41 protein-coding genes (2 of these 41 running past the window's edge) are annotated in these 57,671 nt (G+C 68.8%); all 41 read right to left on the bottom strand.

Translation table 11 applies throughout. The features are described from left to right. A protein-coding gene (gene rplF, locus R8Z57_RS14015; RefSeq protein ID WP_318354394.1) for a 50S ribosomal protein L6 crosses the window boundary here: on the bottom strand, window positions 1-123 show its start. The gene continues 414 nt to the left of window position 1, outside the view; 123 of the gene's 537 nt are visible here — the first part of the coding sequence; the start codon lies at window positions 121-123; its stop codon lies off the left edge, out of view. A gap of 6 nt (window positions 124-129) precedes the next feature. Continuing rightward, complete coding sequence (gene rpsH, locus R8Z57_RS14010) at window positions 130-528, bottom strand: 30S ribosomal protein S8 (RefSeq protein WP_318354393.1); 399 nt, start codon at window positions 526-528, stop codon at window positions 130-132. 130 nt (window positions 529-658) lie between these two features. After that, on the bottom strand, window positions 659-1,246 hold the full coding sequence (rplE, locus tag R8Z57_RS14005) for a 50S ribosomal protein L5 (RefSeq protein WP_318354392.1): 588 nt from the start codon (window positions 1,244-1,246) through the stop codon (window positions 659-661). Between the two features lie 2 nt (window positions 1,247-1,248). Continuing rightward, window positions 1,249-1,608 carry a 50S ribosomal protein L24 gene (rplX, locus tag R8Z57_RS14000; RefSeq protein WP_045301497.1) on the bottom strand — a complete coding sequence of 120 codons (360 nt, stop codon included), beginning with the start codon at window positions 1,606-1,608 and terminating at the stop codon, window positions 1,249-1,251. 4 nt (window positions 1,609-1,612) lie between these two features. After that, on the bottom strand, window positions 1,613-1,981 hold the full coding sequence (gene rplN, locus R8Z57_RS13995) for a 50S ribosomal protein L14 (protein WP_127818513.1): 369 nt from the start codon (window positions 1,979-1,981) through the stop codon (window positions 1,613-1,615). Continuing rightward, on the bottom strand, window positions 1,978-2,292 hold the full coding sequence (rpsQ, locus tag R8Z57_RS13990) for a 30S ribosomal protein S17 (RefSeq protein ID WP_318354391.1): 315 nt from the start codon (window positions 2,290-2,292) through the stop codon (window positions 1,978-1,980). Before rpsQ ends, rplN begins: the two co-directional genes overlap by 4 nt. Beyond that, complete coding sequence (gene rpmC / locus R8Z57_RS13985; protein WP_318354390.1) at window positions 2,292-2,606, bottom strand: 50S ribosomal protein L29; 315 nt, start codon at window positions 2,604-2,606, stop codon at window positions 2,292-2,294. The genes rpsQ and rpmC overlap by 1 nt, the downstream gene beginning before the upstream one ends. Further along, entirely contained in the window at window positions 2,606-3,025 is a 420-nt protein-coding gene (rplP, locus tag R8Z57_RS13980; protein WP_067354305.1) for a 50S ribosomal protein L16, read from the bottom strand. Before rplP ends, rpmC begins: the two co-directional genes overlap by 1 nt. Further along, entirely contained in the window at window positions 3,025-3,807 is a 783-nt protein-coding gene (rpsC, locus tag R8Z57_RS13975; protein ID WP_318354389.1) for a 30S ribosomal protein S3, read from the bottom strand. Before rpsC ends, rplP begins: the two co-directional genes overlap by 1 nt. After that, complete coding sequence (gene rplV, locus R8Z57_RS13970; protein ID WP_045301488.1) at window positions 3,807-4,205, bottom strand: 50S ribosomal protein L22; 399 nt, start codon at window positions 4,203-4,205, stop codon at window positions 3,807-3,809. Before rplV ends, rpsC begins: the two co-directional genes overlap by 1 nt. A gap of 22 nt (window positions 4,206-4,227) precedes the next feature. Next, window positions 4,228-4,509: a 30S ribosomal protein S19 gene (gene rpsS / locus R8Z57_RS13965; protein WP_018171448.1), complete on the bottom strand. Its 282-nt coding sequence runs from the start codon at window positions 4,507-4,509 to the stop codon at window positions 4,228-4,230. Between the two features lie 12 nt (window positions 4,510-4,521). Beyond that, window positions 4,522-5,361 carry a 50S ribosomal protein L2 gene (gene rplB, locus R8Z57_RS13960; protein WP_045301487.1) on the bottom strand — a complete coding sequence of 280 codons (840 nt, stop codon included), beginning with the start codon at window positions 5,359-5,361 and terminating at the stop codon, window positions 4,522-4,524. A gap of 26 nt (window positions 5,362-5,387) precedes the next feature. Then, entirely contained in the window at window positions 5,388-5,687 is a 300-nt protein-coding gene (gene rplW, locus R8Z57_RS13955; protein WP_192635689.1) for a 50S ribosomal protein L23, read from the bottom strand. Next, window positions 5,684-6,346, bottom strand: a complete 663-nt coding sequence (gene rplD / locus R8Z57_RS13950; protein WP_318354388.1) for a 50S ribosomal protein L4 — start codon at window positions 6,344-6,346, stop codon at window positions 5,684-5,686. The genes rplW and rplD overlap by 4 nt, the downstream gene beginning before the upstream one ends. A 4-nt stretch (window positions 6,347-6,350) precedes the next feature. Beyond that, the gene (gene rplC / locus R8Z57_RS13945; protein WP_318354387.1) at window positions 6,351-7,010 is read right to left on the bottom strand and encodes a 50S ribosomal protein L3; all 660 of its coding nucleotides are present in this window, start codon (window positions 7,008-7,010) and stop codon (window positions 6,351-6,353) included. 8 nt (window positions 7,011-7,018) lie between these two features. After that, window positions 7,019-7,327, bottom strand: coding sequence for a 30S ribosomal protein S10 (gene rpsJ / locus R8Z57_RS13940; protein ID WP_106816553.1), 309 nt, complete (start codon window positions 7,325-7,327; stop codon window positions 7,019-7,021). Window positions 7,328-7,959: 632 nt separating this feature from the next. Then, a complete protein-coding gene (locus tag R8Z57_RS13935; RefSeq protein WP_318354386.1) occupies window positions 7,960-9,603 on the bottom strand; it encodes a hypothetical protein in 1,644 nt (547 codons plus the stop codon). Window positions 9,604-10,254: 651 nt separating this feature from the next. Continuing rightward, window positions 10,255-16,242: a SpaA isopeptide-forming pilin-related protein gene (locus R8Z57_RS13930; protein WP_318354385.1), complete on the bottom strand. Its 5,988-nt coding sequence runs from the start codon at window positions 16,240-16,242 to the stop codon at window positions 10,255-10,257. Between the two features lie 258 nt (window positions 16,243-16,500). Continuing rightward, on the bottom strand, window positions 16,501-26,457 hold the full coding sequence (locus R8Z57_RS13925; RefSeq protein WP_318354384.1) for a VWA domain-containing protein: 9,957 nt from the start codon (window positions 26,455-26,457) through the stop codon (window positions 16,501-16,503). 370 nt (window positions 26,458-26,827) lie between these two features. Beyond that, a complete protein-coding gene (locus tag R8Z57_RS13920; RefSeq protein ID WP_318354383.1) occupies window positions 26,828-27,043 on the bottom strand; it encodes an Rv0909 family putative TA system antitoxin in 216 nt (71 codons plus the stop codon). Between the two features lie 152 nt (window positions 27,044-27,195). Beyond that, window positions 27,196-27,696: a VanZ family protein gene (locus R8Z57_RS13915; protein WP_318354382.1), complete on the bottom strand. Its 501-nt coding sequence runs from the start codon at window positions 27,694-27,696 to the stop codon at window positions 27,196-27,198. Further along, window positions 27,693-29,543, bottom strand: coding sequence for a DUF4012 domain-containing protein (locus R8Z57_RS13910; RefSeq protein WP_318354381.1), 1,851 nt, complete (start codon window positions 29,541-29,543; stop codon window positions 27,693-27,695). The genes R8Z57_RS13915 and R8Z57_RS13910 overlap by 4 nt, the downstream gene beginning before the upstream one ends. Before the next feature lie 47 nt (window positions 29,544-29,590). Then, entirely contained in the window at window positions 29,591-31,030 is a 1,440-nt protein-coding gene (locus R8Z57_RS13905) for a sugar transferase (protein WP_318354380.1), read from the bottom strand. A gap of 52 nt (window positions 31,031-31,082) precedes the next feature. Beyond that, window positions 31,083-32,189 carry an acyltransferase family protein gene (locus R8Z57_RS13900; protein ID WP_318354379.1) on the bottom strand — a complete coding sequence of 369 codons (1,107 nt, stop codon included), beginning with the start codon at window positions 32,187-32,189 and terminating at the stop codon, window positions 31,083-31,085. Window positions 32,190-32,200: 11 nt separating this feature from the next. Beyond that, the gene (locus R8Z57_RS13895) at window positions 32,201-32,797 is read right to left on the bottom strand and encodes a glycosyltransferase (RefSeq protein WP_318354378.1); all 597 of its coding nucleotides are present in this window, start codon (window positions 32,795-32,797) and stop codon (window positions 32,201-32,203) included. Between the two features lie 508 nt (window positions 32,798-33,305). Then, window positions 33,306-34,571 carry a hypothetical protein gene (locus tag R8Z57_RS13890; protein ID WP_318354377.1) on the bottom strand — a complete coding sequence of 422 codons (1,266 nt, stop codon included), beginning with the start codon at window positions 34,569-34,571 and terminating at the stop codon, window positions 33,306-33,308. Between the two features lie 73 nt (window positions 34,572-34,644). Beyond that, the gene (locus R8Z57_RS13885; RefSeq protein ID WP_318354376.1) at window positions 34,645-35,331 is read right to left on the bottom strand and encodes an acyltransferase; all 687 of its coding nucleotides are present in this window, start codon (window positions 35,329-35,331) and stop codon (window positions 34,645-34,647) included. A gap of 7 nt (window positions 35,332-35,338) precedes the next feature. Further along, window positions 35,339-36,520: an oligosaccharide flippase family protein gene (locus R8Z57_RS13880; protein WP_318354375.1), complete on the bottom strand. Its 1,182-nt coding sequence runs from the start codon at window positions 36,518-36,520 to the stop codon at window positions 35,339-35,341. Next, window positions 36,517-37,392 carry a glycosyltransferase gene (locus tag R8Z57_RS13875; protein ID WP_318354374.1) on the bottom strand — a complete coding sequence of 292 codons (876 nt, stop codon included), beginning with the start codon at window positions 37,390-37,392 and terminating at the stop codon, window positions 36,517-36,519. The genes R8Z57_RS13880 and R8Z57_RS13875 overlap by 4 nt, the downstream gene beginning before the upstream one ends. A 277-nt stretch (window positions 37,393-37,669) precedes the next feature. After that, window positions 37,670-38,863: an elongation factor Tu gene (gene tuf / locus R8Z57_RS13870; RefSeq protein WP_109210491.1), complete on the bottom strand. Its 1,194-nt coding sequence runs from the start codon at window positions 38,861-38,863 to the stop codon at window positions 37,670-37,672. A 137-nt stretch (window positions 38,864-39,000) separates the two neighbouring features. Next, the gene (fusA, locus tag R8Z57_RS13865; RefSeq protein ID WP_318354373.1) at window positions 39,001-41,115 is read right to left on the bottom strand and encodes an elongation factor G; all 2,115 of its coding nucleotides are present in this window, start codon (window positions 41,113-41,115) and stop codon (window positions 39,001-39,003) included. Window positions 41,116-41,231: 116 nt separating this feature from the next. Further along, the gene (gene rpsG / locus R8Z57_RS13860) at window positions 41,232-41,702 is read right to left on the bottom strand and encodes a 30S ribosomal protein S7 (RefSeq protein ID WP_106816549.1); all 471 of its coding nucleotides are present in this window, start codon (window positions 41,700-41,702) and stop codon (window positions 41,232-41,234) included. Window positions 41,703-41,707: 5 nt separating this feature from the next. Continuing rightward, window positions 41,708-42,076 (bottom strand): 30S ribosomal protein S12, encoded by a 369-nt coding sequence (gene rpsL, locus R8Z57_RS13855; protein ID WP_018171438.1) that lies wholly within the window; start codon window positions 42,074-42,076, stop codon window positions 41,708-41,710. Window positions 42,077-42,336: 260 nt separating this feature from the next. Further along, entirely contained in the window at window positions 42,337-43,365 is a 1,029-nt protein-coding gene (locus tag R8Z57_RS13850; RefSeq protein ID WP_318354372.1) for a hypothetical protein, read from the bottom strand. Continuing rightward, the gene (locus R8Z57_RS13845) at window positions 43,362-45,062 is read right to left on the bottom strand and encodes a DUF5684 domain-containing protein (protein WP_318354371.1); all 1,701 of its coding nucleotides are present in this window, start codon (window positions 45,060-45,062) and stop codon (window positions 43,362-43,364) included. Before R8Z57_RS13845 ends, R8Z57_RS13850 begins: the two co-directional genes overlap by 4 nt. Next, on the bottom strand, window positions 45,059-47,644 hold the full coding sequence (locus tag R8Z57_RS13840) for a transglutaminase-like domain-containing protein (protein WP_318354370.1): 2,586 nt from the start codon (window positions 47,642-47,644) through the stop codon (window positions 45,059-45,061). The genes R8Z57_RS13845 and R8Z57_RS13840 overlap by 4 nt, the downstream gene beginning before the upstream one ends. Beyond that, entirely contained in the window at window positions 47,641-49,020 is a 1,380-nt protein-coding gene (locus tag R8Z57_RS13835; RefSeq protein ID WP_318354369.1) for a DUF58 domain-containing protein, read from the bottom strand. The genes R8Z57_RS13840 and R8Z57_RS13835 overlap by 4 nt, the downstream gene beginning before the upstream one ends. Beyond that, entirely contained in the window at window positions 49,017-49,982 is a 966-nt protein-coding gene (locus R8Z57_RS13830) for a MoxR family ATPase (protein WP_318354368.1), read from the bottom strand. The genes R8Z57_RS13835 and R8Z57_RS13830 overlap by 4 nt, the downstream gene beginning before the upstream one ends. A gap of 86 nt (window positions 49,983-50,068) precedes the next feature. Continuing rightward, complete coding sequence (locus R8Z57_RS13825; RefSeq protein ID WP_318354367.1) at window positions 50,069-56,215, bottom strand: Ig-like domain-containing protein; 6,147 nt, start codon at window positions 56,213-56,215, stop codon at window positions 50,069-50,071. Further along, window positions 56,215-57,354, bottom strand: a complete 1,140-nt coding sequence (locus R8Z57_RS13820) for a serine/threonine-protein kinase (RefSeq protein WP_318354366.1) — start codon at window positions 57,352-57,354, stop codon at window positions 56,215-56,217. The genes R8Z57_RS13825 and R8Z57_RS13820 overlap by 1 nt, the downstream gene beginning before the upstream one ends. A 141-nt stretch (window positions 57,355-57,495) precedes the next feature. Beyond that, window positions 57,496-57,671, bottom strand: the 3' end of a protein-coding gene (locus R8Z57_RS13815; RefSeq protein WP_318354365.1) for a spermidine/putrescine ABC transporter substrate-binding protein. It continues 493 nt past the right edge of the window; only the last 176 of its 669 coding nucleotides appear in the window; its start codon lies beyond the right edge, outside the window; its stop codon occupies window positions 57,496-57,498.

Below are 57,671 nucleotides of genomic sequence, written 5' to 3'. Positions count from 1 at the left end.
GATGGGACGGGCCACGGTGAGCAGGAGCTCGCCCTTGGGGCCCTTGACGGTGACGTCCTGACCGGCGACCGAAACGGTCACGCCGGCGGGGACGTCGATCGGGAGACGACCGATACGCGACATGTCAGATCACCACACGTAGGCGAGGACTTCCCCACCCACGCCCTTCTGCTCGGCCTGGCGGTCGGTGAGAAGACCGGAGGAGGTGGACAGGATCGCGACGCCGAGGCCGCCGAGGACACGAGGGATCTCGGTCGACTTCGCGTACACGCGGAGACCGGGCTTCGACACGCGCTTGATGCCGGCGATCGACCGCTCGCGGTTCGGGCCGTACTTGAGCGTCAGCGTGAGGGTCTGGCCGACACGGGCGTCGCTGACCTCCCAGGAGGAGATGTAGCCCTCCTGCTTGAGGATCTCGGCGATGTGGGTCTTGAGCTTGGAGCTCGGCAGCGACACGGAGTCGTGGTGCGCCGAGTTCGCGTTGCGCAGACGGGTCAGCATGTCTGCGACCGGGTCTGTCATTGTCATTTCTTGATTCCTTTGTTCACGAGGTATCGGCTGCCGTTACACGCCAGACGACCTTCCATGATGTCCGTGTTCAGTTGTGGGATGGATGCCGCAGCCGCCGCGCGTGCGCCGGCCGCGGCATCCGTCAGGATTACGCCTGCGCGTCGTCGGCCTTGAACGGGAAGCCGAGCGCGCGCAGCAGGGCGCGGCCCTCGGCATCCGTCTTCGCCGACGTCACGACAGTGATGTCGAAGCCGCGGACGCGGTCGATCTTGTCCTGGTTGATCTCGTGGAACACCGACTGCTCCTGGAGACCGAACGTGTAGTTGCCGTGACCGTCGAACTGCTTGGCCGACAGTCCGCGGAAGTCGCGGATGCGGGGCAGGGCGAGGTTGACCAGGCGGTCCACGAACTCCCAGGCGCGGTCGCCGCGGAGGGTGACGTGCGCACCGATGGCCTGGCCCTCGCGCAGCTTGAACTGCGCGATGGACTTGCGGGCCTTGGTGACGACGGGCTTCTGGCCGGTGATCTTGGTGAGATCGTCGACCGCGCCGTCGATCACCTTGCTGTCGCGAGCTGCCTCGCCGACACCGGTGTTCACGACGACCTTCACGAGACCGGGGATCTGCATGACGTTGGCGTAGCCGAACTCGTCCTGCAGAGCCTTCTTGATCTCGGCGTGGTACTTGGCCTTCAGACGAGGCTGGATTTTGCCAGTCTCGAGGGCGGTGGTGCTCATATTCAGAGGTCCTTGCCTGACTTCTTCGCGTAGCGCACGCGGACGGTGCGCTTCACGCCGTCCTTGGTCTGCTCCTCGACACGGTGGCCGACACGGGTCGGCTTCTTGGTCGAGGGGTCGACGACCTGGACGTTGGAGATGTGGATGGGGGCTTCCATCGTCTCGATGCCACCGGTCTTGGTGCCGCGCTGCGACTGGCCGACCCGGTTGTGCTTCGTGACGTAGTTCACGCCCTCGACGATGACGCGGTTCTGCTCGGACAGGACCTCGAGGACCTTGCCCTGCTTGCCGCGGTCGCCGCCCTTGTCCTGCTTCTTGCCCGTGATGACCTGAACCAGGTCACCCTTCTTGATCTTGGCCATGAGGTCAGATCACCTCCGGTGCGAGCGAGACGATCTTCATGAACTTCTTGTCGCGAAGCTCACGGCCGACCGGTCCGAAGATACGGGTGCCGCGGGGCTCCCCGTCGTTCTTCAGGATCACGGCGGCGTTCTCGTCGAACTTGATGTACGAGCCGTCGGGACGACGGGTCGACTTGACGGTACGGACGACGACGGCCTTGACCACGTCGCCCTTCTTGACGTTTCCGCCCGGGATCGCGTCCTTGACGGTGGCCACGATGATGTCGCCCAGACCGGCGTAACGGCGGTTGGAACCACCCAGAACGCGGATCGTGAGCAGCTCCTTGGCTCCCGTGTTGTCGGCGACCTTGAGGCGCGACTCGTTCTGAATCACTTGGCCTTCTCCAGGATCTCGACCAGACGCCAGCGCTTGGTGGCGCTCAGCGGGCGGGTCTCGTTGATGAGGACGAGGTCGCCGATGCCGGCCGTGTTGCCCTCGTCGTGCGCCTTGACCTTGGAGGTCCGGCGGATGACCTTGCCGTACAGCGGGTGCTTCACGCGGTCCTCGACCTCGACGACGATGGTCTTGTCCATCTTGTCGCTGACGACGTAGCCGCGGCGGGCCTTGCGGTAACCACGGGCGTCGGCGTCGCGGACGTCGTGCTCGGCGTGCTCGACCTCGGCGGCCTGCTTCTTGTCAGCCATCACTCGGCCTCTTCCTTCGCGGCCGAGTCAGCGGCATCCGCCTTCTTGGCCTTCGTCTTCTTCGCCTTCGTCGCGGTCTCGAGCGGCGCGGGCGTGGCACGGATGCCGAGCTCGCGCTCACGGATCACGGTGTAGAGCCGCGCGATGTCGCGCTTGACCGCACGGATGCGGCCGTGGCTCTCGAGCTGGCCGGTCGCCGACTGGAAGCGCAGGTTGAACAGCTCTTCCTTGGCCTTGCGCAGCTCCTCGACGAGGCGCTGGTCTTCGAACGTGTCGAGCTCGCTCGGGGCGAGCGTCTTGGTGCCGATCGCCATTACGCGTCGCCCTCCTCGCGCTTGATGATGCGTGCCTTGAGCGGCAGCTTGTGGATGGCACGGGTCAGGGCCTCACGAGCGAGCTGCTCGTTGACACCGGCGACCTCGAAGAGGACGCGACCCGGCTTGACGTTTGCGACCCACCACTCCGGCGAACCCTTACCGGAACCCATGCGGGTCTCGGCCGGCTTCTTGGTGAGCGGACGGTCGGGGTAGATGTTGATCCACACCTTGCCGCCACGCTTGATGTGACGGGTCATCGCGATACGAGCGGACTCGATCTGACGGTTCGTCACGTAAGCGGGCGTGAGGGCCTGGATGCCGAACTCGCCGAAGGAGACCTTCGTGCCGCCGGTGGCCTGGCCATCGCGCTTGGGGTGGTGCTGCTTGCGGTACTTGACCTTGCGGGGGATGAGCATTACGCCGACGCTCCTTCTGCCACGGGGGCCTCGTTGCGGCGGTCGCCGCCACGCTCGCCGCGGTCGCCACGCGGGCCGCCACGACGGTCGTCACGACGACGGTCCGACTTGGGCGCGTTGGCCTGCTCGCGAGCGAGCTCCTTGTTGGTGAGGTCGCCCTTGTAGATCCAGACCTTCACGCCGATGCGGCCGAAGGTGGTCTTCGCCTCGTAGAAGCCGTAGTCGATGTTCGCGCGCAGCGTGTGCAGCGGCACACGACCCTCGCGGTAGAACTCCGAGCGGCTCATCTCGGCGCCGCCGAGGCGGCCGGAGACCTGGATGCGGACGCCCTTGGCGCCGGCGCGCTGCGCGCCCTGCAGGCCCTTGCGCATCGCGCGGCGGAACGCCACACGAGCGGTGAGCTGCTCGGCGATGCCCTGCGCGACGAGCTGGGCGTCGGCCTCGGGGTTCTTGACCTCGAGGATGTTCAGCTGGATCTGCTTTCCGGTGAGCTTCTCGAGGTCGGCGCGGATGCGCTCGGCCTCGGCGCCGCGGCGACCGATCACGATGCCCGGGCGGGCGGTGTGGATGTCGACGCGAACGCGGTCACGGGTGCGCTCGATCTCGATGTTGCTGACGCCGGCGCGGTCCAGCGACGTCGTCAGCAGGCGACGGATCTTGATGTCCTCGGCCACGTAGTCGGCGTAGCGCTGTCCGGGCTTCGTCGAGTCCGAGAACCAACGCGACACGTGGTCCGTGGTGATGCCGAGGCGGAAGCCGTACGGGTTGACCTTCTGTCCCATTACTTGCTCGCCTTCTTGCTCTTGGCAGCCGGCGCCGTCTCCGCGACCTCGGGGGTCGAGAGCACGACGGTGATGTGGCTGGTGCGCTTCTTGATCTGGAACGCACGACCCTGCGCGCGGGGCTGGAAACGCTTGAGCGTCGTGCCCTCGTCGACGTACGCGTTCTTCACGTACAGGTCCTGCTCGTCCAGGTACTCGCCGTCCTTGTCTGCCTTGACGCGAGCGTTCGCGATCGCGGCGGCGACGAGCTTGTAGATCGGCTCGCTCGCACCCTGCGGCGCGAACTTGAGGATGGCCAGGGCCTCCTCAGCCTGCTTGCCCTTGATGAGCGCAACGACACGACGAGCCTTCTGAGGGGTCACGCGGATGTGTCGCACGCGTGCGATGGACTCCACCATTTCTCTCTCCTCTGCCCCCGCGTCAGCGGCGGCGGCCCTTCTTGTCGTCCTTCACGTGGCCGCGGAAGGTGCGGGTGGGCGCGAACTCGCCCAGCTTGTGGCCGACCATGGTCTCGGTCACGAACACGGGGATGTGCTTGCGACCGTCGTGCACGGCGATGGTGTGACCCAGCATGGCCGGGATGATCATCGAACGGCGCGACCAGGTCTTGATGACGTTCTTGGTACCGGCTTCGTTCTGGACGACGACCTTGCGAAGCAGGTGCTCGTCGACGAAGGGGCCCTTCTTAAGGCTACGAGGCATCTTCCTCTACTCCTACTTCCGCTTCTTGCCGGCGTTGCGACGACGGACGATGTACTTGTCGCTTTCCTTGTTCGCGTGACGGGTGCGGCCCTCGGCCTGACCCCACGGCGAAACCGGGTGACGACCACCGGACGTCTTGCCCTCACCACCACCGTGCGGGTGGTCGACCGGGTTCATGGCGACACCGCGGACGGTCGGGCGGATGCCCTTCCAGCGGTTGCGGCCGGCCTTGCCCCAGTTGATGTTCGACTGCTCGGCGTTGCCGACCTCGCCGACGGTCGCGCGGCAGCGCGCGTCGACGTTGCGGATCTCGCCCGAGGGCAGACGCAGCTGGGCGTAGGGGCCGTCCTTCGCCACCAGGCGAACCGACGCACCGGCCGAGCGGGCCAGCTTCGCGCCGCCGCCGGGGCGGAGCTCGATCGCGTGGATCACGGTACCGGTGGGGATGTTCTTCAGCGGCAGGTTGTTGCCCGGCTTGATGTCGGCCGACGGACCCGACTCGACGATGTCGCCCTGCGACAGCTTGTTCGGCGCGATGATGTAGCGCTTCTCGCCGTCGAAGTAGTGCAGGAGCGCGATGCGCGCGGTGCGGTTGGGGTCGTACTCGATGTGAGCGACCTTGGCGTTGATGCCGTCCTTGTCGTTGCGACGGAAGTCGATGACGCGGTACTGACGCTTGTGGCCACCACCGATGTGACGCGTGGTGATGCGGCCCTGGTTGTTGCGGCCACCGGTCTTGCTGAGCGGGCGGAGGAGCGACTTCTCGGGCGTCGATCGAGTGATCTCGGCGAAGTCGGCCACCGACGAGCCGCGGCGACCCGGGGTCGTGGGCTTGTACTTGCGAATAGCCATAGTTCTCTAGTCCTCTGTCCCGACCGTCAGCCGACTGCCGTGAAGATGTCGATGGTGCCCGACTTCAGGGTCACGATGGCGCGCTTGGTGTCCTTGCGCTTGCCGGTGCCGAAGCGGGTGCGACGGGCCTTGCCCGCGCGGTTGAGCGTGTTCACCGCGGCGACCTTGACGCCGAAGATCTTCTCGATCGCGAGCTTGATCTCGGTCTTCGAGGCGCGGGGGTCGACGAGGAAGGTGTACTTGCCCTCGTCGATGAGCCCGTAGCTCTTCTCCGAAACGACCGGCTTCAGGATGATGTCGCGCGGGTCCTTGTTGACGGCGGTCATGCCGAGGCCTCCTCGGTGGCGACGGTCTTCGACGCGACGAACGCGTCGTAGGCCGACTTGGTGAAGACGATGTCGTCCGAGACGAGCACGTCGTAGGCGTTGAGCTGGTCGAACGGCAGCACGTGCGCGAACGCGAGGTTGCGGACGCTCAGGACGTTGATGTCGTCGGCGCGGTCCACCACGACGAGCACGTTCTTGACGGCGCCGAGACCGGTCAGGACCGCGGCAGCGGCCTTGGTCGACGGAGCACCCTCGATGCCGAACGACTCCACGACGTGGAGACGCTCGCCGCGAGCGCGGTCGCTGAGCGCGCCCAGCAGGGCGGCCGCGATCATCTTCTTGGGGGTGCGCTGCGAGTAGTCTCGCGGCTTCGGGCCGTGCACGATGCCACCGCCGGTCATGTGCGGCGCGCGGATCGAGCCCTGACGGGCGTTACCCGTGCCCTTCTGCTTGAAGGGCTTGCGGCCGGCGCCCGAGACCTCACCGCGACGCTTGGTCGAGTGGGTGCCCTGGCGAGCCGCCGCGAGCTGCGCGACGACGACCTGGTGGATGAGCGGGATGTTCGTCTTGACGTCGAACAGGGCGGCGGGGAGCTCCACGGAGCCCGCCTTCTTGCCGTCTGCGTTCACGACGTCGAGCGCGAGAGTCGAGTCAGCCATGAGATCAGGCACCCTTCACTGCGTTGCGGACGTAGACGATGCGGCCGCGCGCGCCGGGGACGGCGCCCTTGACGAGCAGCAGACCCTTCTCGGCGTCGATGGCGTGCACCGTGAGGTTGAGGACGGTCACGCGCTCGCCACCCATACGGCCGGCCATGCGCATGCCCTTGAAGACGCGGCTCGGGGTCGACGAGGCGCCGATCGAACCGGGCTTGCGGTGGTTGCGGTGCGCACCGTGCGAAGCGGAGACGCCCTTGAAGTTGTGGCGCTTCATGACACCCGCGGTGCCCTTGCCCTTGCTGGTGCCGACGACGTCGACCAGCTGGCCGGCCTCGAACGTGGCGTCCACCGTGAGCTCCTGACCGAGCGCGTAGTCCGCGGCGTCAGCCGTGCGGATCTCGGTCAGGTGGCGGCGCGGGGTGACGCCTGCGGCCTCGAAGTGAGCCGTCTGGGGCTTGTTCACCTTGCGGGGGTCGATCTGGCCGTAAGCGATCTGAACAGCCTTGTAGCCGTCCTTCTCCGGCGTGCGGACCTGGGTCACGACGTTCGGAGCGATCTCGATGACGGTGACGGGAACGAGCTTGCCGTTCTCGTCCCAGACCTGGGTCATGCCGAGCTTGGTGCCCAGCAGGCCCTTGGAAACCTTGGAGTTGATGTCAGCCATGTCGAACCTCAGAGCTTGATCTCGATGTTGACATCGGCCGGGAGGTCGAGGCGCATGAGCGAGTCGACCGCCTTGGGCGTCGGGTCGACGATGTCGATCAGACGCTTGTGGGTGCGCATCTCGAAGTGCTCGCGGCTGTCCTTGTACTTGTGAGGCGAACGGATCACGGCGATCACGTTCTTCTCGGTCGGAAGGGGCACGGGGCCCACGACCGTCGCGCCCGCACGGGTCACGGTGTCGACGATCTTCCGCGCCGACGAGTCGATGACCTCGTGGTCGTACGACTTCAGGCGAATGCGGATCTTCTGTCCCGCCATTGTCTGTCTCTCTTTCCGCGTCATACCTCTCGGGCATTGGACGCACATGGCGCTTGCGCGCCGGGGCACTTACTCCTCGCGGCCGCTCGGTTCCCGAGCTTGTCGAGGGATGCTGCACCGCTGTTCTGCTGTCAATCCGGGGTGCCGCGCCGAAGCCCGATTCCCGGCATCCGTTCTCCGCCCGCACGCGAGGCAATGCTCCGCACTGGGGTGGATTCGAGATGTGGTGGTTCTGCTGCCCGCGGCCTAGGACTCTGCGCGTTGCGCTGCCTATGCACTGCCCTGGCAGTGATCCGGCGCGCGCCAAGAGGGGCACCGGAATGTGGAACCTCACTAGTCTACGTGCACCCCGGGCGTGTCGCAAACTCGGGCGTGTCGCGATGCGCGTATGCTCGGCGGCTTCCCAGGTGGACCGCGCGCATCCTCTCGCCGTGGTGGAGGAACGCGCGAGTTGTTCCCACCCTGGGCTCCGGCGCCTCCCCGCCGCACCTGAGTCGGCGAGAGTACAAGTGGTGGACGAGAGGTAGGGAACCAACCAACATCTGGGCGACCAGCTGTACTCTCGCGGCAGTGGCCACAGAGGAATGGGACGGCCGCGCTGTGCGCGACCGCCCCATTCCTCTTTATATAGGTCAGCTTTCGGTGCCGGCTCCCACGTTGCGGCGGCGGTGCGCCGCGATCGCGAGGACGATGATGCCGGCAGCCAGCGCGGCGCCGCCGGCGGCGACGACGAGCGGGCTCAGGCCGCCACCGGTGACCGCCAGCGCGGAGGCGTCGGTCGACGCCGCCGGGGTGCCCGCGGGGGTGCCCGGCGTGCCGGCCGGGGTGCCGTCACCGGGCGTCACGGTGCCCGGGGTCGGCTCCTCGGAGCCGTCGGGCCCGCCGATCGGCGGGTTGGCGCACTCAGCCGAGGCCTTCGGGTACTCCACCTCGGTGAAGTACGACGGGTTGACCTCGAAGCGCACGGTCACGCCTTCGCGCGTCCAGTCGTAGTTGCCGTCGGTCTTGACGTACTCGCCGCCGACGAGTTCCCAGCCCGGCCACATCTTCGGCGCGGTCGCCGAGGCGCCCGGCCACAGCAGCTCGCCATCCAGCGGCTGGTTCTTCACGACGTAGTTCTCGCCCTCGGGGTTGAGGAACGTGATGGTCACGGGCGTCTTGCTGTCGACCACGTAGCCGGCGGGCAGCGTGAGCTCGTAGCCGAGGTACGGCACGTCGCCGACACAGACGGCGTTGATGTCGCCAGGGACCAGATCGCACTTCTCACCGATCTCGGCCGAGGTCAGCGGACGCGTCTGCGTCTCGGTCGTGTTCTCGACCGTCGGGACGACCGCACCGTTCTCGAGCTTGTACGTGGTCGTGACGACATTGCGGGTCTGCGTCACCGTCGTGTCGCCGCACTTCCACGCGCCGTCGGTCCACTCGCCGCGCTCCACCTTCGGGTCGGGGATCGTGGGCTCGGGCTCCTCCTCTTCGGGGGTGCCGCACTGGAGGTTCGGCCAGGTGTCGGTCTCGTTCGTCTGGACGAAGGTCACGGTGAACGCCGGGTCGTCGAGCAGCTCCGAGTACTTCCAGGTGATGACGCCGGACTCGACCTCGGCCTGGGTCAGCGGCACGGTGCCGCCCTTCGAGTCGCGGAGGCCCATGGTGTCCCAGCCGCCGGCGATGTTGCGGTCGACGTAGAGGTTGACCTGGTACTCGCGCTCGCCCGCACGGACCTGGAAGTTGATGTGGTCGCCGTTGCGCAGCGCGCGGTGATAGTCGACCGTGATCGAGGTGCAGTCGATCTTCTGCGTGGGGGCCGGCGTCTGCGGAACCTCGGGCGTCTTGCCCTTGCAGACGATCCAGTGCGAAACGTTCGACTGCTGGCCGCCGTTGTTCTCGAGCGAGGCGTACGCGACGCCCGCCTTCGGCAGCTTGATCACGTTGATCTCCTCGGCGCCGCCCTTCACGACGAGCAGCTCCCAGCGGTCACCCGGCCAGGAGTCCTGGTACGGGTTCAGCGTGACGGTCTTGCCACCGTCGGTGATCTTGCCGTGGCTCGTGTTGCCCTCGGCGCTGTAGCACTCCACGATCGTGTCGGAGAACTGCTTCTTCCAGTACGACGTCTGGTTCGTCTCCGGAGTGAACGGCTGCCGTTCACCGACCACTCCGACGAGCTGGGCCGGCTCCTTGTCCTTGCCCGCCGCCGAGGCTCCGGCGGTGACGAGCGGCGCCACCACGAGAGCGGCGGCGACCAACGCGCCGGCGAAAGCCTTCAATGTTCTCTTGCGCACTGCAGACACAGTGATTTCCCCAAACTCGGCGCCGAAGCGCCGTCCCAGCGGCGCGCCGGAGCACGCCGTTCTTCCCAGCGGCGTGCCGAAGCACACCGTCCCCTTCCCAGCGGCGCGCCGAAGCACGCCGTACATCCCAGCGGTGCGCGAACGCACCGTTCTTGCTCACGGCGCGCCCACGCGCACCGTGCTTCCCAGCGATGCGCGAACGCACCGTTCCTGCTCACGACGCACCGGAGCACGCCGTCTTCCCAGCAGCACACGAGGTGCTGTTCCTGCCGTGGCGCGCCGAGGCGCACCCTTTCTCACCACCGTGAGGCGGTGACGGGTCGCACGCGGTTCGGGCCGAACGCTTCCCGGTGCCGACGGTCCTCCCAAGGACCACGGCCGACGATTTCCGTCGTCTGAGCAGGCTATCGTGCATCACCCCGCGGGCGCGAATCGCCCCCGCCGACCCACGGCGGCCTCACAGGAGACGGATGCCGGCGGCTGCGGCATCCGTCTTCCCTCTCGTCCCGCGAGCCGAACCGCGCGCACGACCGAGCCCCCTCGCCGGCGACGGCGAGGGGGCTCGTGGCCCCAGGATCGCAGGGCGATCCGGTTGGCGGTGGAGGAGAGCGGATCTTGGGGCCGTTCCGCTCTCCCCCACGATCAGACGGTGCCTCGGGCTTCTCCGCGGCGGCGCCGCGTCACCACGATCATCGTCGTGCCGGCGAGGAGCGCCAGCAGGCCGAGGATCACGAGCACCGGCGGGATGGACCCACCCGTGACGGGCAGCGCCGACAGCAGCACGGTGGCGTCGTCGGAGTCGCGGCCCGGGTCGTCCGGGTTACCGAAGGTGTGGTAATCGACGACCGCCACGTTGGTGATCGAGCTCGCCTTCGACGCCGGGTTCACCGTCGCCGAGAGCGTGATCGTCGGAGCAGCAGAGGCACCCTCGTTCGCACCCTGCGGCTGCAGGGGTCCGAAGAGCACGCACTCGAGCGCTCCGCCGTAACCCGACGCGTTCTGACCCGTCACCTCGCAGGACTGCCAGTTCGGGAACACGTTCGCGTCGCCCTTGCCGGTCCAGGTCACGTCCGTGATCTTGATGTCGGCCGGGATCGTGTCGGTGACGACCACGTTCTCGGCTGCGCTGTCGTCGCTCACGTTCGCCACAGCCAGGCTGTAGGTGAACGAGGCGCCGGGCTGCGTCTTGTCGACGCTGGCCGTCTTCTCGATCTGGACGTCGGAGTGGCGGGCGACGAAGCACTCGGGCGTCGCCGCCGGGTACTCCACCGCGAACACCAGCTCGGGGTTGACCTGGAAGGTCACGGTGGAGCCGAGGCGCCACGCGTAGTCGAGCTCGCTGTCATCCAGGATCAGACCGTTGAACACGTAGTCCGGCTGGTCCTCGGCCGAGATGATCTCGGTCGTGCCCGGGTAGTAATACTGCGTCGGGCTCGAACCGGGGACGATGTCGCTCGCGACGATGGGCCGCCAGCCCGGGTAGTCGATGCTCACGCCCGAGGGGGTGAACGCCGCTCCCGGCCAGTCGATCTCGTCGTTCCAGGTCGCCGTGCCGCCCGGCTGGGTGATCGCCACCTCCGCAGGGTCGGTCGTGGCGGTCCCGCTGTCGGGAGTCCACAGGAAGTTGATCTCCTCACCGAGGAGCGCCTGAGACTTGGTGATCGTCCACCCGAGGAGCGGGGCGTCGCCCACGCACCTGGTGTAGACGATCGCCGTGATCTCCCGCACCGGGATGTCGACAGTGTCGCAGTTGTTCTCCTCCACCTGGTCGCGCTCGGCTGCCACACATGCCGTGTTGGTCAGCTCCTCGAGCGGAGCGGGCGGCTGCTCGGCGCTGTCGCCCGGCTCGACCGGCGCGACCGGCGTGGCGGTGAGCTGCACCGTCAGCACGATCTCGGCCGAGGCTCCGACGGCCAGCGTCGGAACGCTGACGCTCAGCACGTTGTCACCGTCCACGAGGTCGGTGCCGTTGTCGTTCGTCCAGCCGTCCGGCAGCGTGACATCGACGACCTCGAGACGCTCGGGCACCTCGTCGGTGACGACGACGTCCTCTGCCGTGCGCGTGCCGTTGTTGGTCACGGTGAGCACGTAGTCGAACGTGTCGCCCGGCTCGACCGAACCGCCCTCGGGCAGGTCGGACGCCGTCTTCTCGATGTCGACGTCGTCGAAGTGCACCGTGCCGCACGCGTCATCGGTGTCGGACTCCTCGCCGACCGTGATGGTCGCCGAGTTGACGATGCCGATGCCGTCCTCCTCGTCGGGGCAGGCCTCCGACTCGGCGGGCACCGCGTCGACCGCGACGTGGACGACGACGGTGTAGATCGCGTCGTTCTGCGCCACGGCGTCATACGGCGCGAGCTCCTCACCGGTGGCGAGGTCGGCGGTCAGGCTCGTCTCGAGGTCGAACGACCCCGAGGTCGGGCCCGTCCACGCGGCGTCGAGGTAGGTGACGCCGTCAGCCGGCTCGTCGAGCGTGTCGGAGAGGTCGTACATGACCGGCACGAGCACGGAGTTGTTGTGCACCGTGATCTTGTAGGTCACGTCCCACGTCCCGTCGGGACGCTGCACCGAGCTCACGGCCGACTTGTCGAAGTCGAAGCCCTGGTCGAGGTGGGAGTTGACGATCACACAGGTGACGTCCTCTCCCTTGTTCAGACCAGCGAGATCGGCCGCCCCCGCGACACTGTTCGTCACGGCGATTGGCGTCTCCGCCTCGTTGAAGCACGCCCACTGACCGGCGGCGAACTCGTTCGATCCGGGGAACGCCGCCTTCAGCGCCTCGGAGAGGTGGAACGGCATGCCGGCAGGCACCGCGACGCGCGGAACGTCACCGCCGTTCAGGTTGGTCAGCACCGGGCCGAGCTCCGGCGCCGCGGTGAGCACCCAGTTGGTGTCGGAGACACCGGGAGCACCCGTCACGACCTTGGCGAGCGCCAGAGTGGGCTGCTCGGCCGTGTTGGTGAACTCGCACCAGACGCTCTCGTTCGGCATCGGGAAGGCGCCCTGACGCCCGTCGGCCGCGAAGATCTCGGTCTCGTCGCCCGTCGTGCACACCAGGGTGCTGGTGTAGTCGGATGCCGCGCCCTTGACCACCTTGATCAGCTCGCCCACGGTGACCTGGCTGCCGATGAGCGCCTGCTTCGAGATCGCGTTCTCGGTGTCGGTGAACGAGCCGACGGCGCCGTTCGACACCGAGGTGCCGGTCGTGGCGACGAGGCCCGAGATCGACAGGTCGGCAGAGTCTCCCGTCTGCCCGTTGACCCACGTCTTCACGAGGTGCACCGTGGCGGTGCGCGCCGTGTTGACGAAGAGGCAGCGGATCTTGCCGTCGGGGCTCGTCGCCGCGGTCACCGTGAGTGCGAACGCGCGCCCGGCGCCCTGACCCGACGTCTGACCGCCGCCGAGGCAGCTGTAGGACGAGTCATACTCACCGTTGCCGGTCACCGACTCCGCCATCGGCAGCACCGCGCCGATGCGCGCCTGCAGCTCGATGACGTTGGTCTCGTCGGTGAAGGTGGTGACGCCGCCGGTGATCTTCGACAGCTTGGTGAGGAGCGGTCCGAACTCGGGGCTGACCGAGAGCAGCGACTCGTCGTTCAGCAGGCCTCCGACCCAGCGCTTCTGCAGCAGGACACCGACCTTGACGGAGGTGTTCGTGAAGGTGCACTCCACGTTCACGCCCGGCGCCTCGAACCCGGGGATCGTGGTGGTCGATCCCTGCGTCGCGTAGCCGGTGCACACGTAGCTCGAGGAGTACGTGCCGCGGTTGCCCGTCAGCGACTCCGCGATGTTCACGTCGTCGCCCACGCGGACCGTCTGGACGACCACGTCGGAGTCGGTCTCGTTGACGATGAGCTGGCCGAGGGTACCCGCGGTCGAGGGCTTGGTCTCGCCGTTCAGCGAGATCTGCGCGGTGTCACCGCCGAACGCGTCGACCCACGTCTTGTGGACCTTCACCTCGATGGTCTTCGCCGTGTTGACGATGGTGCACTCGACGCTCCCGGTGACCGTGAGCTGCCCGATGTTCTCACCGTTGCCGCTCTGGCCGTTGGTGCACGACCAGGTCGAGGTGTAGTCGCCCTGGTTGTCGCCGTCGAGCTCCTCGGAGAGGCTCACCTTGTCGCCGATACGGACGCTCACCTGCGCGGTCTGCGGCGACGTGCCGTTGCCCTCGGGAGCCTCCGCGGCCGCCGAAGCGGTCCCGGCGCCCGTGATCGACAGGTGCGCGATGTCGTCCTCGAAGGCGTTCACCCACTGCTTCTTCAGGGTGACGGTCGCCTTCTGGGCCGCGTTCGTGAACGTGCAGACCACGTTGGCATCCGGCATCCGCTCCAGCGTGTACGCCTTGTCGCCGCCCGTGAGCGTCTGCGTCGGCGTGCACGAGAACGTCGTGCCGTACGACGCGCCGCTGGGCGTCGTCAGCTGCTCGCCGAAGTTCACCGTCTCGCCGACCCGCACGGTCGCCGTGGCGACGTTCGTGTCGTCGAGCTGCGAACCCGCCGCACCGGTGGCGACGCTCGTCGCGCCGTCCGCGTCACCCGTCAGCGAGAGCTTGGCCGAGTCGCCCTGGAAGGCGTCGACCCACTTCTTCTGCAGGGTGACGGTGGTGGTCTTGGCCGTGTTGGTGAACGTGCAGGCCACCGGCGTCGCCGAGGCCGGCCACTGCGGCACCGTGATCGATCCGCTGGTGCCCTGGTTGTCGCTGATCGGCAGCGCGCCGCACGACAGCGACGACGTGTAGGACCCGCGGTTCTGCCCGTTCAGCACCTCGAGGAGATCCAGCTCGGAGCCTGGGGCGACCTGCACCTGGATCACCGGACCGTTCACGGGAGCGGTGGAGGTGGCCGCGGCCTGCCCGTCGCCGCCGATCGAGATGTCGGCCTTGTCACCGTCGAACGCGTTCACCCAGTTCTTCGTGAGGGTGACCGTCGCGTACGGGATGTTGATGAAGTCGTTCTCGATGGTGGCACTGGCAGCCCCGTCCTTGATCTCGAAGGTGCGGGGGGTCGCGTCGAGCACGTAGCCGGACGGCGCCGCGGTCTCGACGACCGAGTACGTACCGGTAGGCAGCCCCGTCACCGTGAGCTGACCGGCGGCCGGGTTGGTGTCACGCCCGGCGTTGTCCGTCACCGTGATGGGATTCGAATCGAGGTCCCACGGTGCGTTCGCGGCGTCGCCGCCGGTTGCGGTGATCCGGAAAGTCGCGCCACCCAGGAGCGGGTTGCCCGCCGCCGCGCTGCGCTTCTCCCACGAGACTGCACCGAGCGGGTCGATGAAGACGAGGCTGGCCGTCTGGCCCGTGACGACGTTGACCGGCTGGCTTGCGGGAGTCGGAAGCAGGTAGCCGGGGGGAGCGTCGATCTCGGTCACCGTGTAAGCACCCGGCTTGACCGTGCCGGAGAGGGTGATCGTGCCACCGACGCCGGTGGTCACGTCGAGGTAGGGGTCGTTAGTGGTCGGGCTCGGCGAGATCCGGAAGGTTGCTCCCTGGAGTCCGGCGCCGGCCTCGTTCTTCTTGGTGATCGCGAGGCTGCCGCAGGTGGAGGGCGGCGTGATGGTCAGCGGACCCGCCCACGCCTGGATGTTGCCGCCGAGCTCGTTGTTGTTGCCCGTGAACGAGCGGATGTAGACGGCCGATCCGAGCGTCGGCGGGCAGCCCGGCTTGACGTTCGCCAGCAGCGCGAGGTTGAGGCCGACCTCGACGAACGTCCCGTCCTCGCTGGTCACGCCGGCGAAGCTTCCCGCCGGGAAGTTGCTCGTGACACAGGTGCCGGGGTAGTTGGCCAGGCTCGTGTAGGTGCATGCACCGCGGAGGATGGTGCCGTTGTTGCCGCTCTGGTCGAGGTAGAAGACGGTGCCACCCTGCGAACGGTCGGGCTGAGGCACGTTGCCGATGCCCCCCGTGCGCGTCGGCGCCTTGGTGATCTCGATGATGAAGCCCGACGAACCGGTGCCACTCTCACGGTCCCACGCGGCGAACAGAATGGGGTCGCCGTTGACGAGGGTGGACCACGCCTGTCCGTTCAAGATGGTGGAGTGCTGCGCGGGGTTGCCCGCCGCGTACCAGGTCGCCGGGTCGCTGATGTCGTTGTCGGTCTTGTACGGACCGTGGCCGTTCGTCGATGCGTCGGGAACCGAGTCCCAGTCGTTGCCACCGCAGTTGGCGGGCCGGTCGCCGTCGATCTCGAAGCCGTAGAACAGCGGCGTACACGCCAGCGCTACGACGTCCTCCTCCGCGTTCGGCGCGGCGAGCGCAGCGAACGGGGCCGCCTCGACCTCGTCCGGCGTCGTCGCTTCTGGCGTCGTCGCCTCCGGGGCCGCAGGGGCCGGCTCGACCGGCGCCGGCTCGACCGCGGCGGGCGGGGCCGCGGGCTCTTCCGCAGCAGGCGGGGTCGCGGCATCCGTCGCCTGCGTGGTCGCCTGCTCCGTCGTCGTGGTGGGGTCGGTCACCTCCTCGGCCACCGCCGGGGACATCCCCGAGAACACGAGCGAGCTGGCGACGACCGCCGCGAGCCCTCCCACATACCAGCGCCTCTGGAGTGCGAGTCTGCGCTCCTGAGTCCGCTCCTGACGCATGCGACGGCGCAGACCCTCAATGTTCGAGGCGCGCACGAAAGTACGACGAAACATCTCTTCACCCTTGTCATCACGACGCAGGGTGCCCCAAGTCGGAGCCCCTCCCAGCACGCGACGACTCGGAATCGATGTTCCCCAGAACCCGGGAATCCCAAATTTCCCGAAGTTCGGCTATCTCCCCAAACACGAGCCGACACGTGTTCCCACGGGTAAAGGTAGGGCCGGCGACCATCGCCGTCAAGTGCCGGACTCGAAAGAACCCCGTCGGGGCACGAAAAAGGGGCGGATGCCGAAGCACCCGCCCCCGTTTCGTCAGAGCGTCGGCCGAGCCTCACCGCGGCGGCGACGGGTCACGACCAGAGCCGTCACGCCCGCCAGCAGCGCCAGGAAGCCGAGCATCAGCAGCGGCAGGACCGGCCCGCTGCCCGTCGCAGGCAGCGCCGACAGCAGCACGGTGGCGTCGTCGGAGTCACGGCCCGGATCCTCAGGATTGCCGAACGTGTGGTAGTCGACCACCGCGACGTTGGTGACCGTGTTCGCCGTCGAGGACGGGTTCACCGTCGCCGACAGGGTGATCCGCGGAGCCGTGGACGCGCCGCCGTTGTCGGAGCCGATCGGCTGCAGGGGTCCGAACAGCACGCACCTCAACGTGCCGCCGTAGCCCTCGCCGTTCTGCCCCGTGACCTCGCACGACTGCCAGTTCGGGAACGCGTCGGCATCGCCCTTACCCGGCCAGTTCACCGCGGTGATCCGGATGTCGGCAGGGATCGTGTCGGTCACCACCACGCCCTCGGCCGCCGAGTCGCTGCTCACGTTGGCCACGTCGAGCGTGTAGCTGAACGACTTGCCGGGCTCGGTGCGCTGCACGCTGGCCGCCTTGTCGATCTGCACCTCGGTGTGACGCGCCACGAAGCACTCGGGCGTCGCCGGCGGGTACGCGGTCGAGAACTGCAGCTCCGGGTTCACCGTGAACGTGATGTCGGTGACACCGCGCCAGGCGAAATCGAGCTCGCTCGGGTCGAGGATCAGGCCGTTGAAGACGTAGTCCGCCTGCTGGGCCGGCGTCATCACGACGTCCGTGCCGGGCAGGTAGTACTGCGTCGGGCTCGAGCCCGCGACGATGTCGGAACCCTCGATCGCGCGCCAGCCGGGGTAGTCGATCGAGACGCTCGACGGCGGCGGCGTGAACACCGCACCGGGCCACGCGATCTCGTCGCTCCAGGTCGTCGAGCCACCCGGCTGGGTGATCGCGACCTGCGCGGGCGAGGTCTGCGGCGTGACGTCGGCGTTGTTCGGCTTCCAGAGGAAGTCGATCGGCTCGCTCACCAGCGACTGCGACTTGGTCACGGTCCACCCGAGGAACGGTGCGTCGTTCACGCATCGCGTGTACACGAGCGCGACCAGGTCGCGCACGGGCACTTCGGCCGAGTCGCAGTTGTTCTCCTCGACGCCGTCGCGCTCGGTCGCGACGCACGCGGTGTTCTCGAGCAGGTCGATCGCCTCCGGGTTCTCGGGAAGGCCGTCCTCGCCGACCACCTGCGGGAGACCCTCGATGTCGGGCGTCTCCGGGTTGCCGTCGTGGTCGTAGAGGACGGGCTCCTGCTCGTAGGGCAGGAACTCCACCTCGATGGTGATCACCGCCGACTCCCCGACGCCGAGCGAGTCGAGCGTGAGGTCGACGACGTCGTTGGACTGGTCTCCCCCGTTCTCGGTCCACCCGGGCGCCGTGTGCCAGGCGACCTCCGCGGGCGACACGCTGAGCCCGAGGATGTCGAGGCGATCGTTCAGGTCGTCGTCCGTGACCCGCACGTCGGTCGTCGGGCGCGTGCCGTGGTTGGTGACCGTCAGCTCGTAGCTGAACGTGTCGCCCGGCTCGACGGACTCCTGACCTTCGCCGAGGACCGCGGTCTTCTCGATCCCGACGTCGTCGAAGTGCACGACCTGGCAGCCCTCGTCGTCGGCCGTGTAGTCACCGGACGTGATCGTCCCGACATTCGGGATCAGGATGCCGGAGCCCTCGGTCTCGTCGCACACCTCGGGCTCGCCGGCCGGCGGCCCCGTGACCGCGACCGTCGCGAACACCCGGTAGGTGTGCACGCCGTTCTCGGGCGTGAGCTCGCCCCCGTCGACGACCGTCCAGGTGCCCGAGCCGTTCCACGACGGCGTCGTGGGCCCGGGGGTTCCCTCGCCCGCCGCCTCGGCGGACCAGTCACCGTCCAGCTCGACACCGGCGGGAAGCGCCGGCGCGTCGGTCAGGTCGTACGCGACCGACTCGGGAAGCGGGTCGGCGTCGGACTCCGGGTAGCTCACGGTGACGTAGTACTCGATGTCCCACGTGCCGTCGCCGTTGTCGGTGGTCGCCCCGCCGTGCTTCTCGATCTCGGGGAACACCGGCTCGGAGCAGTCCGCGACCGGGGTCTCGACTCCCCCCGAGCTGAGCAGCGCGGTGTTGAGGAACCCGCCGGCAGCCGGCACCTCTCCCCGCACGCACTCGGTGGTCTCGCCCTCGATCGCGTCGGCCGTCACGCTCGCCACGACACGCACCACGTAGGTGTGGGTCTCCCCCGCGTCGATGGTCTTGTCGGTCGCGAGCTGCGCCGGGTCGTCCGGACCCGTGAAGTCGCCCTCCGACTCGCCCGTCCACGACGCGCTGCCGATGTTGATGTCGCCGCCGAACTCCAGCTGGTCGACGAGGTCGTACTCCGCCGACCGGCCGTTCGGGTTCAGCGGACCCTCCGCCGCCAGCTCGACGTCGATCTGGTAGACGATGATCCAGTCGCCCGTCTCCGGGTTCTGGGTCGTCGACGTCACCGTCTTCGTCGGCACCGGGTACACCCGGTCCTCGACGGGGAGGCAGTGCTCGCCCGGGATCTCGATCTCACCGATCGACAGCAGCGCCGTGTTGAAGAAGCCGGTGCCCTCACCGTCGCACGCCGCGAGATCGGGATCGAACGTGTCGGTGATGTCGACCAGCCACGCGACCGTGTAGACATGCGGCTCATCGGTGGCGCCGAGCGGTACGTCGGTCACGAAGTCCGCGCCCGCCGTCACCGGGATCACCGGTCCGGCCGGATCGATGTCGGTGCGCTGCGCGGCGCCCGAGATCACGCTGATCCCGTCCGCGAACTCCGGCGTGTCCGACAGCGAGTAGAACGTGTCGAACCCGCTCCCGGTGACCCGCAGCTCGTAGGTCACGAGCCACTTCGTGGCGTCGTCCTCGTCCTGCGATGCCGAGACGCCGACCTTCTCGAACGTCGGCAGCTCAGGCTCGGTGCACGCGTCGTCGGTGATCGGCTCGCCGTTCACCGTGACCGTCGCCGTGTTGAGGAAACCGCCGGCCCCGGGCGTCTCGCCCTCCTGGCACGCCAGCGTCTCGCCGTCCCAGGCGTCGGCATCGACGGTCGCGTGGACGGTCACCGTGTAGGTGTCCTCGCCCGCGCCGTCGCCGAGCGGCGCCAGCACCTGGTCGGTGGCCAGCGTGGCGCTCCACGCCGGGCCCTCGAAGGTTCCGGGTCCGTTCGGACCGATCCACGAGGCATCCGCGATGTCGATGTCGCCACCGAACTGCAGGGCGTCCTCGAGGCTGTACACGGCGGCCAGCTCGTCCGACGTGTTCGTGACGACCACGTCGTACGTGATCTCCCACGTGCCGTCCGCCAGCTGCTTCGTGCCGGTCACCGACTTGTCGATGTCGACGGCCGGGCGCTCGACCAGCGCACACGCGGCGGCATCGTTTCCACCGATGCCGTTAGTGACCGCGGTGCGGTTCCAGAGTGCGCTGTCGGCGTTCTCGCAGTCGAGCAGAGCGTCGGGGACGGATGCCGCCAGCATGACGGTCCGCGTGAGCGTGAAGGTGTGCGTGGCCCCGTGCGGGATGTTGCCCGTCGCGAGGTCGGGCACGCCCGCACCGTTCCACAGCGGGTTCACCACGGCCGTGCCGCCGCCCTGCAGGGTCGGGGTGAGCACCTGCCACGCGCCGCCGGTCGCTCCCGCCGGGAGCGGCTGCGGGGTGTCCTTCGCCGAGTACCAGAGCGGGAGGCCGCTCGTGTTCGTGACCGACACCGCGTAGCGCAGCGTCCACTCGCCCGTCACCGGGTTCTGGATCGACGGCAGCGCGATCTTGTTGACGGCGGGCTTCACGGGGATGCCGCAGCCGCTGTCGCTGTCGGTGCCGCCCGGGAACGAGACCGTCGCCACGTTGAAGAAGCCGCCGCCCTGGTCGGTGCACCGCAGGCCCGAGGCCGGGACCGGGTCGACCGTGGACTTGGCCGTCACCAGGTAGGTGTACGTGTGCGCCGCTTCGCCGGTGGCGTTCGCCCCGATCGGCACGTCCGTGGTGTCGGGCGAGCCCACCCAGCCCTGCGTGAGGATCTGGAAGCTGCCGTCGAACTGCGGCGTGTCGGTGAGGGTGTAGACGCTCGGCAGCGGGTTCGGGTTCGACACCGTCACCGTGTACGCGATCGTCCACACGCCGCCCTCGCCCTGCGACACGACGCCGTTGGACTTCGCGACCTCGACGGGCACGGGCAGCACCTCGATGCAGTCCTCTGCCGAGTCCTCGAACACGCCGTTCGTGACGACCGTCGTGTTCCAGATGCCGTTGTTCTCGGCCGGGCTCTCGCCGCACGCCAGCACGTCGGGGTCGACGCCCGTCGTGAGGGTCACGCCCGCCGTGACGGTGTAGGTGTGCGTCGCGTCGTCCGCGATCGTGCCGGTCGCCAACTGAGGCTGCGTGTCGCCGTCCCAGCCCGGGGTGAGCGTTGCGGCACCCCCGTCGGCCGGGTCGATGACCGGGCCGGAGACCGCCCACGCCGTGGTCAGGTTCACGCCGGTCGGGACGGCCCACGGCTCGTCGTCCAGCGTGTAGGCGAGCGTCATGCCGCTGGTGTTCTCCACCACCACGGTGTACGACAGCAGCCACGAGCCCCCAGGTCCGGGCGACGGAGCGGCGGCCGTCTTGGTCACCTTCGGCGCGCCGGGCTCGGCGCAGGCGTCGTCGCTGTCGGTCCCGCCCGGGAACGCGACCGCGGCGACGTTGTGGAAGGCGCCGCCCTGCCCGGGCTCGCACTCCAGCTGCGGCTCGTCGGCTTCGGGGTCGAAGGTCGCCAGCACGCGGTACACGTAGGTGTGCGTTCCGTCAGCGGTGCCCTTGAGCCCGATCGGCGTGTTCGCGGCCGGTGCAGCGACCTCGACCCCGTGGTCGGCGGGATCGCGCCACGTGCCCGGTCCGGCGGCGGTGAAGCCGTCGCCGAGGTCAGGCGTGTCGGTCAGGGTGTAGACCGTCGCGGTCGTCGCGCTGGTGTTCTGCACCTCGATCGCGTAGTCGATCTGCCACGTGCCGTCGGCCAGCTGCGTCACGACGCCGTCGGCCTTGAACACCTCGACGGGCGGCTGCACGATGCTGACGCAGCCGGTGTCGTCCTTCACGATCTGACCCGACGTGACCGTGGCCTTGTTACGGAGACCGCCCTGAGCCGTGCAGTCGCCGATCGGCGTCGCCGACGTCGACGGCACCAGGGTGCCGGTCACCGTGTACGAGTAGCTCGTGTCGGCCGGCAGTGTTCCCTGCCAGATGGTCGCAGAACCGGGTGCGTACGGCGATGCCGCGGGCTCCGGGGCGTCGCCGACCGGGGTCACGGTCCACTCGTTCGCGGCGAGCGTCCAGCCGGCGGGCGCCGCCGGGAAGGCGTCGCTCAGCGTCGCCTGCACGGCCGTCGTGTCGCTGGGGTTGCCCACGGTGACCGTGTACTCCACGTTCCACGAGGCATCCGCGTTCTGCGACGCCGGGTTGGTCCCCTTCTTGTCGATCGTCGGGAACACCGGCTGCGCGCAGTCCTGCACCGTCGTCGGCGTGCCGTCGACCGTGAGCGTGGCGCTGTTGAGGAAGGCGCGCTTCGACTGCGTCGACGTGCAGACCGAGGTGTCGGCACCCGCGGCGGAGGCCGCGACGTCCGCGATCACCGTCACGGTGTAGACGTGCGTCGCCAGCGGCTGGGCGGCGTCGGTCTGCGGCGCGAGCGACACGTCGGTCGCGAGCGTGGCGGTGCCGGCGGCCGCGAACACGTCGCCCGTCCCGTTCGGCCCGGTCCATGCGGCGGATGTGGCACTGATGCCCGCGCCGAGCTGCAGAGCGTCGCTCAGCGAGTAGAACAGCGTCGAGGTGCGCGACTTGTTCGTGACGGTGATGTCGTAGACGATCCGCCACTTGCCCGCGTCGGGGCCGGTCGCGATCTGCTCCGGGGAGCCGGCGCTGACCTTCTTGACGATGCCGCCCTCGGCGGGCACGGCGGTGTTCGTGATCTCACAGGTCACGTTCTTGCCGACCACCGGGACGACGACGTCGTCATCGACAGGGAAGGCGACCCTGGGGCTGCTTCCGGTGAGGTAGCAGCTCCAGTCGCCGGCGGTGTAGCCCGACACGTTCTCGCTCTCGGAGAGGACATATTCCTTTCCGGGCATGACCGCGCCGGAGGCCGCTCCCTGACCGGTGACGGACGGCTGTCCGGCCGATGCGGCGGTCAGCGTCCACAGCTCGGGCGTCGCCGAACCGGTGCCGTTCTTGTTGTCGACGAGCTTCACCAGGTTCAGTGTCGGCTTGATGGCGCGGTTCGTGAACGTGCAGGTGACGCTCGTGCCGTTCGGAACCGTGACGGTCTTCAGGTCCATCGACGTCTGCCCGGTCGAGCACACCAGGTTGGTCCACTCGTAGCCGGTGAGCTGGTTGACCTCCGCGAGCGTGTAGACGCCGGCGGGCACGGTCTTCGTCTCGTTGTGGTTGAACGACAGCGTCGCATCGGCGCCGCGCTTGGCGGTGAGCTTCTGGTTCCAGTCGCTCGGCGCCGCGGTTCCGCCGTTGCTCGTGTCGACCGACTTGAGCAGGGTCAGCTTGCCCGGCTGGTCGTCGTTGCGGAACGTGCAGGTGACGTTCTCGCCCGGCGTCAGGGTCAGCGTCGGGTCGCCCTTGCTCGTGTCATGCCCGTTCGTGCATGAAAGGCTCGCCCAGTCGTAGCCGGCGTTCGAGCTCTCCGACAGGGTGTAGACAGCGCCGGCTGCCACCGCACCGGAGGTGCCCGTCGGGCCGCTCAGGCCCGGCCCGTCCTCGGTCGTCGCGGTCAGCGTCCAGGCCGTGTTGGGCGTGGTGCCGCCGTCGTTGTTCGTCACCTCCTTCACGAGCGTGAGCCGGGGTGCGATGTCGTCGTTGACGATCCGGTAGGTCGCCGTCCCGGCCGCCGGGACGCTCACGTCCCATCCCGAGACATCGACCCAGGTGCCGCCCACGAGCTGCTGCAGGGTGACCTTCTCGTATCCGGTCGGCCCGGTCTCGGAGATCGTGTACACGTGGTTCGGCCGCACCTGGACGGTGTTGGCCGCACTCGCGGTCTCGGAGCCGTCGACGGTCGTCGCCGTCAGGCCGCTCAGTGCCGCGGGGGTCGCGGTGAGGTCCCAGGCGGAGGCGCTCTGCGACCCTCCGTCGTCGTTCACCACGTGCTTGAGCACGACGAGGCTCGCCGTCTGGTTGACGGCCTCGCAGTCGACGTGCTGCCCGAGCTGCACCTCGACCCAGCCGTTCAGTCCGCCGGCGCCTTCGCTGCCACGGGTGCCGTCGGCGTTGAGGATGTAGCAGTGCCACGAGCCGGTCGATCCCGCCACCGGGGTCGCGTTCGGCGCGACCTCCTGGGTGTACCGCGCGTCACCCGCGCCCTCGCTCAGCACGTAGCGCGCGCCGGGCGTGACATTGGTGAGCGACGTCGCGGGGCCGCCGCCGGTCGGACCGGTCAGCGCGCCGCCCGGACCCGTGCCCTTCAGCGTCCAGAGCGTCGGCAAGGCGTTCCCGCCCTCGACCTTCTTGCTCAGCTTCAGCTTGGTGGTGCACGTCACGGTGTTCGTGATCGTGACGACGTTCGGGTTCGGCGACGCCGTCATGGTGTGGTTGCCGGTGCCGCTCGCGCTGTTCGTGCAGAACGGGGGCAGGCCCGTCACGGTCTCACCGATCGCCACGGTCGAGCCCACGTTGTACGTGTACTCGGTGCCGAAGACGGCGCCCGGGTTGCCGGTCAGCGAGAGAGCCGCCGATCCGAACGGGCGCGCCGGGTCGTCGTTGTCGTACGGGGTGCCGTTGATCACCCACTTCTTGACGACCTTGAGCTTCACCTGCGGGTCGGGTGCCTGGTTGTACACCGTGCAGGTCACGATGCGCCCACCGGTGGCGTTGGCGGTGAAGCCGAGGGATCCGGCATCCGTCACCGTCACGTTCTGGCCGAGATCGTTCTTGCAGACCGCGTTCTTGCCGCCCTGCTTGAGCAGGGTGTAGCCCGCGCGGTTCTCTTCGGTGATGGTGACGCCGGCGCTCTGACCCGAGGGCAGGCCCGACACCTTGAAGCTGATGGCGCCCGAGGCGTTGGTCGACCCGCTGCCCGGCGTGACCGGGTTGCCGCTCGTGGCCGAGAAGCCCCAGTTGGCCGTCGGGGTCGCGTTGGCGATCGTGCCGCCGGAGGGCACCACCATCTTGGTGACGTTGATCGTGCTGTCGCACTGGCCCTTGGCGAGGTTCTGCAGGAAGCCGGCGAGCGCCGAGTAGTTGGCGACGAGGTAGTAGTCGCTGTTGATCGCCGGACCCGAGATGGCCTTGATGTTCGCCTCGGCGCTGCCGACACCGATGCCGACGGGAACCACGCGCGTGCCGAGGTTCTTGACGGCGTTGGCCGAGAACACCGAGGTCTCGACCTCGCGGAAGCGCGAGTAGTTGCCCGGGCCGTCGGCGCTCGGGCCGTAGACCGTCGGGGTGCCGTCCGTGAGCATCAGCAGGACGTCCACCTTGTTGGCGGCGTCGTTCGCAACCTGCCAGAGGCCCTGGTCCCAGTTGGTCGCACCGGCGTCACCGCCGGGCTGCGTGAGCCCGTTGATCTTGTTCTTCACCGTGGTCGCGCCGGCGGGCGTCGACACGGAGGTCAGGTTGAGCTTGCCGTTCGCGCCGCCGCTCGCCGGAGCGCTGGTGGCGAAGGTCCACAGCGCGAGCGACGACGGCGTGCCCTGCAGAGCGTCGACGAAGCCGTTGGCCGCGCTCTTCAGCTGGCCGAGCTCGGTGCTGTCGATCGAGTTCGAGAGGTCGATGAGAAGACCGACGCGGATGCCGCAGGCCTGGAGTGCCGTCGGATTCTGCAGGACGTTCGCCCAGTAGCCCGACGACGTAGTGGCGCCGCCGCCCGTGCCGACCTTCGGGTACGTCGTGTTCGAGCCCGAGGTGACGGTGTCGGTGCGGAAGCGGTACGGCGTGTTGGCGTCGTCGGCGTAGAGCTGGTCGATGCTGCTCCAGCCGGCGGGCGCCGACTTCTCGACGATCCAGTACTGCGCACCCGGAGGCGCCGGGACGGAGCACTGCCCGTTGGCGGCCGTGACACAGCTGCCGATGAGGTTCGCGGGGTTCGTGTCGGGCGTGGTGCTGCTGCCGCCCTTGAAGACCTCGAACGTCGCGCCCTGGAGGCCCGCGACCGTCTGGGCGCCCGTGCGCAGGCCGCCCTTCTGGATCGTGATCGTGCCGGGTGCGGGCAGGACGTTCTCGAACTCGCCGAAGTTGAAGGTCTGGCCGCTCCAGCTGCCGCTGCTGTTGCTGTCGCGCCAGGCGTCGTCGAACTGGTAGCCCGCAGGAGCAGCGGCCTGGGCGACGCGGTAGCGCGTGTTGTTCGCGATGCTCCGGTCGTCGAGCTGCTTCACGAGGAACTCGCCGGCGTTCGGGTCGAGGTCGTAGCCGGTACACGGGGCGGTGGTGCAGTCGGCCACGTCGGTCAGGCTGCCGCTGCTCCAGCCTCCGCCGAATCCTCCGCTGCGCGCCTGCACCTCGAAGGTGGTGCCGGCGACGAGGTTGCCGCCGCCGTCGACCGCGGTCCAGTAGATGTACGGCGGCACGCCGCCGTCGGGTCCCGCCGCGAGCAGCGAGATCCCGGCGTCGGGCGCCGCGAGCCGCGACGCCGACTGGTCGTCGGTGGCGGCATCCGCCTCAGTTCCCTCTGCGGGAGCCGGCTGCTCGGTGTCGGGCGCGGGCGCGGGTGCGGGCGCAGGGTCGGCCGGCGCAGGAGCGGGCTCGGCCGGCGCAGGTGCGGGCTCGGCCGGGGTCTCTTCGACCGGCGCGATCCGCTCCGCAGGCGGCGTCGTCTCCACCGGCGTCTCGTCGGCGGGCGGGTTCGCCTCAGTCGACGACTGCTCGACGGGTGGCGCCACCACCTCGGCGACCGCGGGCGTCACGCCCGTGAAGATGAGCGCGCCAGACAGCACCGTCGCGATCCCACCGGCGTACCACCGGTGCCTCATCGTCAGCTTGCGGTCGCGCTCCCGAGCCGCCCGCAGCCTGCGGCGGACTCCCGCGCGCGCCGAACCGTCATTTCCCCAGTGCCCAGACATCAAGGTTTCCCCTTCTCGCTGATGTCAGCTCGAGGGGACCCCGAATTCCCGGTCAGGCTCCCCAAGTGTGCAGTCCGGCAAAACTCCCCAGTTGCGCCGGCCACACGTAGCCCACGGTCAAGCTAGCGGCGATTCGCGAGCGCCGTCAAGCACGGCTTGTCACGGGCAGGTCACGATCGCCTCAGGAAACGCCGAAGCGGCCCGGGTCTCCCCGGGCCGCTTCGAAGTGCGGTTCTACCTGCGGTTACTCGTTGCCGACGGCCTTGTCGACGCTGTCGCGGACGCCGTCCACGTGCTGATCGATGCTGTCGGGAGCGACCTTCTTGACGAACTCCGCGGCCGCGTCGAGCACGTTGTCGCTGACCCCTTCGGCCTGCTCGGACTTCAGCGCGTCGTTGATCTGGTCCTTGTTCTGCTCGAGGAATTCCTTGCCCTGGTTGACGAGGTCGTCGATACCCATGTCCGCTCCTTCTGGCTCCCCCGGCGGGGGCGTTCGACGCCCATTCTGGCGCGCGGCGGGTGGCGTGCAACACCCCGCCCGCGTCTGTTTGGGCCGCCGCTCGGTCGCGTCGACGGATGACGGATGCCGCCGGCATCCGTTCTGCGCCATGCTCAGGCGGGTGTGGAGCCGCGCACCTGCGCCTCGTGTCGCGCGATCACCTGCTCGTCGCGCGCCTTGACGATGGCGCGGATGACGACGGCGATGAGCACCCCGATGGTAGAGCCGATGGAGTTGGCGATCACGTCCTGAACGGTCGAGACCCGCTCGTCGAGGACGTAGCGCTGTGCGAGCTCGATGGCGGCCGAGAGAGCCGGGCCGAGCAGCAGTGCGATCGGCCACCACCGGAGCGGGATCATCAGACCGAAGAGGAACCCGACGGGGATGAAGAGCAGGATGTTGGCGAACGACTCGATGAAGTCGTAGTCGATGAACGTCGGCACTCCGCGCTCGTGTAGTTCGGCGATCGCGCGCTCGAGCAGCCCTTGCACGGGCGCGTCGATCGGGCTCGGCCAGAACACCACGAACGCGAGGAAGATCCCGTACCCGAGCGCCATCATCACGATGATGGCGTGACGCGGCCCGCTGGTGGACGGCAGGCGCCCGCCGCTCACTCGGCCGCCGGAAAGAGCGCGGCGCACGACGCGTCGACCGTCACCGGGGTCTGCGTCACCGTGGGCGAGTAACGCACCTCGAGCGGACCGAGCGGCCCCTCCGGCAGTGCTGCGGTGAACGACACGGTCTTCGACTCGCCCATCTCGAGGAGCATCGTGCGGCTGGCGAGCGGATGCCCCTTCTCGACGCCGTCGCGGTTCCACCGCTTGATGTCGCCATCGGCCGGGTCGATCGAGGTGATGGTCGATCCCGGCGGGGCAACGGAGAGCACGTCGAGGATCATCGTCGTGCGCGGCAGACCCAGCGAGTTGTTCCGCCAGGCGAGGGTGTACCCGCTCAGGTCGTTGCCTGGGACGGTCGAGTTCATGGTGAGCGACGTGGTCACCGTGCGGGCGGTGGGGTCGCACGTCACGTTCATCGATGTCGAGAGGTAGTACTCCAGCTTGCTGTACGAGGCGTCGTTCAGGTACATGCCGATCTGCGTCGCCTCGACGTTGTCGGCGGGCAGGGCACCGTCGACGTTGAACTCCGTCACGATCGCGTTCTCGTCTTCGCGCGGGAACCAGGCGTAGATTCGCTGCTCCTCGACCGAGCGCATCACCTGGTCGATCATGGCGGTGGGGCTCCAGGAGCCGCTGGCGATCTTGTCGAAGACGCGCGAGGAGACGTCCGCGAAGTACGCGTCAGCGGCGAGGCCGTTGGTGCCGAAGCGCTCGTACGTGTCGCTGAGCAGCAGCTTCACTGCGTTCTCGGCGTTGATCTCCGAGCCGTCCTCGAGCGGCACGGGACCGGTGGCTGCCAGCATGTACGACAGCGCGACCGGGTCGATGGAGATCACGCCGTCGAGCTGCGTGTCATTGGTCTGCGTCCACAGCTGGGAGAACATCGACGCCGTCGTGGGGAAGTCCGGCGTGCGGGTGAAGTTCTGCGCGTTCCGGGTGAAGTCGGCCTCGTAGAGCTCGAGCGTCTCATCGGGGAGGTCGGACCTGAGTCGGCCATTGACGCCTGCGAGGTAGAAGTCCTCGACCGTCTCGTCCTCGACCTTCTGGATCTTGCCGGCGTCGGTGTGTATTACCGTCGAGGTCGCCGCATTTCCACCGGTCGCGCGGATCTCGGCGTTGTTCTGGAAGACGACGAGGTAGTTGCGCGGACCCTCGGAGCCCGCCATGCGCAGAGCGATCGGCAGGAGCTGCTCGGCCGTGTCGAGCAGCGGGCCTGCCTGGTCGACCACGGAGATGAGCTGGCCGACAGCATCGTCGACGACCGGGAGAAGCGCTGCGCGGTCGATGCCTGCGATCTTCGTCTGCGCCTCGGCGAGGACGCCCTTGACTTGCGGAAGCGTCAGCTGCGCCTGCTGGAACGGCGCGAGGTTGATGCCGCCGCCTTCGACCTTTAGCTTGTCGGGCGACATGATGCCCAGGAGCTCGATGCCCGAGGGCAGCGCGTCGCGGACGATGATATGAGTGGCTTCGGTGGCGCTCTTGACCGCCGCGACGTTCGCGCCGACGAAGGGAACGGCGGAAGCCATGTCCCACAGGGGACCCTGGACGGTCTCGTTCGCCTGCGCAGTGAGCTCGAGCGTCTCTGTGCCGATGGCTTGCATCTGCGCGGCATCGCCGATCTTGTACGCCTCAGTCAGCGAGCCCAGCTTCGCCTTAGCGAGCATGAGGTCGTCGCGGACCTCCAGCGCCTGCAGACCGAAGATCCCGCCGACGGCCGCAATGCCGCCGAGAACGACGAATGTGCCTACGACAACCCAGGGCCAGCGCCGACGCCGCCGCGGGGGCGGCGCGTGATTGCCGGCGCGACCGTGGCGGTAGCGACCGGAGCGAGGCTTGGGAGACACCAGAGGATGCTATCGGCCAGGGCCTGTGATCGTGCCGAGAAGCGCGGTCAGTGGGCGGTTTCGCCGGGAGCGATGACCGCCTTGATCGTGCGGAACAGGATCTGGATGTCTTGGGTGAACGACCAGTTCTCGACGTAGTAGAGGTCGAGGCGGATGGCATCGTCCCACGAGAGCTTGGAGCGCCCGCTGACCTGCCAGAGGCCGCTCATCCCCGGCTTGACCAGGAGTCGTCGGTGCGCGTCATCGTCGTAGAGTGCGACTTCAGCTGCGCGCTGAGGGCGAGGCCCAACGAGACTCATCTGGCCGAGGAAGACGTTGAAGAGCTGCGGCAGTTCGTCGATCGAGTGCTTGCGAATGAAGCGGCCGACCTTCGTGATGCGGGGGTCGTTCGTGACTTTGAACAGTGGCTGGTCGGTGGTGCCCTGGACGTCGAGGAGGCTGGCGAGCTGATCGTCGGCGTTGGCCACCATCGAGCGGAACTTGATCATGCCGAACTCGCGGCCGCGCCGACCGATGCGCGTCTGGTGATAGAAGAGTGGCCCCGGGCCGTCCACCCGAATCGCGATGGCCGTCGCCAGAAGGATCGGCGAGAAGACCAGGATCATGAGCGAGGAGCCGACGATGTCGAAGGTGCGTTTGGCGACCCGCTTGTAGCCCTCGAGCTTGGGGAAGTCGACGTGCACGAGCGGAAGGCCGGCAACCGGCCGAGCATGGATACGGGGACCGGCGACGTCGGTGAGTGCAGGTGCGACGACCCAGTCCACATCGCGGTCCGCCATCTCCCAGCCGATCCGCCGCATGGCCTTCGGGTCGAGGGCGTCCGCCGAGGAGACGATCATCGTGTCGGCGCCGAGGGCCTCTACAGCCGTCGTTGCGGATGCGAGACCGCCGACGACGGGAACGCCCGCTATGTACTCGTTCTCCCCCGGCGCCGTCGTCACCGCCCCGACGATCAGGATGCCCGAGTCCGGCGCCTGCTGGATCTGGCGGATGATGTGCGCGACCTTTGCAGGCTCGCCGAGCACCACGGCCCGGTAGACGTAATGGCCCTTGCGCTGGAATCGCCGAAGCCACTGCCTCCACAACCATCGCGACGCGAGGAGAGCCGCCAGGCCAAACGGAAGGGCGATCGCGAAGAGCGACCGCGCGACGTCCATCTGGAGGAAGAAGGCAAGAGCGACGAGGAACGCGAAGACCGCGAGCGTCGCATTCACGAGACGCTGGTACTCGGTGCTCCCGTGACCGACGATATGGCGGTCCCGAGTGTCGATCACATCTAAGCCGATCAGCCATACGAAGGCGACGACAATCAGCAACGCCCAGTAGGGGATGTTGAATGGCCCCGGCCACGCGACAAGTTGCGAAAGTTCGTCGAGAGCCAGCAATGAGTAGGTCGCAAACGTCAGGGCGATCACCGCCGCATCCGAGTAGAAGAGTCTGCTTGCGTAGCGTCGGGGCCAATCGATATCCCGAACGATGTTGATCATTCCTGCTCCACTCAGCTTGCTGCGCCACGGACCGGGATAGCGTCTACTATCGTCACGCTTTGACTCCATCCATCAGCCGATTCTTCACCACAGATGGAATGTCGAAGAGGACTCGACCCCATGACGATCGCTGCAAAGCTGTAGCGACAATTATGGAAACAGCGACGATGGCGATCGATGCGATCAAGGGTGCAATCAGTCGCAGCGGTGCGTTGTCGATCGTTTCGTTCGAAAGCAGGCGTGTCAGGAGCAAAATCCCCCAGATGATGGGCAGGTGAAGCACATAGACGGCAAGCGTCCGCTGCCCGACGTATTGAAGCAATCTCGTCAGTGGCTTCACGTAGCAGAGGGCCGCCACTCCACTGATTCCGACCGCGATGGCCGACAGGTCCCTCGCGATGTATGCGATCAACCATTCATAGCTCAGGTAGTCGAGCGTCGGAAACAGCCGCGTCACCCAAACAAATATCATAATCGCGATGGGAATCTTCCACCACAAAGATCCCGAAGCCAGACTTATCATAATCGGCCGCAGATAGACGCCGACTGCGAAGAACAGCATGTAGTAAAGACCGCGCCCCATAAGCGCCACCGACGGTGGGAAATCGTAAGCGAGCGCCCACATCGAAACTCCCACCAGCGCGATCATTATCAGCGCCGGCGAGATTCGACGCAAGGTTGTCAATAGGGCGACATTAACTGCGAGAAAGAATATAAACCAGAGCGGTGTATCAGGTCGGACTAGCTGAGACAAGTACGCGCGGGGCGAGGAGATCGAGTACGGAAGAGGCTGGGCGACGACGACCGAAATGACCGCATAAACGGTTAGCCAGACCGCATATAGGTAGTACGAGTTCGCGACTCGTACCAGATTTCTGCGGTCGCTCCAACCGTTGCGGACCCGCGAGGAAACCAGGAGCCCTGACAGAGCAAACAACAAAGGCATGCGAAAGGCCAGCATCACATCGGTGATGGCGAGCCACCCGCCCAGATCCTTTGAATAGCGATCCGCGGTTGGCCCATACACCCAGATCCAAAAGTGCATCAGCACGATGCCGACTACGCAAAGCGCGCGCGCGGCATCGACCCATGGAAGCCTTGACGGCGGATGCTTAACCGCTCGCTGCAGCGCCCCTCGCACTTCCGGCTCAGGAAACACGGACCATCACCTCAACTTCCCAAGTACAAGGCGTGTAAAGAATCGGCGGCGCGCTGCCAATCCCAGGCATAGCTGGGAGCGCCGGGACCTACAGACGTCGAGGCAGCGGCCGTGGCCGTGTCAACTAGCTGATCGAGGTCGAAGTCCGGAGTGTACGTGACGTGATCGGGCAGCCACTCCTCTGAGTTCCCGTTCGGCAGCGAAACCACCCGCGTCCCGAGGTGCGCTGCTTCGAGGTCAACGAGGCTTTGCACTTCGACCCAGGACGCGTTGACAAGCACCCGAGACTGCCCCATGAGCCGTAGCACTTCGTCATGACTTATGGAGCCTCGATAGTCGACCGTGGGCGAAGACTCGGCCAGATTCAAGAACTGCTGAGCATAAGTCGACCGCTCGTCTCCGAGCGAGCCGGCGAACACGATTCGCGCGTCTTTCGATGCCGCCGCTTGCGCGAGCTCTAGCGACCGTTTGCGCGGCTCGATGCGACCCACCGTTATCATGCTGATTGGCCGCTTGCTCCACTCCCACATGTCGGCGACATCCGACAGCCCGGGCTTCCCGTTCGGGATGATGCGGGCATTCTCTCCCCGCCAGCCGGTGTCGACCATGAGGTCTCGTTGCTCCCCGGAGGCGAGTACTGCAACGGCCGAACAGCGGTCGAGAGAGCGTCCTACTCGTGCCCACAGTTTAGGGACTTGGGCAATAGCGCGAACGGAGTTCGCCGCTGACGCCATCGACTCGCGCCGTGAAGGCGATGACTTGGCTCCGCGCACGCCGGATGCAAGCCATTCACGCATGGCCTCCGGGGCGATCCGGTCGACGAGTGATCTAAGGCCACGCCCTCGCTCAGCCAACCTCATTCTTCTCGTACGTGGCAACGAATGATGAATCGGAGACACGACTATTCGCCGATCGCCCGCGAGCTCAACCGTCCTCAGGAAATCGAACGGCCTATCCACGTTGACGTAATGGACAACGGCATCCGGTCTCAGCGTCATCGCTGGATGGAACGCGACGACTTTCAGGTCTGCTCTGCCCGCAAGATGCTGCTCGTACTGACGAACCTGGTGCACGTCGCCACCGAACTTGATGTCGGCATCCGATCGGACGACAACGTCAACCCTGATCACTTGTACTCCTCGGACTCAAGGCGGCATCACGGAGAGGGCGTTCGATGCGAGCGAATGCCGCGAGGAACCAGAACAGCACCATCGGTCGCAGGGCGAACATCAGGTCGATGGTGGTTGACCCCACGACGAGCGTGGCCAGGACTGCTACGAGCCACACCCCAGCGCCGCGAACTGACTGGTAGAACCACGCTATCCAGGCGATCAGGCCCACCAACCCGAACTCGACCAGTATTCGCAGGATCGTGCCGTCGACCGACGGGCCCGCGAACGACGGCCCCAGACCGAACACCCATGCGAGCGGCGTTGCCGCCATAGCGGCCAGCAGCAGCTGCCAGCGGAAGAAGCGCACAACATTGCTGACGTCTTCGATGCTGGCTCCTGTTAGCACGGTGTCGATGCGATCGAACGCGACATGCGAGTACGCGTCTGATGTCGTCAGAATTGGCGCGGCGTGCGAGAAGCGTTGTGCGTCGACCCATGCGTTTACAAGGCTTGTGTCAGTGAGCCGTTCGATGACTGGCCTGCCGAGCCACGCAGCCAAGAGGACGGTGAGCACGAAAATGCCTGCAAGGGTCGACACGAAAACCGCTCGCCGACGCCAGAGCCTTGCCAGCGACCTGGAAATTGTTCCCCAAGCGCTGAGCAGGATAATGGCGATGCCGAGTGCCACTGCTGCGAGCGATATCCGGGACTGCGAAAGGATGATGCCGACGAGGGCTATCGCCGCCAAAGCGTAGCTTCGCCGGTAGAGCCAGAAGCAAACCAGCATCGCGCACATCGCACCCAGTTCGTACGGCCCAGCGGTCAGCCCTGCGGCGCGTTCGTATGTGAACTTCGAGAACCCGATAGGCACGCCAAGCACCTGCAGGGCGCCGACTGTCACTTGTAGGCACGTCACTACTGCGAGCGTGACGACCACGCGCCGCGAGCGTCCCTCGCTGCGCTTGAGGCAAAGCAAGACCGCGGGGAGGACGACCCAATACTCGATCGGCCGCGCCACATACAGCAGGCCCGCCAGTGCGTCGATGCGACCCGCGGCGACTGCGATCACGGCGCTGAGAATGCCGACGGTAACGACTGCACCCGTAGCCACGAGCATTCTCAGTCCCACGACTGCTTTGACGCGCTTCCACCCGTGCACCGCGGCGAGCACGAGTAGCGCGAAGAGCAGGAGGTCCTCCAGCCGAATGGACGAACTCGCGATGGACAACAGTTCAATGCGAGGTCCCGCCAATAGCCAGGCTGTCGTCACGAGGACAAAGCCGTCCACAGACAACCACCCCCGCCCATACCGATCGGTCCAGCGAAGACTCGACGCAGCGCGCTCAGGCACCTTCTCGCCCTGCGCTCGAGGTCACGGGTCGAGCAGGGACGCCCACCAACGTCGTGCCTGCAGGAAAACTCCTGGTGACGACAGCACCAGCACCGACAACACAGTTCTCCCCTAGTTCGACGCCGTCCAGCACGGTCGCGCGGTGTCCAATCCACGTCCCCGAGCCGATCGTGATTCCCTTCCGGATCACGTCGTGTGCGCTCACGCCGTGCGCGGTTACCTCATGATTCTCGGCGATCAAAGTCACGCCCGCACCGAATTGGCATCGCTCTCCGATGATGATCGGACCGCCCACACCGATTACGCTGTAGGGCCCGATGTAGGTGCCGTCTCCGATAGTCAGAGCGATTCCTGGGTTGCGCAGACTCGATGCACACTGGATCCATGCGTTCTCGCGGATTGTGACACGGTTCCCAATGGTCACACCCTCAACGGACAGGGCCAGGACACGAGATGAATCACCGAGGTAGAAACCTGCGCCTACACGAACACGTCGCGCGTAGTGGATGGTGACCGCTCGCCCGATAAACAGCGGGAACGGCGCGGAGCCCAACCATAGGCGATACCACAGGCCACGAAGTGCCGGTACGGCACCCTTTCGCGCGTACCACCCCAGTAGCTGGGGCATCTTGACGGTCGAGCCGACGTCTGATTGCCCCGCGGGACGGATGCGCTCCACGATACGGCTAATGAGTGTCAACTCGATTCCCTCCACGCGTTCCCGCAACTGCTATGACCGCAGCCACGCCATAGCTCAGCAGCGCGGGGAGTCCCAGCGCCCACGCGGGCGCGTCCGGCCAGAGCAGTCCAAGAACTAGCGAGGATGCAAGAATGACGCTGGCTGCCACGACCGACGCTACATTGGCGACTCGACCGCGTCCATTCCACGCACCTCGCGCGGCAGCGAGGGTGAAAATCGACCCGAACCACCCCGCAATCGAAGTCACGAGGAACGCGTACCTGGTGGCTTCGAACTCCTCTCCGAACAGTATCGGCGTGAGGAGGTATCCCAAGGCAGCCCCAGTGGCAGCGCATGCTCCCAACGCCACGACGACAAGAGTGAAGCCGCGCCGGTGAGGGAGACCCCGCGCGACGCGGCCCTCAAGAGTGACAGCAATGAGCAACATGACGTTGATGGCGAGTTTCGAGACGGAGTATTCGCCAAGTACCGCGTTCGGCACGAACCAAGCGAACACGACGGTGTCCAGGTTGGCGACCACGATCGGTAGGAGTCCAATGGGCGCGAGCACAACGGAGCGGCGTGAGAGATCGAACCAAGGGGTGTCCACGGACCGGTCACGTCGGCGGAAAAGGCCAGCGACGAGACCGCGCAACACCTCCGACGTCATGGTCACGAACACCGACGCCGCGACGGTCATGCGCTGACCGAGCAGGAGAAGAAGAGTGGCCGCGGACTCGAACAAGGCGGGTGTTGATGACAACGCGGCCACGCGCATGCGCCGCTGCGCGGCCTGCGCCTCACTCAATTCTGTTTGAGTGAAGAGCTGCACCGGCGAAATCAACCACGCGACTGCCAGCGCGATCATTATCGCGGGTGACATCGATCGGCTCGCCACGAGGAGTGCCAGCAGCGTGGCAACACCCGCGACACCGTATGCCAACACCAGAAGTCGACGACCCACCACGCTCAGCCGCTCGGGTTGACGGGAGCGTACTTCGTAGTACGCGTAGCGAATGCCAAGCGCTGCGCACCCCAGAATGATGGAGAAGGTCGCACCGAAGAACCCCACTTCTCCACGGCCGCTGGGGCCAAGCGCTTGCGCCTTCCACGGCGTCAAAATGAAGGGCAGAGCCGCCGCGACGAGAACGGTGGCGGTGAGACCGGCCTGGCCTCTCGCGCCGCTCACGATCGCCGCCGGAAAGAGCGTGCGAGAATCCCGGCGGCTCCACTTAGGAAGAGGCGCGCACCGACTGCGAGTCGGACCAAAGCCCTATCAATCGGGGTCCGTGACAAGTTCTTGCTGTAATACACGAACAAGGCGTCGTGAAACGCACGATTGCTCCGCCATGAGCGGGGGAATCCGCTAGACACACCCTTGACATGTACCGAGGCGCGTCGTTCGACCATGATCACCGAGCGCCCGGCAGTCTTGGCGTCCAGGCATAGCTGGAGATCCTCCCCATACATGAAGTAGTCCCGGTCGAAGATTCCCGTCGACGCAGCCCGAAACGAAGGGCTAACAAGCATCAACGCCCCTGTTGTTGCCTCGACCTGCGAAACCTCGATCCCGCCGAGCGTCTGGGTCGGCGTTGCGACAACCCTGTTGTAGCGCAGCCGTTGTGGAAGCAGCTTTCCGACCAGGGAGTAAAGAGCGCCAGTAGTGAGCGTAGGGAGACGCCGTCGCGAGGCGGAATCCTCCACACCGTCCAAGCCAATCAGCGGCGTGGTGACAATAGCCGCCTCGCCTTGAGATGTCTGTTGGACGAGGATCATGTCACGCAATGCACCCTCGTCCAGCTGCACGTCCGGGTTGAGGCACAGTGTAGGCAAGGTGATGTCATTGAACGCCGCGCGCGCCGCCCAATGCCCTCCGGCAAATCCCACGTTTGTGGATTCGATGACGACGCCATCGACGCCCAAGTCGGCGAGAGCAGCTCGCGCAAGCGCGGCGGAACTATCGGAGCTGCCGTTGTCCACGAGGGCTAACTGTGCGATGGAGTCGCGGTTGGCCCGCAACCCGGCGAACAGCGCGTCGAGGGTTGAGCTGCTGTTGTACATGACAACGATGACGTTCGCCCCGGCAGGGAGTCCGGATGGAAGCCGGTCGTGCACTGATGTTGCCTTCGTTCGGTGCGGATGGATGGAGTTCTTCGCTTCAGCGCAGCCGAGCGCGCCGGGCGCCGCTCCGCGACGAGCGCGACTGGCCGACGCACGAGGTGGCAGACGACATCCTGTACGCCAACTTCCCGGCTTGGCCTGACCCTGCTCGGCCTGGAAACGAAGGAGGGGCCGGACCCTTGCGGATCCGGCCCCTCCGTTTACAGCAGTTCGAAGATTACTTCAGGATCTTCGTGACCGTGCCGGCGCCGACGGTGCGGCCACCCTCACGGATGGCGTAGCCGAGGCCCTCCTCCATGGCGATCGGCTGGATCAGCTCGACCGTCATGTCGGTGGTGTCGCCGGGCATGACCATCTCGGTGCCCTCGGGCAGCGTGATGACGCCGGTGACGTCGGTGGTGCGGAAGTAGAACTGCGGGCGGTAGTTCGTGAAGAACGGGTTGTGACGGCCGCCCTCCTCCTTGGACAGGATGTACGCCGTGCCCTCGAAGTTGGTGTGCGGGGTGACCGAACCGGGCTTCACGACGACCTGGCCGCGCTCGACGTCGTCACGCTTGGTGCCGCGGAGGAGCAGACCACAGTTCTCGCCGGCCCACGCCTCGTCGAGCTGCTTGTGGAACATCTCGATACCGGTGACGATCGTCTTCTGCGTCGGGCGCAGACCCACGATCTCGACCTCGGAGTTGATGGCCAGCGTGCCACGCTCGGCGCGGCCCGTGACGACCGTGCCACGGCCGGTGATGGTGAAGACGTCCTCGATGGGCATGAGGAACGGCTTGTCCTTGTCACGCACCGGGTCGGGGATCGACTCGTCGACGGCGTCCATGAGCTCGACGATCTTCTCGACCCACTCGGCGTCGCCCTCGAGAGCCTTGAGGCCCGAGACGCGCACGACGGGGGCGTTGTCGCCGTCGAAGTCCTGCGACGAGAGGAGCTCGCGGACCTCGAGCTCGACGAGCTCCAGGATCTCCTCGTCGTCGACCATGTCGCTCTTGTTCAGCGCGACGAGCAGGTAGGGAACGCCGACCTGCTTGGCGAGCAGAACGTGCTCACGCGTCTGAGCCATCGGGCCGTCAGTGGCCGCGACAACCAGGATCGCGCCGTCCATCTGGGCGGCACCGGTGATCATGTTCTTGATGTAGTCGGCGTGACCCGGGGCGTCGACGTGAGCGTAGTGACGCTTGGGGGTCTCGTACTCGACGTGCGAGATGTTGATCGTGATGCCGCGCTGGCGCTCCTCGGGAGCGGAGTCGATCGACGCGAAGTCACGCTGCACGTTGGTGGCCGACGGGTACTTGTCGGCGAGCACCTTCGAGATCGCTGCGGTGAGCGTGGTCTTGCCGTGGTCGACGTGACCGATCGTTCCGATGTTCACGTGCGGCTTGGTGCGCTCGAACTTGGCCTTAGCCACTGGGTCCTCCTCAGGACGTTCGTGTAGAGGTTCCGGGCGCTGGTGTGCGCCGGTCGTCTACGGGGATTTCTCTAGCTTACGGTGTGAAGTTGTGAATCCGGATGCCGGGGCCACTGGACCCCGGCATCCGACAGGGCTTACTCGCCCTTGGTCTTCTGGATGATCTCGTCGGCCACGTTGCGAGGAACCTCGGCGTAGCTGTCGAACTCCATCGAGTACACGGCGCGGCCCGAGGTCTTCGAGCGCAGGTCGCCGATGTAGCCGAACATCTCCGAGAGCGGGACCAGCGCGCGGACGACCTTGACGCCCTGGGCGTCCTCCATCGACTGGATCTGGCCACGACGCGAGTTCAGGTCGCCGATGACGTCGCCCATGTACTCCTCAGGAGTACGCACCTCGACGGCCATGAGCGGCTCGAGGATGACGGGGTTCGCCTTGCGGACGGCCTCCTTGAAGCCCATGGAGCCCGCGATCTTGAACGCCATCTCGGACGAGTCGACGTCGTGCGACGCGCCGTCCATCAGGATGGCCTTCACGCCCACCATGGGGTAGCCGGCGAGCACGCCGACGTTCATGGCGTCCTGGAAGCCCTGGTTGGTCGGCTCGATGTACTCGCGCGGGATGCGGCCACCGGTGACCTTGTTCTCGAACTCGTACGTCTTGTCGGCCGTGACCTCGAGGGGCTCGAGCGCGAACTGGATCTTCGCGAACTGACCCGAACCACCGGTCTGCTTCTTGTGCGTGTAGTCGTGACGCTCGACGGTCTTGCGGATCGTCTCGCGGTACGCCACCTGCGGCTTGCCGACGTTGGCCTCGACCTTGAACTCGCGCTTCATGCGGTCCACGAGGATGTCGAGGTGCAGCTCGCCCATGCCCTTGATGACCGTCTGGCCGGTCTCGGCGTTCTGCTCGACGCGGAACGTCGGGTCCTCTTCGGCGAGCTTCTGGATCGCGAGACCCAGCTTCTCCTGGTCGGCCTTGGTCTTCGGCTCGATGGCGACCTCGATGACCGGCTCCGGGAACGTCATCGACTCGAGGACGACCTGGTTGGCGCTGTCGGCCAGCGTGTCACCGGTGGTGGTGTCCTTCAGGCCGATGACCGCGTAGATGTGACCGGCGGTGACCGAGTCGACCGGCATCTCCTTGTTGGCGTGCATCTGGAAGATCTTCCCGATGCGCTCCTTCTTGCCCTTGGTCGCGTTGACGACCTGGGCGCCGGAGTCGAGGTGACCCGAGTACACGCGGATGTAGGTGAGGCGACCGAAGAACGGGTGCGTCACGATCTTGAACGCGAGGGCCGCGAACGGCTCGTCACGGTCGGCGTGGCGCTCGATGATGACCTCTTCGTCCTTCGGGTCCTTCGCCTCGATGGCGGGGACGTCGAGGGGCGACGGGAGGTAGTCCACGACGGCGTCGAGCATCGGCTGCACGCCGCGGTTCTTGAACGCCGAGCCGCAGAGCACGGGGTAGAGCTCCGAGGCGATGGTGAGCTTGCGGATGGCGGCCTTGATCTCGGCGACCGTCAGCTCCTCGCCGCCGAAGTGCTTCTCGAGAAGCTCCTCGTCGGACTCGGCGACCGTCTCGAGCAGGATCTCGCGGTACTCCGCCGCCTTGTCGGCGAGGTCGGCCGGGATCTCCTGGATCTCGTACTTGGCGCCCATGGTCACGTCGCCCTTGGCGTCGCCGGGCCACACCAGTGCGCGCATCTCGACGAGGTCGACGACACCCACGAAGTCGCTCTCCGAGCCGATGGGCAGCTGGAGCACGAGGGGCTTGGCCTTCAGGCGGTTGACGATGGTGTCGACCGTGAAGTAGAAGTCGGCGCCCAGCTTGTCCATCTTGTTGACGAAGCAGATGCGGGGGACGTCGTACTTGTCGGCCTGGCGCCACACGGTCTCGGACTGGGGCTCGACGCCCTCCTTGCCGTCGAACACCGCGACCGCGCCGTCGAGGACGCGGAGCGAACGCTCGACCTCGACCGTGAAGTCGACGTGGCCGGGCGTGTCGATGATGTTGATCTGGTTCTTGTTCCAGAAGCAGGTGACGGCGGCCGACGTGATCGTGATGCCGCGCTCCTGCTCCTGCTCCATCCAGTCGGTGGTGGCAGCGCCGTCGTGCGTCTCGCCGATCTTGTGGTTGACGCCCGTGTAGAACAGGATGCGCTCGGTCGTCGTCGTCTTGCCGGCATCGATGTGCGCCATGATGCCGATGTTGCGGACCTTGTTGAGGTCGGTGAGCACTTCTTGTGCCACGGGGGTGTCCTTACGGGTTGAAGGTGGTTCGGGGGCGTTTCGTCTCGCTTCGCTCGCTCAACGACCGGGGCCCGGTCGTTGAGCGAGCGTGTACGAGCGAAACGCTCTGATGCTGGTTACCAGCGGTAGTGCGCGAAGGCGCGGTTCGACTCGGCCATCTTGTGGGTGTCTTCGCGGCGCTTGACCGCGGCACCCAGGCCGTTCGAGGCATCCAGGATCTCGTTCTGGAGGCGCTCGGTCATCGTCTTCTCACGACGCCCCTTGGCGTAGCTCACGAGCCAGCGGAGGGCGAGCGTGTTGGCGCGGTGAGGCTTGACCTCGACCGGCACCTGGTAGGTCGAGCCACCGACGCGGCGCGACTTGACCTCGAGGGTGGGGCGCACGTTGTCGAGCGCCTTCTTGAGGGTGGCGACGGCGTCCTGGCCGTTCTTCGCCTCGACGCCGCGGAGGGCGCCGTAGACGATCGACTCGGCGAGCGACTTCTTGCCGTCGACGAGGATCTTGTTGACCAGCTGGGTGACGACGGGGGCGCCGTACACCGGGTCGTTGACGACGGGGCGCTTCGGGGCGGGTCCCTTACGAGGCATCTAACTCAACCCTTCTTCGCGCCGTAGCGGCTGCGGGCCTGCTTACGGTTCTTGACGGCCTGGGTGTCGAGCGCACCACGGACGATCTTGTAGCGGACACCGGGGAGGTCCTTCACACGGCCTCCACGGACGAGCACGAGCGAGTGCTCCTGCAGGTTGTGGCCCTCACCGGGGATGTACGCGGTGACCTCGGTGCCGTTGCGGAGCTTCACACGAGCGACCTTGCGCATCGCCGAGTTCGGCTTCTTCGGGGTGGTGGTGTACACACGGGTGCAGACACCCGCCTGCTGCGGGTTCGCCTTGAGCGCCGGCGCCTTGGTCTTCGAGACCTTGGGCGAGCGACCCTTGCGAACCAACTGCTGAATGGTTGGCACGTTCTCTCCTTGTTGTGCTGCACGGTGACAGCGTCGTGGTTTCACCACAAACCCACCGGCGCGACAGGAACCTGCCGAACTTTCATGGTGGATATGCCGTGGGGGTGGCCTGTTCGCAGGCCGTTCCCTGAGATGCGGCGCCCGCCCGGCCGCCGACACGCCGAGGCACGTCGGACGGCGCGCGTGAGCGCACACCCGATCTATGATACGTGGGTTTCGGGGGCCGGGCAAACCTGGCCCGGAGGACCGCCGCCGGGGCCTCAGCCGACGGTGAGCAGCACCGCGATCGCGGCGACGGCGACCGCGATGAGGACGGATGCCGCGACCGCGACGACGACGGCACGACGGCGTGTGCGGCGGCGGGCCGCCTCCTCGGTCGCGGCGGTGTCGACGTGGGCCTGGGGTGCACCTCGCGGCGGCTCGGCGCGCGGTGCCGCCGGCGGTGGAAGCGGACGGGCGCGGTAGATCTCGGCGCCGCCCTCGGGCGACCGTGCGGCGCGGAGACGCGCGGGCGTGTCGATGGTGCGGCTCGCCGACGAGGCAGCCGGTGCGGCACCGTCCGAGCCGGTCGCGGCGACCGTGGGAGCGGTGAAGGAGCCGCGGACGACGGTGGCCTCGTCGACGCCGTCGGAGGCCGGTGTCGCGGCGGGCGCGTCGGAGGCCGGCGCGGGTGGCTGGGCGCCCCGGCGGATCATGGTGAGGTCGTCGGCCGGGTCGTCCGTGACGGGCGGGGTCGCGCCCGCACTCCCCCGACGCAGAGCCGTCTGCTCCGGGAAGTCGTCGGCCGGCGCCGCCGGCCGCGGTGCGGGACGCGGCGTACCCCCGCGACGCACGATCGTCTCCTCGGGGAAGTCGTCGGCCACGGGTCCTGCAGGGCGGGACGGGGAATTCTGCGCGCCCCCACGGCGCACGATCGTCTCCTCCGGGAAGTCGTCAGCCACGGGTGCGACGGGCGCGGTCGCCGCAGGCTGCGCCCCCGCGCGGCGCACGACCGTCTCGTCCGGGAGATCGGCCACCGCGGGCGCGCCGGGCCCGGCCGCACGAGGCTGGGCATCACCGCGCCGGACGACGATGGTTTCCTCGGGGAGGTCGTCACCGGACGTCGGGGGCTTCGGGGAACCCGAGCGTCGGCGCGGCGGGCTGGTGCGCTCGTCCGGGGGCGCCGGCACCGGCGCCCCCGGACGCCGGACGACGATCGTCTCCTCGGGCAGCTCGGGCACCGGCGTCGACGGCTGCGGCGAGCCCGACCGTCGGCGCGGCGGTTCGTTCTGGTCCGCGGCGGCGGTCACCCGTCGCTCCGCTGCAGCCGCACCTCCGCGTCGCCGAGCAGGAACCGGTCACCGGCCTCGACCTCTTCGCCGCGGGGCACCTCGACCTCGGTGCCCATCACCGTGGCGAACAGCACGCCGTTGGTGGAGTCGAGATCGGTGACGTACCAGCGGTCGTCGCGCAGCCGGAGGCGGGCGTGGGTCTTCGACACGGTGCCGTCCGGGATGGCGATGAGCTGCGCTCCCGGGAAGTCGGGGTCGGAGGCAGGGCGGCGTCCGAGGATCACGACCTCCGACGACAGCGCCACCGGATCGCCGGCGGGCGGCACGAGGGTCCAGTCGGTGCGCTTGCGTCGGGCGATGACCGTCTCTTCGAGAACGTCCTGGTCGTCGGGGATCTCGGGCTTCGCGTGGAACGCCGACACCGACGATCGCGCCGAGCGCGGCGAGCCGGCATCCGGCGCCCCGGCGATGGCTGAGACGGGGCCCGAGGCCTCGGGGAACGCGTCGGCGTCGCTGAGCGGCGACCGGGCGGGCGCCCACGGCTCGCGCTCGTCGTCCGACGCGCCGGCGGCCGGCACGCGCGTGACCGGCGGGCGCGTGATGCCCTGGCTCGTGGTGGCCGACTCGGGCACGGCGTAGTGGTCGCCATCCGAACCGTTGCCGCTCACGCTCGCAGCCGGCGCGGCGAACGGCGTGGACGTGAGGGGCGCCTCGTCCACCGGGACCGGCACCGCCGAGATGGGCGCCGGCGCACCCGGAACGGCGCCGGTGACCTCTCCGCTCAGGTCGGTGGAGTCGAGCGCGAAGCCCTGCCAGGGATCGGCATCCTCTCCGCCGCGCTCGTCCGTCGACCCGGGGTTCGCCGGCCCGGCGTTCGCCGACCCGGCAGCCACGGGGCGGCCCGGGAGGGGCGGCGGCGTCCAGCCGCCCGGCGGCGGGACGATACCCGGCAGGGCCTCGGCCGATGCCGCGGCACCGACCGGCGGGGCCGGTGCATCCGTTTCCTCCTCGGCCGGCCGCTCGACGGGCGCGGCGTAGGCCGGCGCACCGGCAGCCGGGTACCCGGTGGGCATCGCGGGCACGAACGGCTCCACCGGTCCCGTGAGCGGGCCGGTGGCGGGACCGGCAGCCGGCGGCACGTACGCGGGAGGCGGCGCGAACGACGACGTCGGCGCGAACCCGGCGGGCGCGGCCATCGGCTGCCCGGGCTGCGGGAACGCCGGAAGGGCCCCTGTCTGCGACGCGGGCGTCGGGAACGGGGGAAGCGGCGGCAGAGCGCCCGCGCCATCACCCGACCGACGGACGCCGCCGCCCACCGACGCGCGGGACGCGGCATCCTGCTCCCGTCCGACCCAGCGCGCACTCCCCCAGCCGACGATCGACGCCCACACCGGGAAGGCGAGGATGCCGAGCACGGTCATGCCCACGCCGTGCCCGAAGGCCGCGTTCACGCGGTAGAGCGCGATCGCCCACGCCACGAGGAAGGCGAGGTTCACGATCGGGATGAAGGCCAACACCACGAGCCAGGGCGAGAGCCCCGCCAGGCGCAGCAGCACGATGAGGTTGAGGATCGGCACCCAGGCCTGCCACGGCTCGACGCCGGACTTGCGGAAGACCGCGGAGAGGGCGAGGGCCGTCCAGACGTACAGACCCGCGAACAGCAGCAAGCTGATCAGCGATCCGAGGATCGCCGCGGAGGCATCGGTGGCGTTCATGGCATGGGACGCACGGGCTCTGCCCGTCGTCTCCCCCTCTCGGCGAATCGCGTGCGGACACCGGATGCCGGCGCCAGTGGACGGAACAACGATCTCAAAGATACGGTCGCGAGCACGCCGCGCCAGAACCCGCGCTCACGTCGCAGTGCGCGCCGCTCGTCGTCGACGGCCTGCCAGTACCGGCGTGCGTCGTCGTCGGACAGGCTCGCCGCCGAGAAGACGGCGCGATCCGCGTCGCGTGCGAGCGCCGGGGCGCCAGGTGTGCCGAACGCGTCGGCGAGCTCGGTGCGGGTCAGGGTGCGCGGCGCGGTGCGCCCGGTGTCGAGCGCGGCGTCGACGAGCTCTTCCCACCCTCCGGCGATCCGCGCGGCGGGTGCGCCGACGCGACGGCGCGAGCGCCGGCGGGCGGCCTTGGTACTCAGCACGATGAGGAACGGACCGAGCGCGAGAGCGAGGACGAGCAGCGAGATCCCACCGATCCGCAGCAGCGGCCAGAGCCACGCGAGGTCCGGGCCGCTCTCCTCCTCGGGGGCGCCGTCGTCGGCCGAATCCTCCTGCGAGGGCTCGGGCGGCACGACCTCCTCGACCGACTCGGGGCGCACCTCCGTCACGTTCTCGGGGTCGCGCTGCTCGGTCACATCGAGACTCGGCGACTGCGCGTACTGCGGCGTGGCGTCGACGGCGATCCAGCGTCCGTCGGACGACTGCACCTCGGTCCACGCCGTCAGATCCTGCGCGCGGCAGGCGCCCTCGTCGCACGTCGCGAGCCCCGGGTCCGCCGACGACAGGCGTGCTCCCAGCACGACGCGCGAGGGGAACCCGAGCTCGCGGGCCATGAGGGCGACAGCGACCGCGAACTGCTCGTCGTCGCCGATCGCCGCGACGTAATCGCCGGATGCCGCGGCCCGCGGATCGGTCTCACGCTCGAGCAGGCGGGCGAACATGGTGTCGACGCGGGCGAGCGAGTGTCCCGAGGCGCTCGGCTGGAAGCTGTAGTCGGGGAGCGCCCGCACCCAGTCGGGCTCGTCGTCGCCGACGGTGAGCCCGTGGCTGAGGTAGCCCCGCTCGCGGAGCAGCGACACCAGCCCGGCGAGCGCGGCGCCGCCCGATCCGGTCGCGTGCTCATCCATCCACGTGCGCAGGCTGTCGGGCGCGGTCACTCCGGCGGGGCCGCCGGGGGCTTCGAGCTGCGACAGCTCGACGCTCTCGGGCTCGACCCCGCGGACGACGTAGGCGTCACCCGGCTCCAGCCCGCCGCCGGCGGTCTGCACTCCGGCCGAGGCCGCGGCGTTGTAGTAAAAGCGGTCGGCGAGCGAGGTCGGCCGCTCCCCCTCGAACTCGACGGCCTCCAGCCGGCCGGCGGTGGGCATCCAGATCTCGTCCCAGCCCTGGATCTCGATCCGCGCCTCCACGGGGGTTCCGTCGCCGGCGTCGAGCGCGGAGGGCACGCGCACGAACCGTCCTGCGTCGACCGCCCCCTCGCCGCCGGAGCGGAACACCTCGCCGTCGTACGCGTCGAGCGTCGCGATCCGCACCCGCTCGGGGAGCGAGCCCGAGACCGCCTCGACCGTGAACAGCACCTCGCCGGCGCGCCCGTCGGAGAACAGCGCACGGTACTCCGACAGCGGGCTCACCTCGGCCGACAGGTCGATGTCGGGCCCGACGGCCGACCGCAGCACCTCGCGGTCGGCGCCGCGCGCGGCGTAAGGCACGACCGCGACGGCCAGCACCAGCGCGCCGACGACCATGCCGGCACCGAGGGCGGTGCGACGGCGGTCGGCGCGGGTGGGGCGTCGCGAGAAGCGGACGCCGCTGGATGCCGCAGCCCGGTGCAGTGCGCGGGTGCGCTCGTCGTGCGTGCGCCACGCGAGCCACAGCAGGCAAGCGAGCAGACCCGCGAGCCCGATCGCCGTCTCGAGCGGGGCGTACAGGAACACCGGCCCGACGGCGAGCGGCGCGCTGACCGTGGTGCGCCCGAAGAACAGGCCGAAGGTCACCATCCCGAGCGCGACCGGCACGGCGGCGTAGGCGCCGCTGTCGTCGCGCCACGCGAGCAGCAGCACGACGCACGTGCCCACCAGGAAGACCACGAGCGCCGGCACGAGGAGGTTGCGGTACGAGCCGACGGGCAGCTCGACGGTGACGAGGTCCTTCCAGCCGAACACGAGGCCCGAGGCCAGCTCACCCAGGCCCCGCAGCAGCTCGTCGGGCGGCCCGAGTCGCGACGGCACCGCCAGGGGAACGCCCAGCACCAGCACCGCAGCTGCGAGGGCGCCCGCGACGATCCAGCCGTTCCAGCGGCGCAGCCACGACGCGACGGCGATGCCGCCGCCGACCAGTGCCCCGACCGCGACCAGCAGCAGGAAGCTCTCCGAGCGGTACACCGGCCACGCGGCGACGGCGGCGACGGCCACGACGGCCAGTGCGAACAGCGCGCCCGCGAGGATGCGCGGCGAGTAGCGGGGCGCACCGCCCGCACGACGCGGTGCGGGGCCGCGCGCACCTGCGGCGTCCGGCATGCCACGGGGCGAGGCATCCGCCGGCGCCAGCAGGGGATCTGCACCCTTCTCGGGAACGCTCACGACGTCGCTCCGCGGAGGAGCAGGCCGGACAGGTCGTCGAGCGTGCCGACGGTGAGCACGGTCATGCCCGACACCGGCTGCATGCGGGGGTGGGCGCGCTCGTCGCAGATGAGACCGACCACCGCGGTGTCGGACGGGAAGGCGAGCGCGGCCTGCTGCAGGCGCGAGAGCGTGACCCGCGAGCCCGCGACGACGAAAGCGATCGACAGGCGCTCGCCCGCCTCGGCGGTGAGGCGGCACACGTCGCCGACCGGCATGGTGCTCTCGAGCAGCTCGACGCCGCTGAAGCCGTCGAGCATCGGGCGCGGCGCCGCGGACGGGATGTGGCGGATCGCCCGCAGGCGTCCGCGCACGACGCGCGGGATCTCGGACCCGGTCACGATCTGCACATCACGGGCGTCGTGGACGGCGCGAAGGCCCAGCGACGCGGCGCACGACACGGCGAGCTCGAACTCGTCGGCGTCGGCGTACTCCGCCTCGGCGACCGCGAGCACCACGGCCATGCGCGAGCGGCGGGACTCCTCGTACTGCCGCACCATGAGGCGACCGGTCTTCGCGGTGGAGCGCCAGTGGATCTGCCGGCGCGAGTCGCCGGGCGCGTACTCCCGGATCGCGTGGAACGACATGTCGGCGTCGACGAGGCGCCGCGTGGGGCTGCCCTCGAGATCGCGGATGAGGCCCGCGCTCGTGGACGGCAGCGCCGTCGTGCGGGGGTGCACGTAGACGTCGTGCACGTCGGGGAACGAGTGCTCGCGGCGCAGCAGCCCGATCGGGTCGCTGCGCACGGTGGTGGCGGGTCCGACGGTCACGATGCCCCGACGCAGGCCCGGGATCTCGAGGGGCTGCTCGACGGTGTGGCCGGGCCGCAGCAGCGGCACGCCGAACTCGACCAGTCCGCCCGCGACGGGGATGTCGAGGCGCCCCGGCAGGGCGATGCGGTGGCCGTCGTTGCGCACCACGATGCGGCCCGTGACCCCCTCGCCGGCGACCACGCGCTCGTGGGTCAGCGTGAGGTCGACGTCGTAGGCGCGCGCGCCGAACAGGAACGGCACGGCGGCGGCGAGGAGCACGAGCGAGGCCGCGCCCGCAACCATGAACTCCATCCAGCCGAACACGATGCCGAGCACGAGGCCCGCGGTGGCCGCGGCCGCCACGAGCACACCCGCCGGCCGCACGGTGCCGGCGGTCCACTCGGCCGCCGCGGCGATGCCCGAACCGGCCGCGCGCCACATCCCGGTCCACCACACGGCCGCGCGCACGAACGCGCGACTGCGGCGCGACGAGGCGACGCTCGTCGCCGTGGCGGTGACATGCGTGCGGCCGGTCGTGCCGGTGGACTGGACGGTGCGCGTGAGGCGCGATTCGGTGAGGCTCATACGGCTTCGCGCCTCGAGGGCGGAGCCACGTCGAGCAGCACCTGCCCGACCACGGTCTCCTGGGTCACGCCGTCGAACTCCGCCTCGGGGTGCAGGATGAGGCGGTGCGAGAGCACGGGCACGGCGAGCGCCTTGACGTCGTCGGGCGTCGCGTACGTGCGGCCCTGCGACGCGGCGCGGGTGCGGACGGCGCGCGTGAGCGCGAGCGCACCGCGGATGCTGACGCCGAGCCGCACCTCGTCGGCTGCGCGGGTGCCGTCGACGAGCCGCGCGATGTAGTCGAGCACGAGGGCGTCGACGTAGACCTGCGCCGCGAGGTCGGCCATGCCGACGAGCGCCTGCGGCGTGATGATCGGGGTCAGCTCGGCGGTCGCGACGGCCGCGCCGTCGAGGATCCGCACGGTGGCGGCGTGGTCGGGGTAGCCGAGCGACGTGCGCATCATGAAGCGGTCGAGCTGCGCCTCGGGGAGGCGGTAGGTGCCCGCCTGCTCGACGGGGTTCTGCGTCGCGACCACGAGGAACGGCACGCCCACCTCGCGCGAGACGCCGTCGATGGTGACACGTCCCTCCTCCATGACCTCGAGGAGCGCCGACTGCGTCTTGGGGCTCGCGCGGTTGATCTCGTCGGCCAGCACGATGTTGGCGAAGATCGGTCCCGCGTGGAACTCGAACACGCCCTCCTTCTGGTCGTAGACGCTGAGGCCCGTGATGTCGCTCGGCAGGAGGTCGGGCGTGAACTGGATGCGCGTGTTCGTGCCCTGCACGGACTGCCCCATCGCCCGGGCGAGCGACGTCTTGCCCGTCCCCGGCACGTCCTCGAGCAGAACGTGTCCGTCGCTCAGCATCGCGGTGAGCACGAGCTCGACGACGTGGCGCTTGCCGAGCACCGCGCGCTCGACGTTGTCGGCCAGCTGCCCGAACGTCTGCGCGAACCAGTCGGCCTGCTCCTGCGTGATCGTCATGTCGTGTCGTGTCCTTGCTGTGTGGGGCTGGGGCTGGTCGGAGGGAGGGTGGATGCCGGCGGCCGAGCGGGTGCCGGCGCCCGATGCTAGGGGGCGCGGCCGCTGGTCCAGGCGGTGCCGTCCCAGTGGGCCTCCGAGCCGTCACCGAGCGCCACGTACTGTCCGGGCGTCCATGCGGTCGTCTGGCCCATGGCGCCTATCGAGCGCAGCTCGCTGAGGTTTCCGGGGAGACGGGCGTAGTCCGGGGTGAAGTACCCCGGCGCGCCCGCGACGACGCCCGTCGGCAGCGGCTCGTTGGGCGAGCAGTTCGCGACGCTCAGCGTCCGCGTGGCATCGCTCAGGCCGTACGCGCCCCACGACGCGCGCCAGCTGAGGCCCTCGATGCTCGCGGTGCCCTGCGGCACCTTCCAGCCGCCCTCGTACGTGAGCGCGCGGCCGTTGCGCGCGCGGAACGTGACGCCCGCGTCGCTCCAGGTGATCGTCGCCTTCTTCCCGGCGATGGAGGACGAGTTGCCGCCGAGCGGCAGCGTCTGGCCGCCCGCGCAGGCGCCGATGCTCCAGTTGGCCCACACCTGGTACGGCGCGCTGCCCGGCGCCGGGGTGACGGTGGCGCGGGCGGAGTCCTGCTGCCAGAACTGATGCCGGTACCAGACCTGGATACCCGGGTCGTTGTCGAAGATGGTGTTGTTCGGGAAGTTCGAGAACAGCACCTCGTTGTTGCGCGGCGGCCGCTCGGGCGACGTGGGCGTGTCGGTGATGACCCACTCGGCGCGGCTGCCGCCGTCGCGCGGCTGCGAGCCGACGACGAAGGTGTAATCGCGCGGGGCCCTGCCGGACTGCTGCGCGCGCGTGCTCGCCGTGGACTCGGCCCGGCCGTAGGACCGGTCGCCCCAGTACGACTCCACGCACAGGCGGTACGTGTACTCGTTTCCGTCCTCCACCGTGAAGCTGGTCGTGAAGGACGTGTCGGTGTTGCCGTTCGCGGCCTGCTCGGCGACGCAGCGCTGCCCTTCCTGCACGACCCCGAAGCGCAGCGTCGACCCGTCGCCGTTCCGGCTCGCCGAGGCCGCCGCGGTGATGGTGGAGGTGCCGTCGCCGTTGCTGACCGAGCTCAGGGTCAGCTGCGGCGACTGCGGGCTGCCGACGCCGTTCGTCTGCACCGTCGCGACCGCGCCCGTCGCGCTGCCCCCGAGACCCGGCGGCAGCTCGAACCGGGAGTACGGGGTCACCGTGACGAGGGTGCCGGTGTTGCTGCCGACCCGGAACCACGGCACGTCGACGCGGGTCTGGTTGCGGTGCACGGGCACCGTCACCGTCTCGCCGGCGGGGCTCGAGATCTGCAGGCTCCCGGTCTCGCCGGTCTCGATGCCGTCGATCACGAGCGACACCACACCGCCGTTGCCGTCGCCGGTGACGGCCGGAGCCGCGGTGACGCTCGCCGGCGCCTGCGGCGCGTCGTACGCCCAGCCCGTGGTCCGGACGCTGGCCTTCGACTCGCCGACGCTGTTGACCGCCCATGCCTCGTACGTCCGCGGCTCGCCGTTCGGCGCGGGGATCGGCGGGCAGACGCCGTCGGCCGTGCACCGCACGACCTCCTGGCCGCCGGAGCGGACCACGAAGCCCGAGAGCGCGGGATACGCCTGGCGCGACTGCCCCGGGTCGACGCGCAGCGTCACGCTGCCGTCGGCGTAGGCCGTCTGCACGAGGCTGGCAGGAGCCTTCGGGTAGCCGAGCAGGTCCAGCAGCACGCGACCGTCGCGCTCGGAGTTCGTCACGCGGCCCTGGGCGTCGCGGACCGAGAACGAGGCGGTGCACGTCGCCCCCGGGGCATCCGCCGTCCACGTCGCCGTGACCGAGCCGCTCGAGGCCACCTGGAAGCCGACGCCGGCGCAGGCGCCGGTCTGCCGCACGTCGACGAGCTCGAGGGGCGTGCCGGGGAGCGGGTTGACCTCCCCGTTCGCCCCGATGACCGGGATCGTGCACGACGAGCCGCTGGCCTGCGAGCACTGCTGCACCACCGAGCCGCCCTGCGGGAGCGTCGACGGCGCGGCGCCGACGCGCAGGATGAGGCGGGCCGGAGTGACCGCCGGGTGGCTCGTCACCGAGACGAGCACCGCCTCCTCCGAGCCGGGGACGGCACGGTCGGCGCCGGTCACGGTGACCACCGAGCCGGCCTGGCTCACCTCGAATGCCGCGCCGGAGTGCTGGAGGGCGTACTGGATGCCCTCCCAGTCCTCGCGCAGCTGCCAGGTGGTCATGTTCTTGAGATCGAACGTGGCCGTCTCGCCGGGGCCGACCGTGATCGACCCGGGTCGCAGCTCGGGCTGCGGGTCGCGGGGGTTCACGACGATGGGCACCGACAGGTAGGTCCAGTCGTCCTTCCCCGCCAGGCGCACCGGCACCTGGCAGGCATCCACCCACGGGGCGCCGGCGCCGGCGTCGTACCGCAAGACGGTCGCCGACTCGACGGTGCACGCGGCCTCGGCACGGGCGCCGGAGGCGCGCACCTCGTCGCCCACCTCGATCGACGAGCCGCGGGGCCGGGCCACCAGGCTCGCCATGTCGAACGTCGTCGACTCCAGCTCGGTGACGTCGGGGGATGCCGCGCCCGCCCGCAGCGTGAGCGCCAGGTCGTCGTCGCCCGGGACGCGCAGGAAGCCGTACGAGGTCACCTCGCCGGCGGCGCCCTCGCCGGTGACGGCGAACGGGATGAGCCGGGTGGTGGCGGGGAGCTCGCCGCTCAGGCGCGAGCCCTTCACCGACACGCCCTCGGGCTCGCCCCACAGCGACAGCTCGAGATCCGAGACGTCGCCGCCCGACCAGGCCACCTTGCCGTCCAGCACGTCCACGCCGCGCGTGAAGTCGTCGCGCGTCTCGACCGTGAGGATCGTGTCGTCGACCACCGGGAAGTCCGGCACGCTCTCGCGCACCACCCGCACCACCACGAGACCGCGGCCGGTGTTGCCCGACGAGGACTCGACGTCGTAGAGGAACGACATGGTGCCCGGCTCGTCGCCCGCCGAGATCACGACCGTGGTGTCGTCGACGTCCGCGATCTGCTCGGCCAGGCGCGCGTACTCGGGGTTGTCGCTGCCGTCCACGAGCGCGGCCGGCATGTCCGGCCGCACGCCGGTCACCTTCAGCTCGCCCATCGTGGGGTCGACGTCGTTCGAGAGCGGGCTGACCCGGATCGTGTTGGCCTCGCCCACCTGCACCTGGACGTAGTCGGTGAAGGTGACGGGGCTGGGGTTCGCCTCGCTGTCGAGCACGCCCACCCGCACCGAGCCCTCGGCCGTCTCGCCGAACGCGTCCACGACGCGATAGCGGAACGACGCCTGCCCGCTGTCGCCGGGAACGCTCGTGTAGAGGATGGACGTGCCGTCCGCCGAGATCGTGGCGGCACCGCGCTCGGGCTGGGAGACGATCCGGTCGAGCGTCACGACGTCGCCGTCGGGATCCATGCCGAAGCCGTCGAACGGCAGCAGGGCCGACTGGCCGCTGAGCACGCGGCCCTCGAGCGTGTCAGCGGTCGGGGCGCGGTTGGCATCGTCGTCGATCACCCGCACCCGCACGGTCGCCGTGTCGACGAGCGCCGGCGCGCCGGTGGTGAACACCGAGTACTCGATGCCGTACTCGCCCGGCTCGTCGGGCGCGAGGTAGCGCAGCAGGTCGCCCGAGGCGAACGCCAGGGCGCCCTCGGCGGTCGAGCGCACCGTGGCCGGGTTCAGCGTCGGGCGTCCGCCCGCCGGGGAGATGTCGTTGTCGAGCACCGGGATGTCGATCTGGGCGCCCGCGCGCACCACGACGGCGTCGTCGACCGCGATGGGCGCGAGCTCGGGCGCCTGCGGCAGCAGGTAGACGGTGGCCTCGCCGATCACGCTCGACCCGGCGTCCTCGGTGCCGTCGCTGACGACGTACGACACGGTGCCGAGCCGCCCGGGCGCACCGTCGGCCGTCGTGCCCGAGACCCGGAGGTGGTTCTGGCCGACGGCGTCGACCGACAGGGTGGCGCCGGCATCCGCCCTCGCCGACACGTCGCTGAGGAGAAGCACACGTCGCGTGGGGTTCGACACCGCGTCGAAGACGTCGAGCGTCGCGTCCTGCTGCGGGTGCACGAACGCCACGACGGGCGAGGTGGCGAGCTGCGCCGGCGCGTCGGCCGGAAGGAGCGTGATGCGCGCGGTGCCGTTGGCCTCGCTGACGCCGTCGGTGACCGTGAAGTCGACGCGGTACGTGCCCGCCGCGGGCGCGGAGAAGTCGAAGGACGTGGAGCCGCCCACGATGGTGGCCGTCGCGGCGGCGTCGTCGAGCACGCGGGCCGAGGAGAGCGAGAGGGTGCCGGCGGTGCCCGTGACGTGGTCGGCCACGTCCACGGTGATGCCCGAGGCGACCGTGTCGGTGAGGGCGAACGACTGGGCGGTCAGCTGCGGCTGGGGGGACACCTTGACCACGAGCGACTTCACCGTCGTGTTGCCCTGGGTGTCGGCGATCGTGACCGCCAGGTCGACCAGCTGCTCGCCGCCGTCGCCGGTGTCGCTGTGCTGGTAGACGACGTCGCCCGCGGGCGTCGCCGCGACGCTGCCCGATCCCGTCGTGTTCTCGACTGCCAGGAGCAGCAGCGGGTCACCCTCGGGATCGACCCAGCCGGGTAGCACCGGCACGGTCACCGTGCCGCCGCGGGCGACCTCGGGCTGCGGCCATTCGACGAGGCAGCGCTCGACGCCGCACCACTCGGGCGCCGAGTCGACCGCCGCATCCGCCACGGTCACCGTCACCGTCGTCGGATCCGACAGCAGGCCGCCCTCGGCCGTGCCGTCGGTCACGGCGTACGAGAAGGTCGCCGAGCCGGTCGCCGCCGGGTCGACCCGCAGGGCGAAGCGCTGGCCGTCGTCGGTGACCGAGACGGTGCCGAAGCCCGGGTCGAGCCCCGTGACCGACGCGGGGTCGATCGTCAGCACGTCCTCGTTCGGGTCGTGGTCGTTCATGAGCACCGGCAGCGACGCCAGCGCGCCGGCGCGCACGCCGAACGCGTCGGGCTCGGCCACCGGCGGCTTGGGGTCGAGCACCACCTGCAGCTGCTCTTCGCTCGGCACCGCATCGGGGTCGGTGCGGTCGTCGAGGCTCCAGTCCTGGCTCGACGGGATGAGCGTGCCGTCGGGGACGGACCAGGCCCAGCCCGACCGCGTCTCGTTGAGGATGACCGCCGAGCCGCTCGCCACGAACGACGGGCGCCGCTGGTCGGGCATCGTCTCGTCGCCGTAGTCGAGCACGACCGTCTGCCCGTCCGAGCTCCACAAGAGACCGCCGGCGTCGCCCTGGCCGATCCACGCGGCGTAGGTCTCGCCGTCGTGCGTGATCGGCTGCGCGGGGGTGCCGAGCACCGCGCCGTTGCCGCCCTGGACGACCTGCGGCTCGGTCCCGTCGACGGGCACCTCGACGAGCCCGGTGTCGTCGGCGAGATAGACCGCCGACCCGCGGGGGTCGGGCGCCCCGACCACCACGGCGCCGGTCGTCGGCGCCTGCGTCGAGGCATCCTGTCCCCGCAGCCACACGTCGCCCTCTTCGGTGTCGACGACCGCCCACGTGTCGCCGGCGGCTGTGATCGCGGGCGCGGCGAGGCCTTCGGCGTCCAGCGGATCGCGCCCGCGCACCTCGCCCGCGCGGACGTCGTACCGCAGCACGGCGCCGTCCGCGCGCGAGTAGGCGAACAGCATGCCGCGCTCATCGATGGCGAGGGCGTCAGCGGTGTACTGGGGCGCGTCCTCGTCGTCGGACGCGAAGGGGTCGAGCTGCGACGCCGAGCCGCTCGAGAGGTAGCCGGCGAAGACGGCTCCGGAGTCGGTGAGGTAGGCCACGTAGTCGCCCGCGGTCACGACGTCGGTCGTGCCGGGCGGCGTCTTCTGCGACGACTGCAGCGCCTCTTCGTCGAGGTCGGCGGGCATCGCGGCGTCGATGCGCGTGATCGTGCTGTAGCTGTCGCTGAAGAGGTACGCGGCATCCCCCGTCTGCACGACCTGGTCGGGGTTGCTGATGGTGCGCACGGTGTCGAGCTCGCCCACCGAGGTGTTCACGCGCGCGTAGCGTCGCCCGTCGCCGGTCTGCAGCGCCCAGACGGCGGTGTCGACGTCGGGCGTCTCCTGCGCGTCGAGGCCGGGCCAGACGACACTGATGCCGATGACCGTGGCGACGACCGCGCCGGCAGCGACGAGACCCGCCAGAGTGCCGCGACGCATCACAGCACCCCCGCCATGAACAGCGTCGCCACGACCGCGCCCGCGCCGACCACCAGGCCCGCGCCGATGCCGACGAGCCACGGCAGCGCGCTGCGCCCGCGGCGCGGGTTCGGGGCGGAGATGTCGGTGTCTTCGTCACGGGCGAGCGAGGCCACGCCGGTGCCCGCGCGCACCTTGCGCGTGTGGTCGCGCTCGACCCGCGAGCGGGCGGGACCGCGCAGGCCCGAGTCGGCGAAATCGACGGGAGCGGATGCCGGAGACCACTCCGCGTCGGGGATCTCGAGCGGCGTCGGCGACAGGCCGAGCTCGGACTGAACGGCCCGCAGCGCCTCGCCGAACGCGCGGGCCGACTCGAACCGGCGGCCGGGATCGCGGCTCATCGCGACCGCCAGCGCGCTCTGCAGCGAGGCCGGCACATCGGTGCGGGGGATCTCGATGTAGGTCGCCCGGGCGATCCGCCGGCGCAGCAGGTCTTTGGTGTTCTGCCCGCGCTCGCGGCGTTCGAACGGACTGTGCCCGGCCAGCAGCGAGTAGACGGTGGCGCCGAGGCTCCACACCTCGCTGGACACGGTGCCGCTGGTCTGCTCGGCGACGACCTCGGGGGCGCTCCACGGGATCGACATCGCGAGCACCTCGCCGCCGCTCTTGCGCTGCAGCGAGGCCGAGATGCCGAAGTCCGCCAGCACCGGCGTGCCGAAGGTCGTGATGAGGATGTTGCTCGGCTTGATGTCGCGGTGCACCAGACCCGCGCGGTGGGCGGACTCGAGGGCGCTGGCCATCCGCACGCCGATGGCGAGCACCTCCTCGACCGGGATCCGCTCGACGCGGTAGCGCTGCGCGAGCGAGCCCGGGCAGAACTCCATCACGATGTAGGGCCGGCCGTCGGCCGAGATGCTCGCCTGATACACGGTCACGATCGACGGGTGTGCCGACAGGTGCGCGAGCACGTCGGCCTCGGCATTGAACATGCGGCGCAGCTCGGGATCGCGCACGTCCCTCGGCATGACCTTCACGGCGACGTTGCGCCGCGGCATGTCCTGCTCGTACAGGAAGACGTCGGCGAATCCGCCCGAACCGAGCGGGCGGATGTAGGCCAGTCCCGGCAGGATCGGGGGCGCGGACGGAAGGCGTGTGGCCACCCCGACCTCCCCATCGTCCGCTACCTAGACCCGACGCGCCGTCGAGACGGCAACAAACCTGGCCATGCTAACAAAGCGACCTGCGAAACACCCGACGGCAGGGCCCTTTGTGGATCCGGCAGATCCGCGGAGGTCGGCGCGTCAGCCGAGGCGGTCGGGGTCGCCGGTGTCGTGCGGGTCGAACGGCGCGTCGAGCGACTTCGTCAGGTCGGCGAGCATCGCCTCGATCTGCGGCTCGACGTACTCGGTGACGGCCGCCTGGATCCGCAGGCGATGGTGCAGCAGGATCGTGCAGACCTCGCGGCCCACCATGTTCG

This window comes from Microbacterium sp. M3 (genome assembly GCF_033548675.1).
GTDB classification, from domain to species: domain Bacteria; phylum Actinomycetota; class Actinomycetes; order Actinomycetales; family Microbacteriaceae; genus Microbacterium; species Microbacterium arthrosphaerae.
Note: the sequence above shows the minus strand (reverse complement) of the source record. Positions and strands in the feature narration are given on the sequence as shown.

Coding starts and splice junctions, on each gene's coding strand:
- rpsH (WP_318354393.1), bottom strand. CDS start 528: ATGACAATGACAGACCCGGTCGCAGACATGCTGACCCGTCTGCGCAAC.
- rplE (WP_318354392.1), bottom strand. CDS start 1,246: ATGAGCACCACCGCCCTCGAGACTGGCAAAATCCAGCCTCGTCTGAAG.
- rplX (WP_045301497.1), bottom strand. CDS start 1,608: ATGGCCAAGATCAAGAAGGGTGACCTGGTTCAGGTCATCACGGGCAAG.
- rpsQ (WP_318354391.1), bottom strand. CDS start 2,292: ATGGCTGACAAGAAGCAGGCCGCCGAGGTCGAGCACGCCGAGCACGAC.
- rpmC (WP_318354390.1), bottom strand. CDS start 2,606: ATGGCGATCGGCACCAAGACGCTCGCCCCGAGCGAGCTCGACACGTTC.
- rplP (WP_067354305.1), bottom strand. CDS start 3,025: ATGCTCATCCCCCGCAAGGTCAAGTACCGCAAGCAGCACCACCCCAAG.
- rpsC (WP_318354389.1), bottom strand. CDS start 3,807: ATGGGACAGAAGGTCAACCCGTACGGCTTCCGCCTCGGCATCACCACG.
- rplV (WP_045301488.1), bottom strand. CDS start 4,205: ATGGTGGAGTCCATCGCACGCGTGCGACACATCCGCGTGACCCCTCAG.
- rpsS (WP_018171448.1), bottom strand. CDS start 4,509: ATGCCTCGTAGCCTTAAGAAGGGCCCCTTCGTCGACGAGCACCTGCTT.
- rplB (WP_045301487.1), bottom strand. CDS start 5,361: ATGGCTATTCGCAAGTACAAGCCCACGACCCCGGGTCGCCGCGGCTCG.
- rplW (WP_192635689.1), bottom strand. CDS start 5,687: ATGACCGCCGTCAACAAGGACCCGCGCGACATCATCCTGAAGCCGGTC.
- rplD (WP_318354388.1), bottom strand. CDS start 6,346: ATGGCTGACTCGACTCTCGCGCTCGACGTCGTGAACGCAGACGGCAAG.
- rplC (WP_318354387.1), bottom strand. CDS start 7,010: ATGGCTGACATCAACTCCAAGGTTTCCAAGGGCCTGCTGGGCACCAAG.
- rpsJ (WP_106816553.1), bottom strand. CDS start 7,327: ATGGCGGGACAGAAGATCCGCATTCGCCTGAAGTCGTACGACCACGAG.
- R8Z57_RS13930 (WP_318354385.1), bottom strand. CDS start 16,242: ATGTTTCGTCGTACTTTCGTGCGCGCCTCGAACATTGAGGGTCTGCGC.
- R8Z57_RS13920 (WP_318354383.1), bottom strand. CDS start 27,043: ATGGGTATCGACGACCTCGTCAACCAGGGCAAGGAATTCCTCGAGCAG.
- R8Z57_RS13905 (WP_318354380.1), bottom strand. CDS start 31,030: ATGATCAACATCGTTCGGGATATCGATTGGCCCCGACGCTACGCAAGC.
- R8Z57_RS13895 (WP_318354378.1), bottom strand. CDS start 32,797: ATGGTCGACACCGGCTGGCGGGGAGAGAATGCCCGCATCATCCCGAAC.
- R8Z57_RS13875 (WP_318354374.1), bottom strand. CDS start 37,392: ATGTACAACAGCAGCTCAACCCTCGACGCGCTGTTCGCCGGGTTGCGG.
- rpsG (WP_106816549.1), bottom strand. CDS start 41,702: ATGCCTCGTAAGGGACCCGCCCCGAAGCGCCCCGTCGTCAACGACCCG.
- R8Z57_RS13845 (WP_318354371.1), bottom strand. CDS start 45,062: ATGAACGCCACCGATGCCTCCGCGGCGATCCTCGGATCGCTGATCAGC.
- R8Z57_RS13835 (WP_318354369.1), bottom strand. CDS start 49,020: ATGAGCCTCACCGAATCGCGCCTCACGCGCACCGTCCAGTCCACCGGC.
- R8Z57_RS13830 (WP_318354368.1), bottom strand. CDS start 49,982: ATGACGATCACGCAGGAGCAGGCCGACTGGTTCGCGCAGACGTTCGGG.
- R8Z57_RS13825 (WP_318354367.1), bottom strand. CDS start 56,215: ATGCGTCGCGGCACTCTGGCGGGTCTCGTCGCTGCCGGCGCGGTCGTC.